At 66.7% G+C, this 55,927-nt stretch carries 53 protein-coding genes (2 of these 53 running past the window's edge); 31 read left to right on the top strand and 22 right to left on the bottom strand.

Annotated elements, in window-relative coordinates; all coding sequences use genetic code 11:
* A protein-coding gene (locus D9X30_RS24820; protein ID WP_502799686.1) for an MOSC domain-containing protein crosses the window boundary here: on the top strand, window positions 1–301 show its final stretch. 431 nt of this gene lie to the left of the window's left edge; only the last 301 of its 732 coding nucleotides appear in the window; the start codon falls outside the window, past its left edge; its stop codon occupies window positions 299–301.
* Between the two features lie 12 nt (window positions 302–313).
* On the opposite strand, the gene D9X30_RS24815 is transcribed toward D9X30_RS24820, so the two are convergent.
* Entirely contained in the window at window positions 314–568 is a 255-nt protein-coding gene (locus tag D9X30_RS24815; RefSeq protein WP_153947755.1) for a DUF1289 domain-containing protein, read from the bottom strand.
* A 174-nt stretch (window positions 569–742) separates the two neighbouring features.
* Between D9X30_RS24815 and D9X30_RS24810 the strand changes: the two genes are divergently transcribed.
* Window positions 743–1,177 carry a PaaI family thioesterase gene (locus D9X30_RS24810; protein WP_228770891.1) on the top strand — a complete coding sequence of 145 codons (435 nt, stop codon included), beginning with the start codon at window positions 743–745 and terminating at the stop codon, window positions 1,175–1,177.
* A gap of 54 nt (window positions 1,178–1,231) precedes the next feature.
* Here the strand turns inward: D9X30_RS24810 and D9X30_RS24805 are convergent, their stop codons facing one another.
* From D9X30_RS24805 to prpB, 5 genes are all read right to left on the bottom strand, one after another.
* Entirely contained in the window at window positions 1,232–2,353 is a 1,122-nt protein-coding gene (locus D9X30_RS24805; protein WP_153947753.1) for an asparaginase, read from the bottom strand.
* A 290-nt stretch (window positions 2,354–2,643) separates the two neighbouring features.
* Window positions 2,644–3,837 (bottom strand): 2-methylaconitate cis-trans isomerase PrpF, encoded by a 1,194-nt coding sequence (gene prpF, locus D9X30_RS24800; RefSeq protein WP_153947752.1) that lies wholly within the window; start codon window positions 3,835–3,837, stop codon window positions 2,644–2,646.
* Window positions 3,838–3,857: 20 nt separating this feature from the next.
* Window positions 3,858–6,455: a Fe/S-dependent 2-methylisocitrate dehydratase AcnD gene (gene acnD / locus D9X30_RS24795; RefSeq protein WP_153947751.1), complete on the bottom strand. Its 2,598-nt coding sequence runs from the start codon at window positions 6,453–6,455 to the stop codon at window positions 3,858–3,860.
* 81 nt (window positions 6,456–6,536) lie between these two features.
* Window positions 6,537–7,694, bottom strand: a complete 1,158-nt coding sequence (gene prpC / locus D9X30_RS24790) for a bifunctional 2-methylcitrate synthase/citrate synthase (protein WP_153947750.1) — start codon at window positions 7,692–7,694, stop codon at window positions 6,537–6,539.
* A 115-nt stretch (window positions 7,695–7,809) separates the two neighbouring features.
* On the bottom strand, window positions 7,810–8,718 hold the full coding sequence (gene prpB / locus D9X30_RS24785) for a methylisocitrate lyase (RefSeq protein WP_092599894.1): 909 nt from the start codon (window positions 8,716–8,718) through the stop codon (window positions 7,810–7,812).
* A gap of 380 nt (window positions 8,719–9,098) precedes the next feature.
* On the opposite strand from prpB, the gene prpR reads away from it, so the two are divergent.
* A complete protein-coding gene (prpR, locus tag D9X30_RS24780) occupies window positions 9,099–11,039 on the top strand; it encodes a propionate catabolism operon regulatory protein PrpR (RefSeq protein ID WP_228770903.1) in 1,941 nt (646 codons plus the stop codon).
* 243 nt (window positions 11,040–11,282) lie between these two features.
* On the top strand, window positions 11,283–12,431 hold the full coding sequence (locus D9X30_RS24775) for a Fic family protein (RefSeq protein WP_153947748.1): 1,149 nt from the start codon (window positions 11,283–11,285) through the stop codon (window positions 12,429–12,431).
* Between the two features lie 17 nt (window positions 12,432–12,448).
* Here the strand turns inward: D9X30_RS24775 and egtB are convergent, their stop codons facing one another.
* Together egtB and D9X30_RS24765 are read right to left on the bottom strand one after the other, a co-directional pair.
* Window positions 12,449–13,747 carry an ergothioneine biosynthesis protein EgtB gene (gene egtB / locus D9X30_RS24770; protein ID WP_153947747.1) on the bottom strand — a complete coding sequence of 433 codons (1,299 nt, stop codon included), beginning with the start codon at window positions 13,745–13,747 and terminating at the stop codon, window positions 12,449–12,451.
* A gap of 288 nt (window positions 13,748–14,035) precedes the next feature.
* On the bottom strand, window positions 14,036–14,656 hold the full coding sequence (locus D9X30_RS24765) for an FMN-dependent NADH-azoreductase (protein ID WP_153947746.1): 621 nt from the start codon (window positions 14,654–14,656) through the stop codon (window positions 14,036–14,038).
* 114 nt (window positions 14,657–14,770) lie between these two features.
* Here D9X30_RS24765 and D9X30_RS24760 point away from each other — a divergent pair, with 114 nt between their 5' ends.
* The 8 genes from D9X30_RS24760 (at window position 14,771) to D9X30_RS24725 (ending at window position 25,525) form a co-directional block, all read left to right on the top strand.
* On the top strand, window positions 14,771–15,769 hold the full coding sequence (locus D9X30_RS24760; protein WP_153947745.1) for a LysR substrate-binding domain-containing protein: 999 nt from the start codon (window positions 14,771–14,773) through the stop codon (window positions 15,767–15,769).
* Window positions 15,770–15,881: 112 nt separating this feature from the next.
* Complete coding sequence (locus D9X30_RS24755; protein WP_153947744.1) at window positions 15,882–16,295, top strand: DoxX family protein; 414 nt, start codon at window positions 15,882–15,884, stop codon at window positions 16,293–16,295.
* 38 nt (window positions 16,296–16,333) lie between these two features.
* A complete protein-coding gene (locus D9X30_RS24750) occupies window positions 16,334–16,936 on the top strand; it encodes a DUF4136 domain-containing protein (RefSeq protein ID WP_228770890.1) in 603 nt (200 codons plus the stop codon).
* A gap of 98 nt (window positions 16,937–17,034) precedes the next feature.
* The gene (locus D9X30_RS24745; RefSeq protein ID WP_153947743.1) at window positions 17,035–20,328 is read left to right on the top strand and encodes a DNA translocase FtsK; all 3,294 of its coding nucleotides are present in this window, start codon (window positions 17,035–17,037) and stop codon (window positions 20,326–20,328) included.
* A gap of 29 nt (window positions 20,329–20,357) precedes the next feature.
* The gene (locus tag D9X30_RS24740; RefSeq protein ID WP_153947742.1) at window positions 20,358–20,705 is read left to right on the top strand and encodes a cupin domain-containing protein; all 348 of its coding nucleotides are present in this window, start codon (window positions 20,358–20,360) and stop codon (window positions 20,703–20,705) included.
* Window positions 20,706–20,816: 111 nt separating this feature from the next.
* The gene (locus D9X30_RS24735; protein WP_153947741.1) at window positions 20,817–22,343 is read left to right on the top strand and encodes a glycine betaine ABC transporter substrate-binding protein; all 1,527 of its coding nucleotides are present in this window, start codon (window positions 20,817–20,819) and stop codon (window positions 22,341–22,343) included.
* A gap of 16 nt (window positions 22,344–22,359) precedes the next feature.
* On the top strand, window positions 22,360–23,664 hold the full coding sequence (locus D9X30_RS24730) for a c-type cytochrome (protein ID WP_502799685.1): 1,305 nt from the start codon (window positions 22,360–22,362) through the stop codon (window positions 23,662–23,664).
* 4 nt (window positions 23,665–23,668) lie between these two features.
* The gene (locus tag D9X30_RS24725) at window positions 23,669–25,525 is read left to right on the top strand and encodes a flavin monoamine oxidase family protein (RefSeq protein ID WP_153947740.1); all 1,857 of its coding nucleotides are present in this window, start codon (window positions 23,669–23,671) and stop codon (window positions 25,523–25,525) included.
* A 111-nt stretch (window positions 25,526–25,636) separates the two neighbouring features.
* On the opposite strand, the gene D9X30_RS24720 is transcribed toward D9X30_RS24725, so the two are convergent.
* On the bottom strand, window positions 25,637–26,077 hold the full coding sequence (locus D9X30_RS24720; protein WP_249641081.1) for a MarR family winged helix-turn-helix transcriptional regulator: 441 nt from the start codon (window positions 26,075–26,077) through the stop codon (window positions 25,637–25,639).
* 446 nt (window positions 26,078–26,523) lie between these two features.
* On the opposite strand from D9X30_RS24720, the gene D9X30_RS24715 reads away from it, so the two are divergent.
* Entirely contained in the window at window positions 26,524–27,360 is an 837-nt protein-coding gene (locus D9X30_RS24715) for a hypothetical protein (RefSeq protein ID WP_228770889.1), read from the top strand.
* Window positions 27,357–28,592: a BamA/TamA family outer membrane protein gene (locus D9X30_RS24710; RefSeq protein WP_228770888.1), complete on the top strand. Its 1,236-nt coding sequence runs from the start codon at window positions 27,357–27,359 to the stop codon at window positions 28,590–28,592. The genes D9X30_RS24715 and D9X30_RS24710 overlap by 4 nt, the downstream gene beginning before the upstream one ends.
* Window positions 28,593–28,636: 44 nt before the next feature.
* Here the strand turns inward: D9X30_RS24710 and D9X30_RS24705 are convergent, their stop codons facing one another.
* Complete coding sequence (locus tag D9X30_RS24705; protein WP_153947739.1) at window positions 28,637–29,179, bottom strand: carboxymuconolactone decarboxylase family protein; 543 nt, start codon at window positions 29,177–29,179, stop codon at window positions 28,637–28,639.
* 176 nt (window positions 29,180–29,355) lie between these two features.
* Between D9X30_RS24705 and D9X30_RS24700 the strand changes: the two genes are divergently transcribed.
* The 4 genes from D9X30_RS24700 (at window position 29,356) to D9X30_RS24685 (ending at window position 33,935) form a co-directional block, all read left to right on the top strand.
* The gene (locus D9X30_RS24700; RefSeq protein ID WP_153947738.1) at window positions 29,356–30,348 is read left to right on the top strand and encodes a cupin domain-containing protein; all 993 of its coding nucleotides are present in this window, start codon (window positions 29,356–29,358) and stop codon (window positions 30,346–30,348) included.
* Between the two features lie 95 nt (window positions 30,349–30,443).
* Window positions 30,444–31,358 carry a non-homologous end joining protein Ku gene (gene ku / locus D9X30_RS24695; protein ID WP_153947737.1) on the top strand — a complete coding sequence of 305 codons (915 nt, stop codon included), beginning with the start codon at window positions 30,444–30,446 and terminating at the stop codon, window positions 31,356–31,358.
* Window positions 31,359–31,374: 16 nt separating this feature from the next.
* Window positions 31,375–32,220 (top strand): tetratricopeptide repeat protein, encoded by an 846-nt coding sequence (locus D9X30_RS24690; RefSeq protein WP_153947736.1) that lies wholly within the window; start codon window positions 31,375–31,377, stop codon window positions 32,218–32,220.
* Window positions 32,221–32,339: 119 nt separating this feature from the next.
* Window positions 32,340–33,935 (top strand): EAL domain-containing protein, encoded by a 1,596-nt coding sequence (locus D9X30_RS24685; RefSeq protein ID WP_194946510.1) that lies wholly within the window; start codon window positions 32,340–32,342, stop codon window positions 33,933–33,935.
* Window positions 33,936–33,953: 18 nt separating this feature from the next.
* Here the strand turns inward: D9X30_RS24685 and D9X30_RS24680 are convergent, their stop codons facing one another.
* Window positions 33,954–35,252, bottom strand: coding sequence for an Nramp family divalent metal transporter (locus D9X30_RS24680; RefSeq protein WP_153947734.1), 1,299 nt, complete (start codon window positions 35,250–35,252; stop codon window positions 33,954–33,956).
* 251 nt (window positions 35,253–35,503) lie between these two features.
* Between D9X30_RS24680 and D9X30_RS24675 the strand changes: the two genes are divergently transcribed.
* Window positions 35,504–35,854: a toxin gene (locus D9X30_RS24675; protein WP_153947733.1), complete on the top strand. Its 351-nt coding sequence runs from the start codon at window positions 35,504–35,506 to the stop codon at window positions 35,852–35,854.
* Complete coding sequence (locus tag D9X30_RS24670) at window positions 35,844–36,158, top strand: helix-turn-helix domain-containing protein (protein WP_153947732.1); 315 nt, start codon at window positions 35,844–35,846, stop codon at window positions 36,156–36,158. Before D9X30_RS24675 ends, D9X30_RS24670 begins: the two co-directional genes overlap by 11 nt.
* A gap of 34 nt (window positions 36,159–36,192) precedes the next feature.
* Here D9X30_RS24670 and D9X30_RS24665 read toward each other — a convergent pair whose 3' ends face one another.
* Complete coding sequence (locus D9X30_RS24665; RefSeq protein ID WP_153947731.1) at window positions 36,193–36,438, bottom strand: FmdB family zinc ribbon protein; 246 nt, start codon at window positions 36,436–36,438, stop codon at window positions 36,193–36,195.
* A gap of 225 nt (window positions 36,439–36,663) precedes the next feature.
* Between D9X30_RS24665 and D9X30_RS24660 the strand changes: the two genes are divergently transcribed.
* Complete coding sequence (locus tag D9X30_RS24660) at window positions 36,664–37,107, top strand: MarR family winged helix-turn-helix transcriptional regulator (RefSeq protein ID WP_153947730.1); 444 nt, start codon at window positions 36,664–36,666, stop codon at window positions 37,105–37,107.
* Window positions 37,108–37,119: 12 nt separating this feature from the next.
* On the opposite strand, the gene D9X30_RS24655 is transcribed toward D9X30_RS24660, so the two are convergent.
* Both D9X30_RS24655 and D9X30_RS24650 read right to left on the bottom strand, forming a co-directional pair.
* A complete protein-coding gene (locus D9X30_RS24655) occupies window positions 37,120–38,496 on the bottom strand; it encodes a sensor histidine kinase (protein WP_153947729.1) in 1,377 nt (458 codons plus the stop codon).
* A complete protein-coding gene (locus D9X30_RS24650; protein WP_153947728.1) occupies window positions 38,493–39,194 on the bottom strand; it encodes a response regulator in 702 nt (233 codons plus the stop codon). Before D9X30_RS24650 ends, D9X30_RS24655 begins: the two co-directional genes overlap by 4 nt.
* Window positions 39,195–39,395: 201 nt before the next feature.
* On the opposite strand from D9X30_RS24650, the gene D9X30_RS24645 reads away from it, so the two are divergent.
* The 6 genes from D9X30_RS24645 to D9X30_RS24620 all read left to right on the top strand — a co-directional run bounded on the left by D9X30_RS24645 (window position 39,396) and on the right by D9X30_RS24620 (window position 44,866).
* On the top strand, window positions 39,396–40,460 hold the full coding sequence (locus tag D9X30_RS24645; protein ID WP_153947727.1) for a porin: 1,065 nt from the start codon (window positions 39,396–39,398) through the stop codon (window positions 40,458–40,460).
* A gap of 205 nt (window positions 40,461–40,665) precedes the next feature.
* A complete protein-coding gene (locus D9X30_RS24640) occupies window positions 40,666–41,712 on the top strand; it encodes a porin (RefSeq protein WP_153947726.1) in 1,047 nt (348 codons plus the stop codon).
* Window positions 41,713–41,957: 245 nt separating this feature from the next.
* A complete protein-coding gene (locus D9X30_RS24635) occupies window positions 41,958–42,785 on the top strand; it encodes a methyltransferase domain-containing protein (RefSeq protein WP_153947725.1) in 828 nt (275 codons plus the stop codon).
* Window positions 42,785–43,162 (top strand): OsmC family protein, encoded by a 378-nt coding sequence (locus tag D9X30_RS24630; RefSeq protein WP_153947724.1) that lies wholly within the window; start codon window positions 42,785–42,787, stop codon window positions 43,160–43,162. The genes D9X30_RS24635 and D9X30_RS24630 overlap by 1 nt, the downstream gene beginning before the upstream one ends.
* 39 nt (window positions 43,163–43,201) lie before the next feature.
* Entirely contained in the window at window positions 43,202–44,392 is a 1,191-nt protein-coding gene (locus D9X30_RS24625; RefSeq protein ID WP_153947723.1) for an NAD(P)/FAD-dependent oxidoreductase, read from the top strand.
* A 45-nt stretch (window positions 44,393–44,437) separates the two neighbouring features.
* Window positions 44,438–44,866 (top strand): DUF1641 domain-containing protein, encoded by a 429-nt coding sequence (locus D9X30_RS24620; protein WP_153947722.1) that lies wholly within the window; start codon window positions 44,438–44,440, stop codon window positions 44,864–44,866.
* A gap of 89 nt (window positions 44,867–44,955) precedes the next feature.
* Here the strand turns inward: D9X30_RS24620 and D9X30_RS24615 are convergent, their stop codons facing one another.
* Window positions 44,956–46,260 carry a PQQ-dependent sugar dehydrogenase gene (locus D9X30_RS24615; protein WP_153947839.1) on the bottom strand — a complete coding sequence of 435 codons (1,305 nt, stop codon included), beginning with the start codon at window positions 46,258–46,260 and terminating at the stop codon, window positions 44,956–44,958.
* A gap of 185 nt (window positions 46,261–46,445) precedes the next feature.
* A complete protein-coding gene (locus tag D9X30_RS24610; RefSeq protein WP_153947838.1) occupies window positions 46,446–46,931 on the bottom strand; it encodes a GFA family protein in 486 nt (161 codons plus the stop codon).
* 250 nt (window positions 46,932–47,181) lie between these two features.
* Here D9X30_RS24610 and D9X30_RS24605 point away from each other — a divergent pair, with 250 nt between their 5' ends.
* A complete protein-coding gene (locus D9X30_RS24605) occupies window positions 47,182–47,529 on the top strand; it encodes a hypothetical protein (RefSeq protein ID WP_153947721.1) in 348 nt (115 codons plus the stop codon).
* Between the two features lie 78 nt (window positions 47,530–47,607).
* Here D9X30_RS24605 and D9X30_RS24600 read toward each other — a convergent pair whose 3' ends face one another.
* Genes D9X30_RS24600 through D9X30_RS24580 form a run of 5 tightly spaced genes read right to left on the bottom strand, consistent with a single transcriptional unit; the run spans window position 47,608 to window position 52,378 of the window.
* Complete coding sequence (locus D9X30_RS24600; RefSeq protein WP_153947720.1) at window positions 47,608–48,546, bottom strand: LysR family transcriptional regulator; 939 nt, start codon at window positions 48,544–48,546, stop codon at window positions 47,608–47,610.
* 5 nt (window positions 48,547–48,551) lie between these two features.
* A complete protein-coding gene (locus D9X30_RS24595) occupies window positions 48,552–49,454 on the bottom strand; it encodes a 2-hydroxy-3-oxopropionate reductase (protein ID WP_153947719.1) in 903 nt (300 codons plus the stop codon).
* A gap of 24 nt (window positions 49,455–49,478) precedes the next feature.
* A complete protein-coding gene (garL, locus tag D9X30_RS24590) occupies window positions 49,479–50,270 on the bottom strand; it encodes a 2-dehydro-3-deoxyglucarate aldolase (protein WP_153947718.1) in 792 nt (263 codons plus the stop codon).
* A gap of 15 nt (window positions 50,271–50,285) precedes the next feature.
* Window positions 50,286–51,380 (bottom strand): malate/lactate/ureidoglycolate dehydrogenase, encoded by a 1,095-nt coding sequence (locus D9X30_RS24585; protein WP_153947717.1) that lies wholly within the window; start codon window positions 51,378–51,380, stop codon window positions 50,286–50,288.
* A gap of 2 nt (window positions 51,381–51,382) precedes the next feature.
* Entirely contained in the window at window positions 51,383–52,378 is a 996-nt protein-coding gene (locus tag D9X30_RS24580) for a Bug family tripartite tricarboxylate transporter substrate binding protein (protein WP_153947716.1), read from the bottom strand.
* 300 nt (window positions 52,379–52,678) lie between these two features.
* Between D9X30_RS24580 and D9X30_RS24575 the strand changes: the two genes are divergently transcribed.
* Entirely contained in the window at window positions 52,679–54,367 is a 1,689-nt protein-coding gene (locus D9X30_RS24575) for a thiamine pyrophosphate-binding protein (protein WP_153947715.1), read from the top strand.
* A gap of 105 nt (window positions 54,368–54,472) precedes the next feature.
* On the opposite strand, the gene D9X30_RS24570 is transcribed toward D9X30_RS24575, so the two are convergent.
* The gene (locus D9X30_RS24570; RefSeq protein WP_153947714.1) at window positions 54,473–54,796 is read right to left on the bottom strand and encodes a CppA family protein; all 324 of its coding nucleotides are present in this window, start codon (window positions 54,794–54,796) and stop codon (window positions 54,473–54,475) included.
* 185 nt (window positions 54,797–54,981) lie between these two features.
* On the opposite strand from D9X30_RS24570, the gene D9X30_RS24565 reads away from it, so the two are divergent.
* Window positions 54,982–55,872, top strand: coding sequence for an RNA polymerase sigma-70 factor (locus D9X30_RS24565; protein ID WP_153947713.1), 891 nt, complete (start codon window positions 54,982–54,984; stop codon window positions 55,870–55,872).
* A gap of 45 nt (window positions 55,873–55,917) precedes the next feature.
* On the top strand, window positions 55,918–55,927 hold the 5' portion of the coding sequence (locus tag D9X30_RS24560; RefSeq protein ID WP_153947712.1) for a LysR substrate-binding domain-containing protein. 902 nt of this gene lie beyond the right edge of the window; 10 of the gene's 912 nt are visible here — the first part of the coding sequence; the start codon lies at window positions 55,918–55,920; its stop codon lies beyond the right edge, outside the window.

Below are 55,927 nucleotides of genomic sequence, written 5' to 3'. Positions count from 1 at the left end.
CTTCGGGTTTGCAGGCATGTCGCGCGCCGTGCAGGGCAGCGGCCGTACGGGCTGGTATTACCGCGTGATCGAGGAGGGCGATCTGGCCGCCGGCGATCGCCTGGTGCTGGTGGCGCGGCCCTGTCCGGACTGGAGCCTGCAACGGCTGCTGCACGTGCTCTACGTCGACCGGCTCAATATCGCCGCGCTGGCCGAGATGGCGGAACTGCCAGTCCTGGCAGAAAGCTGGCGAAAGCTGGCCCGCCAGCGCGTGGCGAACCACGCAGTCGAGGATATGGAAAGGCGCCTGGCCGGAGGCTGAGACGCCGGGGCGTTATTCCTGGCGGAATCGCCATGCCGTGGCTTCGCGCGTGATCCGCTCCCAGATCCCCTGCTTTTCCTCTTCGCTATAGAACACCCAGTTGCTGACTTCGGCGGCGGTGCGGCCGCAGCCTTGGCATACCTCGTCGAACAGGGTCGAGCAGATGCCGATGCAGGGGCTGTCCGGGCGGTCGCTCAGGCGCGTCTGGGCCTCGTCCTGGTCGGAGGTGGCGGGCGAAGGGAGCGGATCGGGCGTATTGGCGGACATGAAGCGGGGCGCTGCGGAAAAAGGCCGTATAGCGGCTGGCCGCACATTATAAACGCCCGGCCCCGGCGCTTTCGGCACTTGGGAATTACCCCCGAAGTCATTGTGGACCGCTTGACGGCCATCTACCCTTGACGGGTCATGATTCCAGTCCAGTTGATGCCAGGGAGGCCGTCCATGTCCGCAAAGTCAGTCGAACCCCGCAATGCCGCCATGCTCGAATCGGTGCTGGGCGGATCGCCCGTGGCGCGCGCGCTCGGGATTCGGTTCGATGTGGTGGCGCCCGATCATGTGGAGCTGCTGCTGCCATTCAGCATGCAAAACATTACGGTGGGCGACATGGTCCACGGCGGCGTCATCGCCACGCTGATCGATGTGGCCGGCGCAGCGGCGGCGTTTACTGCCGTGGATCTGGAGGTCGTGAAGGGCGGGGCGACCGGATCGCTGTCGATCCAGTATCTGGCGCCGGCAAAGTCTGCGACGCTGCGTGCCGTGGCGGACGTGGTACGCCGGGGCAAGCGCCAGGTGGTGACCGAGGTGTCGGTGTTTGCCGAGAGCGAGGCAGAAGCCGTGCTCGCCGCCAAGGCGCTGATGAGCACGGCACTGCTGTAGGGAATCAGGCGGCCCCGGCGGGGCCGGGGCCTTGCCGGTCAACCGAGCCGGCGATCAGTACTTCCAGAAGATCTGCTGCAGGGCCTTCGGGTCGTTGGTCTTGGTCAGGGCCAGCGCCATCAGGATGCGCGCCTTCTGCGGCAGCTGGTCGTCGGTGACGATCCAGTTGTACTTGTCGTCCGGCTGCTCGGCGTTGCGCACGACGATGCCGCTGCCGGTGCGCGAGGCCCGCACCACCTGCACGCCCTTGGCCTGCGCGGCCTTGAGCGGCTCCACCATGTAGTCGCCCACGCTGCCGTTGCCGGTCGCGGCATAGACGATGGCCTTGGCGCCGTTCTTGACGGCCGCGTCGATGCTGGCCGGATTCACGTTGCCGTAGGCGTAGACCACGGCCACTTCGGGCAGCTTGTCGATCTTGTCGATATCGAACTCGGTCTGCAGCGTGTGCGGGCGGGCCAGCGTGCGGTAGTACAGCGTGCGGCCTTCCACCACGTAGCCCAGCGGGCCGAACGGCGAGCGGAACGTCTCGGTCTTGAACGTGTTGGTCTTGGTCACGTCGCGGCCGGTGTGGATCTCGTCGTTGAGCACCACCAGCGCGCCCTTGCCCTTGGAGGCCGGGCTCGAGGCCACCAGGACGGCATCGTAGAGGTTCAGCGCGCCGTCGGCGCCCAGCGCCGTGCCCGGACGCATCGAGCCAACCACCACCACGGGCTTGTCGCTCTTGAGCGTCAGGTTCAGGAAGTACGCGGTTTCCTCGATCGTGTCGGTGCCGTGCGTGATGACGATGCCGTCCACGTCAGGCTGCTTGAGCAGTTCCGACACGCGCTTGCCCAGCTTCAGCAGGCGTTCGTTGTTGAAGCTCTCGGAGCCGATCTGGAAAATCTGCTCGCCCTTGACGTTGGCGACCTTCGAGATTTCGGGTACCGAGGCAATGATCTTGTCCACGGGCACCACGGCGGACTGGTACGCCGCGGTGTTGGTGGCCGATGCACCCGCGCCGGCGATGGTGCCGCCGGTGCCGATGATGACGATGTTGGCCTTGCGCGCTTCGGCCGTGGTGCCGGCGGGCGCGGAGGCGCTGGCCGACGGGGCCAGTTGCGCATGCGCGGTGCCGGTCAGCAGCGCGGCGGACAGCAGCAGGGTGGCAAGGGTGGTGAGCTTGGCAGGTCGTTGCATGATTCTCCTCTTTCCCGGCCTGGTGCGTGATTCTTGTGGAAACAGCAGGGGCCGCTTTTGATTGGTTCGTTGAACCGCCGCAAGCCGCAATGGTTCGCGAACGGAGCCAGAACTATAACCACGCCACGGCGTTGCGTCGACAACTTCAACAGAATCCTTGCACCCGCGCAAAACGTATGCTGGATAAGACAAAGCGGCATTCTTCGGCCACGAAGAATGCCGCCCGGTGACGACAATTTCAGAAAAGTCCGAGCGCTACGTCAGACCTATCGCATGGAACAAGGAATCGGCTAGAACGCGTCTCCCGGCACGCGCACCCAGCCTTCCATCAGCACGCGTGCGCTGCGGCTCATGATGGCCTTCTGCACGGTCCACTGGCCGTCCACCAGCGCGGCCTGCGCGCCCACACGCAGCGTGCCCGACGGATGGCCGAAGCGCACGGCCTCGCGCTCGCCGCCGCCGGCCGCCAGGTTCACCAGCGTGCCCGGCACGGCAGCCGCCGTGCCGATCGCCACGGCCGCGGTGCCCATCATCGCGTGGTGCAGCTTGCCCATCGACAGCGCGCGCACCAGCAGGTCCACGCTGCCGGCTTCCACCGTCTTGCCGCTCGACGCGGTATAGGTGGCCGGCCGGGCCACGAACGCCACCTTGGGCGTGTGCTGGCGCTTCTTCGCTTCGTCGATATCCTGGATCAGGCCCATGCGCCTGGCGCCGTAGGCCCGGATCGTCTCGAACATCTCCAGCGCCTTCGGGTCGCCGTTGATGGCGTCCTGCAACTCGGTGCCGGTGTAGCCGATGGCTTCCGCCTCGACGAAGATCGTCGGGATGCCGGCGTTGATCATCGTGGCCCGGAGCGTGCCCACGCCGGGCACTTCGAGGTCGTCGATCAGGTTGCCGGTCGGAAACATCGCACCGCCGCCGTCGTCGCCTTCCTCGGCGGCCGGGTCCATGAATTCGAGCTGGACTTCGGCGGCCGGGAAGGTCACGCCATCGAGCTCGAAATCGCCGGTTTCCTGCACCGCGCCGTTGGTGATCGGCACGTGCGCGATGATCGTCTTGCCGATATTGGCCTGCCAGATCCTCACGGTCACGGTTCCATTTTCAGGAATCCGCGATGCCTCGATAAATCCGTTGCTGACCGCGAACGGCCCCACGGCCGCCGACAGGTTGCCGCAGTTGCCGCTCCAGTCCACGAACGGCTGGTCGATCGACACCTGGCCGAACAGGTAGTCCACGTCGTGGTCCGGACGCGAACTCCTTGCGATGATCACTGTCTTGCTGGTGCTCGACGTGGCGGCGCCCATGCCGTCGATCTGCTTGCCGTACGGATCGGGGCTGCCGATCACGCGCATCAGCAGGCGGTCCCGCGCTTCGCCGGGCTTCTGCGCCGATTCGGGCAGGTCCTGCAGCCGGAAAAACACACCCTTGCTGGTGCCGCCACGCAGGTACGTGGCGGGAATCCTGATTTGAGGTACGTGAGCCATCGTAGTTTTCCTAATACCGATCAGGCTGCGGCGCGCGACGATTCCAGGAAATCCTGGGCAAATCGCTGCAGCACGCCGCCGGCTTCATAGATCGACACTTCCTCGTCGCTGTCCAGCCGGCACAGCACGGGCACTTCCACCGTTTCGCCGTTCCTGCGATGGATCACCAGCGTCAGCTCGGCGCGCGGGCGGCGTGCGCCAACCACGTCGAACGTCTCGGTGCCGTCGATCCCCAGCGTCAGGCGGTTGGTGCCCGGCAGGAATTCCACCGGCAGCACGCCCATGCCGATCAGGTTGGTACGGTGGATGCGTTCGAAGCCTTCGGCCACGATGGCCTCCACGCCGGCCAGCCGCACGCCCTTGGCAGCCCAGTCGCGCGACGAGCCCTGGCCATAGTCGGCCCCGGCCACCACGATCAGCGGCTGCTTGCGATCCATATAGGTCTCGATGGCTTCCCACATGCGCACGACCTTGCCTTCGGGCTCGATGCGGGCCAGCGACCCCTTCTTGACCGCGCCATCGACCACGGCCATCTCGTTGATCAGCGTCGGGTTGGCGAACGTGGCGCGCTGGGCGGTCAGGTGGTCGCCGCGGTGTGTGGCGTACGAGTTGAAGTCTTCTTCCGGCAGGCCCATCTTTGCCAGGTACTCGCCGGCCGCGCTGTTGCGCAGGATGGCGTTGGACGGCGACAGGTGGTCGGTGGTGATGTTGTCGCCCAGCACCGCCAGCGCGCGCATGCCGCGCAGCGTGCGCTCGCCGGCCAGCGCGCCTTCCCAGTACGGCGGGCGGCGGATGTACGTGCTTTGCGGCCGCCAGTCGTACAGCGGATCGATCGACGTGTCGTTCTCGGCGTGCAGCGCGAACATCGGCTCGTAGACCTTGCGGAACTGCTCGGGCTTCACGCTCTGCTTCACGATCGCGTCGATTTCCTCGTCGCTCGGCCAGATGTCCTTCAGGTAGACCGGCTTGCCGCTTGCGTCGGTGCCCAGGGCGTCCTGCTCGATATCGAAGCGGATCGTGCCGGCGATGGCGTAGGCCACGACCAGCGGGGGCGACGCCAGGAACGCCTGCCTGGCGTACGGGTGGATACGGCCGTCGAAGTTGCGGTTGCCGGACAGCACGGCCGTGGCGTACAGGTCCCGGTCGATGATCTCCTGCTGGATCTTCGGGTCGAGCGCGCCCGACATGCCATTGCAGGTCGTGCAGGCAAACGCCACGATGCCGAAGCCGAGCTTTTCCAGGTCGGGCAGCAGGTTGGCTTCCTGCAGGTACAGTTCCACCGCCTTCGAGCCGGGCGCCAGCGACGACTTGACCCACGGCTTGCGCGTCAGGCCGCGCGCGTTGGCGTTGCGGGCCAGCAGCGCGGCGGCAATCACGTTGCGCGGGTTGCTGGTGTTGGTGCAGCTCGTGATGGCGGCGATGATGACCGCGCCGTCGGGCATCTGGCCCGGTATTTCCTCCCACTTGCCGGCAATGCCACGCGCGGCCAGGTCGGACGTCGGCAGGCGCTTGTGCGGGTTCGACGGGCCGGCCATGTTGCGGACCACGGTGGACAGGTCGAAATGCAGAACGCGCTCGTATTCGGCCGTCTTCAGCGCATCGGCCCACAGGCCGGTGGTTTTGGCGTACGTTTCCACCAGCTGCACCTGGGCTTCGTCGCGGCCGGTCAGGCGCAGGTATTCGGTGGTCTGCCCGTCGATGAAGAACATCGCGGCGGTGGCGCCGTATTCGGGCGCCATGTTCGAGATCGTGGCGCGGTCCCCGAGCGTCAGGCTCGACGCACCCTCGCCACGGAATTCCAGATAGGCGCCGACAACCTTTTCCTTGCGCAGGAATTCGGTCAGCGCCAGCACGATGTCGGTGGCGGTGATGCCGGGCTGGCGGCGGCCGCTCAGTTCCACGCCGACGATGTCGGGCAGGCGCATCCACGACGCGCGGCCCAGCATCACGTTCTCGGCCTCCAGGCCGCCCACGCCGATGGCGATCACGCCCAGCGCGTCAACGTGCGGCGTGTGGCTGTCGGTGCCCACGCAGGTATCGGGATAGGCCACGCCGTGGTCGGCATGGATCACGGGCGACATCTTTTCCAGATTGATCTGGTGCATGATGCCGTTGCCCGGCGGGATCACGTCGACGTTACGGAACGCCTTCTTGGTCCAGTTGATGAAATCGAAACGGTCTTCGTTGCGGCGATCCTCGATGGCGCGGTTCTTGGCGAACGCGTCGGGATCAAAGCCGCCACATTCCACGGCCAGCGAGTGATCGACGATCAGCTGCACCGGCACCACCGGGTTGACCTTGGCCGGGTCGCCGCCCTGGTCGGCGATGGCATCGCGCAGGCCGGCCAGGTCCACCAGCGCGGTCTGGCCCAGGATGTCGTGGCAGACCACGCGGGCCGGGAACCACGGGAAATCGAGGTCACGCTTGCGCTCGACAAGCTGCCTGAGCGAATCGTTCAGCGTGGCGGGGTCGCAGCGGCGCACCAGGTTTTCGGCCAGCACGCGCGACGTGTACGGCAGTTTGTCCCAGGCGCCCGGGGAGATGTCATTGACGGCAGCGCGGGCGTCGAAATAATCGAGACGGGTCCCGGGCAGCGGCTTGCGGTAGGCAGTGTTCATGGCGACGTGAGGACTGTGCGTGCCTGCCACCGCCCGGCGGGTGGCCGGGCCGGGTGACGGCACTTTTGTTGTTGCAATGGATCAGGCGCGCTTTTCGATCGGCACGAACTTCAGGTCTTCCGGGCCGGTGTAGTTGGCCGTCGGACGGATGATCTTGTTGTCGATCCGTTGCTCGATCACGTGCGCGGCCCAGCCCGACGTCCGGGCGATCACGAACAGCGGGGTGAACATCGCGGTGGGCACGCCCATCATGTGGTAGCTCACGGCGCTGAACCAGTCCAGGTTCGGGAACATCTTCTTGGCGTCGGCCATGACCGTTTCCAGGCGCTCGGCGATGTTGAACATCTTCATCGAACCGGCGTCCTTCGACAGCTTGCGCGCCACTTCCTTGATCACGACGTTGCGCGGGTCGGCGATCGTGTACACCGGGTGGCCGAAACCGATCACCACTTCCTTGTTTTCCACGCGGCGGCGGATGTCGGCCTCGGCCTCGTCCGGGGTGTCGTAGCGTTTCTGGATCTCGAACGCCACTTCGTTGGCACCGCCGTGCTTCGGGCCGCGCAGCGCGCCGATGCCGCCGCAGATGGCCGAATACATGTCGGAGCCGGTGCCGGCCACCACGCGGCAGGCAAACGTCGAGGCGTTGAACTCGTGCTCCGCGTACAGGATCAGCGACGTCTGCATCGCGCGCTCCCACAGCTTGCTCGGGGGCTCGCCGTGCAGCAGGTGCAGGAAGTGCGCGGCAATCGATTCGTCGTCGGTTTCCACCTCGATGCGGCGGCCGTTGTGGCTGTAGTGGTACCAGTACAGCAGCATCGACCCCAGGCTGGCCATCAGGCGGTCGGCGATGTCGCGTGCACCCGGCGTGTTGTGGTCGTCCTTTTCCGGCAGCACGGTGCCCAGCACCGACACGCCGGTGCGCATCACGTCCATCGGGTGGGCGCTGGCCGGCACCCATTCCAGGGCGGCCTTCACGTTGGCGGGCAGGCCGCGCAGGGCCTTCAGCTTGGTCTTGTAGGCGGCCAGTTCGGCCTTGTTCGGCAGCTTGCCGTGCACCAGCAGGTGGGCGATTTCCTCGAATTCGCACGTATCGGCGATGTCGAGGATGTCGTAGCCGCGGTAGTGGAGATCGTTCCCGCTACGGCCAACGGTGCACAGGGCGGTGTTGCCGGCGGCAACGCCCGACAGGGCAACGGATTTCTTGGGCTTCGGCGTGGCCAGCGGTTGGGCTTCGGACATCTGGGTCTCCTTGATTCGATTTCGAGTGTTTGGGGTGCGTGCGGTCATGGTGGGGTGTCCTATTGCAGCGCAACAGACCGCATCGAAAAGCATAACGCGTACGTGTGCGGGGGCGTTACCGGGCCTTGCCTTGCGCGAACAGTGCGTCGAGCTTCTGCTCGTAGGCATGGTAGTCGATCCGCTCGTAGAGTTCGGCGCGCGTTTGCATGGTGTCCACGACGTTCTTCTGCGTGCCGTCGCGGCGGATGGCCGCGAAGACGTTTTCGGCGGCCTTGTTGGCGGCGCGGAACGCCGACAGCGGGTAAAGCGCCATGGCCACGCCCACGCCGCGCAGATCGTCGAGCGTGAAATACGGGGTGGCGCCGAATTCGGTCAGGTTGGCCAGCACGGGCACCTTCACGGCGTCCACGAATCTGGCGTACATCGCCAGGTCGGTCATGGCTTCCGGGAAGATGGCGTCGGCGCCGGCTTCGGCGCAGGCCACGGCGCGCTCGATGGCGGCGTCCAGGCCTTCGACGGCCAGCGCGTCGGTGCGGGCCATGATGACGAAGTTCTCATCGGTACGGGCATCCACGGCGGCCTTGATGCGGTCCACCATTTCGTCCTTGCCGACGATCTCCTTGTTCGGGCGATGGCCGCAGCGTTTCGCGCCGACCTGGTCTTCGATATGCATGGCCGCGGCGCCAAACTTGATCAGCGACCGCGTGGTGCGCGCCACGTTGAAGGCCGACGAGCCGAAGCCGGTGTCAACATCCACCAGCAGCGGCGTGTCGCAGACATCGGTGATGCGGCGGATGTCGGTCAGCACATCATCGAGATTGGAGATGCCCAGGTCCGGCAGGCCCAGCGAGCCCGCGGCCACGCCGCCGCCCGACAGGTAGATCGCGCGATACCCGGCGCGCTTGGCCAGCAGCGCATGGTTGGCGTTGATCGTGCCCGGAATCTGCAGCGGGGTCTCGTCGATCAGGGCCTGGCGGAAGCGGGCACCCGCGGAGCGGGCAAGTTCGTTGGCGGAAAAAGTCATGGCTTGGATCTCTGGGTTGGTTCAATCCTGCTTCGGAGGCAGGGCGGCTCTTTAGCGCAAGGGGTGTGCCAGCCTGCTGAAACGCGAGCCCGGCGTCGCCCGGGCGGCATTCCGATAGGCAGAAACCCTTATGCGTCAGTGGCTTAGGTGATGTCGGCGCCCGGTTATCGCGAACATGAAAGGCTGCCTGCGTCACAATGACGCGGCAATGCATTGCAGGCATGCAATCTTTGGATTTCAAAGTTGAAATAGGTCGGGATGGCGCGCACAATCGCCAGACCGATCTCTTGAGGCCTGCCGCCATGTCGTCCCTGCCTGCCCCGATCCCGCTGAACCCGGCTTCCCCGGCCGTTGCCGGTGCCCGTCCGCGCATCTGGGCGATGGGGATCAGCCGCCTGTCGCGCGCCTTCGCCGACCTGATTCCGGCGTACGCCGCCCGCGCGGAATTCCGCATCGTCGGGCGGGCGTTCGAGTCGGCGGCCAGCGCCATCAACCGCGAGGCGCGCGAGAACCGTGTCGACGTGGTGGTGGCCGGGGGCTCCAACGGCGCCTACCTGCGCCAGCACGTGGACGTGCCCGTGGTGCTGGTCAAGGTCACCGGCTTCGACGTCATGAGCGCGCTGGCCACGGCGCGACGCATTTCGCCCAAGGTGGCCCTGGTCACGCATGCGTCCACGTATGCCGAAGTGGACGACTTCGTGGGTGCATTCGGGCTCGATATTCCCCGCTATACCTACCTGACCGAAGACGATGCCACGGCGCGCGTGCGGGCGCTGAAGGAAGAAGGCATCCGCGTGGTGGTGGGGCCCGGCATGGTGACCGACCTGGCCGACAAGTACGGGCTGATGGGCGTGTTCCTGTATTCCGGCAACGCCGTGCGGCTGGCGCTGGAGGATGCGATCGAGGCCGCGCGGCTGCGGCGTATCGAATCCACGCGGCGCGATTACGTCAATGCCATCCTGGCGCACCTGAACGAAGGCGTGGCGGCCGTGGACGCCGAAGGGCGCGTGCAGGCGTTCAATCCGGCGATGGAGCGATTCCTGGGCACGCCGGCAGGCGCGGCCGTGGGGCGCAAGCTGTCCACGCTGGCACCGGGCCTGTCGCTCGATGGCGTGATGCAGAGCGGCGCGCGTGAGCTGGAGGCGATCCATCGGCTGGGCGACCGGATGGTGGTGGTCAACCGCATTCCGATCGTCGGCGAGTCTGGCGCTTCGGGGGCGGTGCTGACGATCCAGGACGCCAATGCAATCCATCGCGCCGACCGCAACCTGCGCTCGCGCACGCGGGCCCGCGCGGCGGGCGTGCGCTACAGCCTCGACGACCTGGCCGGCGATTCCCCGGCCATGAGCGACCTGCGGGCGCTGGCGCGACGCTACGCGGTGGTCGATTCGACGGTGCTGGTCAGCGGGGAGAGCGGCACCGGCAAGGAGGTGCTGGCACAGGGCATGCACGATGCCAGCCCGCGCCGCGCGTTTCCGTTCGTTGCCGTCAACTGCGCGGCATTTCCGGAGGCGCTGCTCGAATCCGAACTGTTCGGCTACGAGGAAGGGGCGTTTACGGGCGCGCGGCGCGGCGGCAAGGCCGGCCTGTTCGAATCGGCCCACAACGGCACGCTGTTCCTGGACGAAGTGGGCGACATGCCGCCAGCCTTGCAAACGCGGCTGCTGCGCGTGCTGCAGGAAAAGCAGGTGCTGCCGATCGGCGGTCTGGAAGCCGTGCCGGTCAACGTCCGCGTGATCGCCGCCACCCACCGGGACCTGGCCGCGCTGGTGCGCGAAGGGACGTTCCGCCAGGATCTTTACTACCGGCTCAATATCCTGCGGATCGAAATGCCGCCGCTGCGCGAGCGCGCGGCCGACCTGCCGGCGCTGGCCGCGCTGCTGTACCGGCGTGCCCAGGAACGGCTGGGCATTGACACGCCGGAGCCGTTGCCCGACGTAGTGCGCGGGCGGTTGGCCCGCTATATCTGGCCGGGCAACATCCGCGAACTCGAAAACGTGACAGAACGCATCGCCGTGCTCGTCGCCGGGACGGACCTGGCCCCGGCCGCGCTGCAGCGTGAACTGCAGGCGGCTGTCCCGGAACTGTTTTCCGGGCACGACATGGCCGTCCTGCAGCCGCCGGCCACGGACATGGCCGAGTCGGGCGGAGCAGGGCCGGGGGGTGTTGCCGGGACGCAATCGCTGGCCGGCGTCGCCAGGGCAAGCCAGGCCGAACACATCCGCCGCGTGCTGGCCGAGTGCGGCGGCAACCGGGCCGCCGCCTGCGCCCAGCTGGGCATCAGCGCCACTACGCTTTGGCGGAGGCTGCGGGAGGGGTGAAGGGAATCCTGTGTGCTTGGCCAATTTACGCAATTAACGGCCACGATGGAGCGCAATGCTCGAAGGCCGTTCCGGCCCTGTGCATTCATATTCAGGGGGAGCGGACTGAAAGGCGGCAGATCGTGAATGTTCCGCGGAAAAATTGCAGCGATTAAAGCACTTGCGGTGATTGCTGGGACTAATCGCCGCAGATTTTGCGGTGATTAGCTTGTCCTTGCGGAGAATAGCCACCATAATCTCCGCATGAATCGCGGCGAATACACCTACATCTGGCAGGCACCCGACTGGCCCACGTGGCGATATGACGTGGGTGCGCTGGCGTTGCCGATGGCTGAAGTCAGCCACGCGCAGGGGCTGCTGCTGGGACGGCTCTCCGATCTCGGCATGGGCCTGCGCGACCAGGTCTGTCTTGCCGCACTGACCGATGACGTGGTCAAGACGAGTGAAATCGAGGGCGAGCATCTCAGCGTGCATTCCGTTCGCTCGTCGATCGCGCGCAGACTCGGCGTCGACATCGGCGCGCTGGCGCCGGTAGACCGCCACGTCGAGGGCGTGGTCGAACTGGTGCTCGATGCCACGGCCAACTGTCGGACTCCGGTCAGCCAGGCGCGTTTGTTTGGCTGGCACGCGGCGCTTTTCCCTACCGGCTACTCCGGCCTGTCCTCGATCAACGTCGCCCAATGGCGCGACGATGCGGCGGGCCCGATGCAAGTGGTCTCGGGACCGCTGCACCGGCAGCGCGTCCATTTCGAGGCGCCGCCGGCCGGGCGTCTGGCGACGGAGACCGCGCGATTCCTGGATTGGGTCAATGGCCCGCCTGTCGAACCGCCGCTGGTCCGGGCCGGCCTGGCCCATCTTTGGTTTGTGACGCTGCACCCGTTCGACGATGGCAATGGGCGTATCGCGCGCGCCATTGGCGACTTGATGCTGGCCCGTGCCGATGGCAGTTCGCAGCGGTTCTACAGCCTGTCAGCGCAGATCCAGCGTGAGCGCAATGCGTACTACGACATCCTCGAGCGGACGCAGAAGGATTCGATGGATGTCACGCCGTGGCTCGCCTGGTTCTTCGAAACGTTGCTGCGTGCCGTGCAGCAGGCCCACGCCACGCTCGACGACGTATTGGCCAAGGCACGATTCTGGCGTCATTGGGGCATGCAGGCGCTCAACGCCCGGCAGGTCAAGGTGCTGAACCGGCTGCTGGACGGCTTCGAGGGCAAGCTCACTAGCAGCAAGTGGGCGGCCATTGCCAAATGCTCCGCCGATACGGCGCTGCGCGACATCAACGATCTGCTGGCGCGCGGGGCGCTGCACAAGGCGGTTGGCGGCGGACGCAGCACGAGCTACGTGTTGAACGACGCGCCGCCGGACGCCCATGGCCACGCAGGCCATTGAGCGAGTGGCGTCAGCCCTCAAACATCGTCCGCCAGCCGCACCCCCGTGAACTGCCAACGCTGGTGCGGGTAGAAGAAGTTGCGATAGGTGGCGCGGATGTGCGACTCGGGGGTGACGCACGACCCGCCGCGCAGCACCATCTGGCTGCTCATGAACTTGCCGTTGTATTCGCCCACCGCGCCGGCGCTGGGCCGGAAACCCGGGTAGGGCAGGAAGGCGCTGGCCGTCCATTCCCAGACATCGCCGAACATCTGCCGCAGCACGCCCGATGTGTTCTGCCGGTCCGGCAGCGGACGCAGCGAGCGGCCTTCGATGAAATTGCCGGTCGCGGGCAGGTTGCGGGCCGCGTGTTCCCATTCGGCTTCGGTCGGCAAGCGGCGTTCGGCCCAGCGCGCGAAGGCATCGGCCTCGAAGAAGCTCACGTGCGTGACCGGGCTTTCCGGGTCAACCGGCTGCATGCCGCGCAGCGTCATGTGCCACCAGGTGCCCTCGCGGTCTTCCCAGTACAGCGGCGCCTCGATGCGGTTGTCGCAGACCCAGCGCCAGCCATCGGACAACCACAGCCCGGCAGTCTGGTAGCCGCCGTCCTCGATGAATTCGAACCACTGGCGGTTGCTCACGGGGTGCGAGCACAGCGCATACGGCTGCAGCAGCACCTGGTGGCGCGGCGTTTCACAGTCGAACGCAAAGTCGTCGTCGCCATGGCCCACCGTGACGATGCCCCCGGGCAGCGTGATCCAGTCGGGCGCGGGGCGGGGATCGGCCACTACCGGCACCGCCAAGGCGGGCGCGTACGCCGGGCGCAGCGGATTCTGGGCAAACAGATGGAGGATGTCGGTCAGCAGCAGTTCCTGGTGCTGCTGCTCGTGATGCAGGCCCAGCGTGATCAGCGCGGCTTCGTCGTCGGTCTGGGCCGACATCAGCAGCGTGAACATGCTGTCGTCCACGGCCTCGCGGTAGGCCAGCACCTCGTCCAGCGACGGTCGGGTCAGCAGCCCGCGCTGTGGCCGGGGATGGCGCGCGCCGACCGCTTCGTAATAGGAATTGAACAGGTAGCGATACTGCGGGTCCACCGGCTCGTAGTCGGGAATACGTGCGCCGAGCACGAACTCCTCGAAGAACCACGTGGTATGGGCCAGGTGCCATTTGGCGGGGCTGGCGTCGTCCATCGATTGCACTGTGGCGTCGGCATCGGACAGGTCAGCCACCAGCGCCTCTGTGGCGGCGCGCACATGGCGATACTGGCTCAGCAGGGCGGGTTCGTGCGGCGGATGACTGGCGGTGGCAGGCAGCAGGGCTGAGGCGGCGGCGGTCATGCAGGCTCCCGGATGACGGCGGATGCAGGGCTGGCTGGCAGGTTGTCCAGACAGTCGAACCATCATAGACCCATCTGCGCCGGGGGGCGAGCCGGGTGACTTCCGCGATCCCTGTAGGTCGATGCCTACAGCGGCCGCACGCGGCGTACATGCAAAAAAAAAAGACAGGTACCCCCTGATGGGGATACCTGTCTCGGACAGCAGCCGGCGCCACGGGGATCAGCGCCGGTACTTCACGGAGGCGGGTGACGGCTCCAGTCGACAATCGGCTGGAAACAATCAGGCAGTTCAGGCAGCGGCGCGCAGTGCGTCGTTCAGGGCGGCGATTTCGGTCTTGGCCGTGCTGAGGCCAGCCTCGCGGGCTTCCGGACCCATGGCCAGGCCGTGGGCGCGGACGAACGAGATATCGGTAATGCCCAGGAAGCGCAGCACCACGTCGACGGTGACTTCATGCAGGTCCAGCGCCGCGCCGTCCTGGCGCACGCCGCCGCGCGACGACACCACGATGGCTTTCTTGCCCTTGGCCAGGCCTTCCGGACCATTCTCGGTGTAGCGGAACGTACGGCCGGCTTGCGCGATGCGGTCAATCCAGGCCTTGAGCTGGCTCGGGATACCGAAGTTGTATTGCGGTGCGCCAATCACGAGCACGTCGGCGGCCAGGAATTCGGCCAGGTATGCCTCGGTGATGTCCAGTTCGGCCTGCTGGGCGGCATTCAGGCCGTCCTTCGGGCCGCCCAGCACGGGCAGCAGGTGGTTGCCGAGGTGGGCCGGCGCTTCGCGGTCCAGGTCGCGCACGGTCACCTTGGCGCTGGGGTTCTGGGCCACGAGGTCGGCCACGATGCTGGCGGTCAGGTTGCGCGAGACGGAGTTGTCGCCCAGTACGCTCGAATCGATCTGCAGGATGTTCATTGTCTGGCTCCACTAAGTTCGGTTGGGATGGCTGAAAGATATAGTCTGGCCATTGATGCCGGTAGTGAGGCAAAATGCAAATGATTGTTCTATCGATGCAACGGAGCGCCCGCCATGCAGGATCTCAACGATTTGTCGCTGTTTGCCCAGGTGGTGCAGCACGGCAGCTTTTCCGCAGCCAGTCGCGCCACGGGGGTGCCTAAATCGCGCCTGTCCCGGCGCATCGCCCAACTGGAGCGGGATCTGGGCGTCCAGCTTTTACGCCGGACCACGCGTCAGGTGCGCGTGACGCCGCTTGGCGAGTCCTACTACGCCCATTGCCGAGACATGCTGCAGGCGGCCGAGGCGGCCCGTGAAGTGGTCGACCAGGCGCGCGAGCAGCCGGGAGGTCATCTCCGGATCAGTTGTCCCGTGGCCATCGTCCAGATCTTGCTGGCGCCGAATATCGGCCACTTCATGCGCGCCAATCCTGGTGTCCAGCTGGAGATCGATGCCACGAACCGCCGGGTTGACGTGATCGGCGAGGGCTATGACCTGGCCCTGCGCGTGCGCAATGTGCTGGACGATTCCAGCCTGGCGGTGCGCACCTTTGGCAGGAGCGACATGAAGCTGGTGGCCAGCCCCGCGCTGCTGGACAGCATTGGCCGCCCCCGCACGCCGCAGGCGCTGGAAGGCATGCCCGGGGTGGCACAGAAACCGCACGAAGGGCGCCATGTCTGGACGTTGTTCGACAAGGCGGGCGAGCCCGTCCATATTGGCTACGACCCGCGTCTGGTGTCCGACGAGTTCGCGATCCTGCGCGAGGCGGCCATCGCCGGCGTGGGCGTCGCCATGCTCCCGCGCATGTACTGCCGCGACGATGTCGAGCGCGGCGACCTCGAAGTGGTGCTGCCCCAGTGGGACCTGCCGATGGGCGTGCTGCACGCGGTGTTTCCGTCCCGGCAGGGCGTTACACCGGCACTGCGCCGTTTTCTCGATTTCCTGGCCGAAGTGCTGCCGGAACACGCGCGTAAGGTAGGCATGATGACGGCGACCGGCGTGCCGATGCATGCGGCGCCGCCCACCGCGCCGCCGCCCGCGCGATCCGGTGCCCAAAAGGCGGACGCGGACTGAGCCCAGGCGGGCGGCTTCCCGTTGGCGCTGCGCCTTTACCTTCACGCTGGCACGATCTAAGGTAGTTGTGCAGGTCACATGCGCCTGCATCAAACCGCAAGGAGCCATCGCGATGAGTCGTACGCAAGGAACGCAAGACCTGGGCAAAGCCATTCTCCGTATCGTGCTGGGCGTGCTGATCCTGTTGCACGGCATTTCGAAGCTGATGTCCGGTCCTGGCTTTGTCACGCAGGTGGTGACGCAGGCCGGCCTGCCCGCTGCGCTGGCCTACGGCGTCTACATCGGCGAGATCATTGCCCCCATCCTGCTGATCATCGGGCTCTGGACGCGCCTGGCCGGCCTGATCGTGGCCGTCAACATGCTCTTCGCGTTCGCCCTTGTCCATGCGAAGCAGCTTGGCGAGATGGCGCCCACCGGCGGCTGGGCGCTGGAACTGCAGGCGATGTACCTGGCCGCGGCGCTGGCGGTGGCCCTGCTCGGGGCCGGACGGTTCAGCGTCGGCGGTATCGACGGCAAGTGGAATTAGCCAGCGGGATCTGGTAACCCGGAAATAGGGAGACTGCCATGTCAGGCCTGATGATGTCTCGCGTACCGGCCGCCCTTGGCACGGTGCTGGCCGCCGCGCTGGCAGGCTGTGCCACAGGCCCCGACATCCGTACCGACTACAACCACAGCACCGACTTTTCCCAATACCGCACCTTTGCCTTCCTGCCGCGCCTGGGCACGGACCGGCAGGGCTACGAAAGCCTGACGACGCAATATCTGAAGGACGCGGTGTACAAGGAGATGACGGCGCGCGGCTATGAATATGCGCCGCGCCAGCCCGACCTGCTGGTCAACTTCAACATGCAGTTCCAGCAGAAGATCGTCAGCAGCCCGGCGCCGATGCCGCCGCCCGGCTACATGGGCTATTACGCCTACCGGGGCGGGCTCTACGCGCCGTGGCCCGGCTACGGCTTCTATAGCGATACCTACACCTATACCGAGGGCACGCTGAACATCGACCTCGTCGATGCCAGACGGAATCAGCTCGTCTGGGAAGGCGTGGCCCAGGGCGATGCCAGCCAGCCGGAGCGCCAGACCAGCCAGCTGATGATCGAGCAGGTGGTGGGGCAGATCTTCGCCAGGTATCCGTTCCGCGCGGGCATCGGGGCGCCGGGTCAATAAGGCGTGGCAAAGTCGTAAGTTTTTCCGCGCCGGGCCAGTCCCGCACAGCCAGACCCGCTACAATCGCTGCCCGTGGTTTTGAACGTGTCATATCAAAAATGGGTCTGGGCTGGTTCGGATTGTCGACCTTCTGGCTGTTGCCGCTTGTCTGGCGAACGGTGGGGCGCGTGCTCGCCGGCGATCGCCGCCTGTTCGGCCGTGGCTCGCTGCGTATATGGATGGGTACGGTGCTGGTGCTGGGCGCCAGTGCAACGCTGGAGGCGTTGACCGGCGGCGAGGGTGAAGGCGCTACCGCCGGGGGTGCCGTCGGCCATGCGCTGGCCGGCACGGTGTCCGGCATGCTGGGCTGGACCGGCGCGCTGCTGATGATGCTGGCCGTGCTGGGCCTGGCCGCGCCGATGGTGTTCGGCGAAACCTGGCGCAGCCTGTTCCTGCTGCGCCGCCCGCGCGTGGATGCCGACGAGGCACCGGCTGCGGCGCCCACGCGCCACGAATCACGCACGGATTTCCGCTCCGACTTCCGCACCGATACGCGCACCGAGGCCGCGCCCGCGCCGGCCGCGCCGCGCGAATCCGGCGATCGCTGGGAAACGACGTCGATGCCCGGTCAGAGCCGGCCGGCGCCGCGTCACAAGGGTATCGAAGCCGTATCCGCACGCCGCCAGCCGGCCTGGCAACCGCCGCCGCGCACGCGCCAGTCGCCCCCGCAGCCGGGCGAGATCTGGCTGCATCAGGCCGGCGCCCCAGGCGCCGTGAAGGCCGAGCCGGTGGCCGCACCGGCCCGCGCGGCACCGAGGCCCGACGTGCCCACGCCGCCGTCGCCTCAGTCCAGAGCGCAACCGAAGCCGCAACCGCAAGCCCGGCCCGACGCCAGACCCACCGCACCACAGGCCACCGTGGTCAGCAGCCCGTTCCGCAATCCGCAACTCGGCCTGCGCTCGGCCATCACGACGCTGCCGGAGGCCATGGCAAAGCCGGCCGCGGTGGCGGCAAGCCCCGCTGCGGCCGTGGCGGCACCGGCTGAATCGGACGTGGCCGTCGCCGAAGCGCCGCCCGTGGCCGACACGCAGGCGGCCGCGCAAACCGATACCCCCGTCGCGCGCGCCACCGAGATCGTGGCCGATAGCGCGCCTGATAGCGCGCCTGATAGCGCGGCCGATATCGTGGCCGATATCGCGACGATCGCGGCGGCCACCGACTTGGCGGAGGCTGTCGCACCGGCGCAGGCGGGCGAACCTGTCACGCTGGCGTCCCTTCGCGATGAAGCGATGACGCTGCTGGCCGAATTGCGCGCGCTGGCCGGCAAGCCAATCGAAGCGCCTGCCGTCGAAGTGCCGGCGGAGGCCGGGCCGCTGCAAGCGATGGCAGACCCGGGGCCGATCCAGGCGGCTGTCGAGCCGTTGGCGGCCGAGGCGGCTGTCGCGTTCGACCAGGCCGTTGAAACCGAAGCCGAGCCGGTCGCTGCGGAGCGGCTCGAGCCCGTCGCGCCGCAATCCCAGGCGCCAACAGCCCCGGCGCAAACGGCATCGGAAGCCATCGACGCCGCCGTTGCCGCGTCGATCTCGGAAGCCGAAGCCGAGGCCGAGGCCGAACCGGCCCCCGGGGCCGAAGTGGATACGGCCCTCGATGCGGCGGCCGACCCGCAAGTCGCCACCGTCGTGACGGCACCCATCGACGTCACGGAAGCGTTGCAGCCGGCCGATACCGTGCCGGCGGCGGAGCCCGCGCCGGTAGAGGATGCCAACGCCTTCGTCCAGCCCACGCCAAAGCCGCGCATCGTGTTGCCGGCCGTGGTGGGCAACACGGTGGCGCTTACCCCGGCCCAGCCCGTTACGACCCAGACGTCGCTCACGGTGGCGCCTGCGCCACTTCCTGTGCCTGCAGCCCCCCGCGTGCCGGTTGACTACCGGCTGCCCGGCACCGACCTGCTGGAACCCGCCGCCGAAACCGGCGAGAGCGCGGAACAGATTTCCGAGGAACGGCTGCAGCAGACCGGGGAACTGATCGCGCAGCGGCTGGCCGAGTTCAAGGTGCCGGTGTCGGTGGTGGGCGCCAGCGCCGGCCCGGTCATCACGCGTTTCGAGGTCGATCCGGCTGTCGGCGTGCGCGGCGCGCAGGTGGTGGGCCTGATGAAGGACCTGGCGCGCGCGCTGGGCGTGACGTCGATCCGCGTGGTCGAGACGATTCCGGGCAAGACCTGCATGGGGCTGGAACTGCCCAATGCAAAGCGCCAGATGATCCGCCTGTCCGAGATCGTCAGCGGCAGCGCGTTCGATGCCCATGCGTCGAAGCTGGTGCTGGCGATGGGCAAGGACATCACGGGCAACCCCGTGGTGACGGACCTGGCGCGCGCGCCGCACCTGCTGGTGGCCGGCACGACGGGTTCGGGCAAGTCGGTGGCGGTGAACGCCATGATCCTGTCGATGCTCTACAAGGCCACGCCGGAAGACGTGCGCCTGATCATGATCGACCCGAAGATGCTGGAATTGTCGGTCTACGAGGGCATCCCGCACCTGCTGGCGCCCGTGGTGACCGACATGAAGCAGGCCGCGCACGCGCTGAACTGGTGCGTGGGCGAGATGGAAAAACGCTACCGGCTGATGTCGGCGCTGGGCGTGCGCAACCTGGCCGGCTACAACCAGAAAATCCGCGCGGCCGAAGCGGCCGGGCAGAAGGTGCCGAATCCGTTCTCGCTGACCCCCGACGCGCCGGAACCGCTATCGACGCTGCCGCTGATCGTGGTGGTGATCGACGAACTGGCCGACCTGATGATGGTGGCGGGCAAGAAGATCGAGGAACTGATCGCCCGGCTGGCGCAGAAGGCGCGCGCGGCGGGCATCCACCTGATCCTGGCCACGCAGCGGCCGTCGGTGGACGTGATCACCGGCCTGATCAAGGCCAATATCCCGACGCGCGTGGCGTTCCAGGTCTCGTCGAAGATCGACTCGCGGACCATCCTGGACCAGATGGGCGCCGAGAGCCTGCTGGGGCAGGGCGACATGCTGTTCCTGCCGCCGGGCACCGGCTATCCGCAGCGCGTGCATGGCGCCTTCGTGGCCGACGAGGAAGTGCACCGCGTGGTGGAGCACTGGAAGCAGTTCGGCGAGCCGGACTATGACGAAGCCATCCTGGCCGGCGATGTGCCCGAAGGCGCTGCCGATCTGTTTGGCGAAGGCGGCGGCGATGGCGAGGCCGACCCGTTCTACGACGAGGCCGCGCAATTCGTGCTGACGTCACGCCGGGCGTCGATCTCGGCCGTGCAGCGGCAACTGCGCATCGGCTACAACCGCGCGGCGCGCCTGATCGAACAGATGGAAGCCGCCGGACTGGTGTCGCCGATGGGCCGCAACGGCACGCGCGAGGTCATCGCGCCCGGCGGCCCGGGCGACTGACCGGCACGCACCGGAACAAGGCCATCGCCATGCGCGCCATCCAGGGCAACCTGCTGCACGACATCCCGGTCCATACCGATGGCGAGGTCTTTACGGACCTGCTGTCGTGGCAGGCCACGGGCCGGGTCCGGATCGAGCGGATCGTCTCGAACGGCCAGGCCAGTCCGCCGGACTTCTGGTACGACAGCGCCGACGACGAGTGGGTGCTGGTGATCAGCGGCAGCGCCAGCGTGGAAATCGACGATGGCACCCGCCACAGGCTCGGCGCCGGGGACTGGCTGCAGCTGCCCGCCCATTGCCGCCATCGGGTGGCCTGGACCGACGCGGCGCAGCCCACGGTCTGGCTGGCCGTCCATGTGAGCCCGGAAGCAAAGTAACCGCCCGGGGCTGCCTGGGGCTGCCTGGGGGAAAAGGGCGCACGCCGGGATTGCTTGTATGGCCCTCGTATGGCTTTATGATGTCGGGACAACTCACCCGGAGACTCCGGCTTGTCCCCCACGCCCCGGCTGCTCGTCGTCTGGTTCTCGCTTGCCTGTTTGTTCGGCCCGGCCGCCGTCCACGCTGCCCAGCCCGACACCCTGCGCATTGGCTCCAAGCGGTTCACCGAGTCGTACATCCTTGGCGAAATCCTGTCGCAGGCCGCGGCGGCCCATGTGGGCACGCGGCACCTGCAGGGCCTTGGCAACACGGCCATCGTGTTCGAGGCGCTCAAGGCCGGCAATATCGATGCTTACCCCGACTACACCGGCACGCTGGCCAGCGAAGTTCTGAAGCTGCCCGGCCGCGCCACGCTGGCGCAGATCAACGCCGGGCTGGCGCCGATGGGGCTGGGCGCGGCCATTCCGCTGGGATTCGAGAATACCTATGCCATCGCGGTTGCCGATACCCGTGCGGGCAGCCTGCATACGCTGGCAGACCTGGCGCGCCAGCCCAACATGCGACTGGGCCTGTCGCATGAATTCCTGGGGCGGGCCGACGGCTGGCCGGCGCTGGTACGGGCGTACGGGCTGCCGCAGAAGCCGGTCGGCATCGACCATGGCATTGCGTACGAGGCGCTACGCAATGGCCAGATCGACGGCACCGACATCTACTCGACAGATGCCAAGATCCATCGATTCCACCTGCGCGTACTGGAAGACAACCTGCACGTATTTCCCGGCTACGAGGCCGTGATCGTGTACCGGCTGGACGTGCCGCAGCGATTTCCGGCCGCCTGGCAGGCGTTGCGGCAGCTGGCCGGGCGTATCACCGTGACCGACATGATCGACATGAACGCAGCGGCGGAGATCGGCGGGGAATCGTTCGCGGCCATTGCGCGGCGATTTCTGTCGGGCCGGCCGGTCGCTGCGGGCCGTGGCGGAGAACGCCGGGCCGGTGGCCATCGCCTGCTCCCGGTGCTGGTGAGTGCCGATACCTGGCGGCTGACGCTGCGCCACCTGGCGCTGGTGGGCGGCGCGGTGGGCGCAGCTACGCTGGTGGGGTTGCCGCTGGGCATCGTGGCGGCGCGCCGGCGCCGGCTGGGGCAAGTGCTGCTGGCGCTGGTGGGCATGCTGCAGACGGTGCCGTCGCTGGCGCTGCTGGCCATGCTGATTCCGTTGCTCGGGCAGATCGGCGTCTGGCCGGCGATGATCGCGCTCTTCCTCTATGCGCTGCTGCCCATCGTCCGCAATGCGTGCACCGGCCTGCAGGAGATTTCCCATGGCATGCGCGACGCGGCGCGGGCACTTGGATTCCGGCCGCTGCAGGTACTGCGCTACGTGGAAATCCCGTTGGCCATGCCGGTGGTGCTGGCCGGGGTCAAGACGGCCGCCATCATCAGCGTCGGCACGGCCACCATCGCCGCCTTCGTGGGGGCTGGCGGCTACGGCGAGCGCATCGTCACCGGCCTGGCGCTCAATGATTCGACGTTGCTGCTGGCGGGCGCCATCCCGGCCGCGCTGCTGGCGCTGCTGGTGCAGGGCGCGTTCGGCGGCGTGGAATGGTGGATACGCCGCCAGCGTGTGTCCCGAGGCTAACCCATCCGTGATGCCCATGCGTGGATTCAAGATATTCCGATACTGGTGGCTGGCGATGGCCCTGATACCGATGGCCGGCGCCGCGCCTGGCGCTGGGCCCGCGCCGGCAGCCGCCGCCGATCAGGTTGCACGCGGGCGCTACCTGGCCCGCATCGCCAACTGCGTGGCCTGCCACACGGCCGCAGGCGGCGCGCCCATGGCGGGCGGCCTGCCGTTGCAGACCGGCGTCGGCACGGTGTATTCGACCAATATCACGCCCGACGCCGAAACCGGGCTCGGGCGCTATTCGCTCGACGATTTCGATCGCGCGGTGCGTCACGGCCAGGCGCGCGATGGCAAACGGCTGTACCCGGCCATGCCCTATACGTCCTACGCGAAGATGACGCGCGACGACGTGGCCGCGCTCTATGCCTGGATGCGCAGCGAGGTGAAGCCGGTGCGACAGGCCAATCGCGAGACGACACTGCAGTGGCCGTACAGCATGCGCTGGCTGCTGGTGCCCTGGAACTGGCTGAACCTGCGCGGCGATCCGGTGCGGGCCGATGCGAAGCAGGGCCAGGCCTGGCAACGCGGCGCCTATATCGTGCAGGCAGTGGCCCACTGCGGCGCATGCCACACGCCGCGCGGCATGCTGTATGGCGAGAAGGGCATCGACGAACGGAGCCGCCACTTCCTGTCAGGCGCCACCGTCGAGGGATGGTCGGCCACCAATCTCACCGGCGATGTCCTGACCGGGCTGGGGGCTTGGTCGAAAGCGGACCTGGTGGAGTACCTGCACACGGGCCGCAACGCCCACGCCACGTCGTTCGGGCCGATGTCCACGGTGATTGCCTCGTCCACGCAGTACATGAGCGCCGCCGATCTCGATGCGGTGGCCACGTACCTGAAATCCATTGCCGGCGCCCGGGGCGAGACGCAGCCATTCCGCTACGACGCGACCGCGCAGCAGCAACTTGACCAGGGCCGCTTCGACACGCCCGGCGCGCGCCAGTACGCCACCTTCTGCATGCCTTGTCACCAGAGCAGCGGCAAGGGCTTTGCGCGGGTGTTTCCGCCGCTGGCCGGCAATCCGACCGTGGTCGATCCGAATCCGGCATCGCTGGTCAACCTGCTGCTCGATGGCGCCGTGACGGCACGCGTGGACACGGCCCCCACCGACTACCACATGCCCGGCTATGGCTGGACGCTGGACGACCAGGCGCTGGCCAATCTGCTAACCTTCATCCGGGGCAACTGGGGCAATCGCGCCGCGCCCGTGACCCCGGAAGCCGTGGCCGAGCGCCGCCGCGCGATGGGCGTGCGCGCCCCCGAGACTCCATGACGCCATGACGATCACCCGCAGAGACTTTCTGAACGGCACCGCCATGACCGTGGCGGCGGGCCTGGCCCCGGCGCAGTTGCTGGCGGCCCCCGGGCCGGCCACGGGCATCTATCCGCCCGCGTTGACGGGCCTGCGCGGCAACCATGCCGGCACCTACACGCTGGCGCACGGCCTGGCGCGCGAAGGCGCCACGTATCCCGGCGTGCTGGCCAGGGAAGCCTACGATCTGGTGGTGGTGGGCGGCGGCATCAGCGGCCTGGCGGCAGCGTGGTTCTATCAGCGCCGGTTCGGCGCCCGGCGGCGCATCCTGATTCTCGACAATCACGACGATTTCGGCGGCCACGCCAAGCGCAACGAGTTCACGGTGCGTGGGCGCACGCTGGTCACGTACGGCGGCAGCGCCGAAATGCCGCCGTCGGCCAACGACAACGCCGCGGTGCGCGCGCTGCTGGCGGGGCTGGGGCTGTCGCCCACCGCGCAAGCGCGGGCCTTGCCCGGCGAAGACTACGAACGCCGCGGCCTCGGGCGTGCCGTGTTCTTCGACGCCGGGCATTTTGGTCGGGACCAGTGGCTGGCCGGCGATCCGTATGCCGGCATTGTCGATGCGCGCCTGCGCGGCGCCGCGGTATCGACCGATGCCATCGACAAGCTGCGTAGTTTTCTGGAGAAAGCGCCATTGCCGGCAGCGGATCGCGAGGCGCTGCTGCGGCTGGCGCAGGGTGCCACCGATTTTCTGGCGGGGATGCCCGCCGAGACCCGGCGCACGTATCTGCAATCCACGCGTTACGCCACGTTCTTGCGCGACAAGGCCGGGCTGGGGCTGGGCGCGCTGCGTTTCCTGCGCAGCCGCAGCCAGGACGCCTACGCGCTGGATGCCGATGGGATCTCCGTGGCACAAGCCATCGCCATCGGGTTGCCTGCGGGCGCCGGCATGCCCGACCCGGGTGTGGATGCCCGGCTGGGCAAGTCACCGGCGTCGCGCCAGTGGTTTGCGGATGGCAACGCCACGCTCGCCCGGGCGCTGGTGGCACAACTGGTGCCCGACGTGCTGCCAGCCGGCAGTATGGCGGCCGGCGTTGCGGGCACCTCACGCATCGACTACGGCAAGCTCGACCAGGACGGCAGCGCCGTGCGTATCCGGCTGAACAGCACGGCGATCGCGGTCGAGCCCGATGTGCGCATCACGCGCGTGACCTACGGCTGGCAGGGCAATCTGCAACGCGTCGAGGCACAGCACGTGATTGTGGCCGGCTACGGCATGATGGTGCCGTTCATCGTGCCGACCCTCCCGGCGCCGGCCAAGGCCGCGCTGCGCGCGGAGGTCAAGGCGCCGCTTGTCTACACGAAGGTGGCACTCGACAACTGGCGCGCCTTTGACGCCTTGAAGGCGTGGCGCGTCCATGCGCCGGCCATGGCCTATTCCGATCTCTGGCTGGAGCCCACGGCTGGCGGGCGGGATGATCCGGTGGTGCTGCACATGCTGTATGTGCCGACCGTGCCCGACAGCGGCATGCAGGCACGCGAACGCTTCCGGGCGGGGCGGGCGTTCCTGCTGGGCACGCCCTTCGATGTGCTGGAGCGCGATATCCGCGCGCAGCTGGACCGCATGCTGGCCGCTGGCGGCTTCCAGTCGGCCCGCGATATTCGCGGCATCACCGTCAACCGCTGGGCGCATGGCTACAGCTATATGCCTTCCACGCTGATGCCTGACGACGCAGGCCTGCAAGGCGCGCTGGATCAGGCGGGCCTGGGCGTCGGCAATGTCCGTATTGCCGGGGCCGATGTGGCCGGAAGTCCTTCGGTCACCGCAGCCATCGACCAGGCGCAGCGCGCGGTGTCGTCGTTGCGGGCAGACAGTTGAGAAAGGGTGTCGGGCGGTGTCTCGCGGCAGGATGGCACCGGGTTGGAGATGCCCGGCCGGACTCAGGGTGGTCGCGCGGTGTTTCCCCGCACGTACCGTGCATAACCGGATTCAACCGCCATTCACGAATTTGTACAGCAGCCGGCGAAATTCCTCGAATTCCTCAACAGTAAATCCCTGCAACCGCTGATTCAATACTTCCGGCGCAATAGTCGGGATTTCGGAGGCAATACTCCGGCCCTTCGGTGTCAGGGTCAAATTCACCACGCGCCGGTCGTCAATGCTGCGGCTGCGTTCGAGCAGGCCCTTTTCCTCGAGCTTGTCGAGCATGCGGGTCATCAGGCCGCTATCGATGCCAAGGAGCTTGCTGATCTCGAACGGGGTGCTCGCCATTCCCCGGGTGAGGGCAAGCAGAATACCCATTTGCTGGCCGTTGATGTCCAGTGGGCGCAGCGCCGAGTCCATTTCCATCAGAAGGCTGTTGCGGGCCTTGTTCAGGTGAAAGCCAATGCTTTGCGTCAGCTGGAAATTGTCAGGTGTGTAGTGCTTCACGACGGTTTCCTTTTGCGTTGCACTGATCGAAAGTTGATCGGTCAGTAACCGATCCACGCCCCGAATGAATGCTGTGTTGCGGGCATTCGTCGGACCGTAGTCTGGCAAAACCGCTGAGAAATGGGAATTCAATTTTATTGTGTCTCGAATTAGATGAAATGAAATGCGCGAAATTGTGTCGGTGAGATTTTCTGCGGTGCAATTGAAGGCAATTGGATAATCCCCCGTACGGGTTATTGAATGACTCGACATTATGTCAATGTGTGACGCCAGTAATGCTTTCGCCTGCAATATCACGAAGACGCGATGCGAAACTGCTTAAGGCGGGGTGCAAGAAAGTTCATCACGGCGCGGCGTCCATCTGGCGGGGCACTCCGGTACATTGCCCGGCAGGGGCTTGATATGCCACACAGGCCCATGTCGATCATTGCTCTGGAGTTCACCCGATGCGAGTGCCAGTTGGAGGAAAATCCGCCCGTAAATCGCTACGCAAATCCGTAGTCCAGGTGGCGGGCAGTCTCTGCATCGCCGCCGGCGCGTTTCCGGGTGGGGCCGGGGCGCAATCGAGCGCCGAGCTGGCCAACAAGAGCAACAACCCGCTGAACCTGGCGCCGTCATTCAATATCCAGAATTTCTATTCGCCCCGGCTATATGGCAGCAATGCCCATACCAACGATCTGCTATTGCGCCCGACCATCCCGGTGGCGCCGGGCAGCCTGATCGGCGTGCCCCAGATATTCCGTGGCACGGTGCCCATCAGTACCCGGCCCAAGGCCGACGGCTCGTACGAAACCGGCTTGGGCGACATCAACCTGTTCGATATCTTCCTGTTGCGCAGTGAAGGCATGCAGATCGGCGCCGGCCCGTTGCTGACGATGCCGACCGCCACCGACCCCAGCCTGGGCACGGGCAAGTGGCAGGCCGGCGTGGCCGCCGTGGTGGTGGACCCCACGCCCGCCCGGCTGCTGGGCATGCTGGTGCAGTGGCAGCATTCGTTCGCCGGGCAAAGCAGCCGGCCCGACGTGCAGTCGCTGACGGCCCAGCCGTTCATGATCTTCAACCTGCCGCATGGGTGGTACGTGCGGTCCACGGGGACGTGGACCTTCGACCTGCAGCACGGCACCTACTACGTGCCGATCGGCCTGGGCGCGGGCAAGGCGTGGAAAGACGGGCACACCATCTTCAACGCGTTTGTCGAGCCGCAGTATTCCGTGCTGCATGACGGCAGCGGCGTTCCGCAATGGACGATATTCGCCGGCCTCAACATGACCTTCGGCAAATGAAGCGTACCTGGGCCGTGTTCGTGGTGATGGCATCGGCGTGGCTGGCCAGCGCGCCGGCGCCGGTACGCGCCGAGCCCGATCTGCCGGACGGTGCGGCCGCGGCGTTGCCGGTTCCGTCAGCCGTGCCATCCGAAGCCCCGTCGGCGGGGAACAATGCGCCGGCGCCCAAGCCGAAGCTGTCGCTGTTCGACCCCGAGGACGGGATGTTCGACATGAGCGACTTCCTGCTTCACCACAAGGGCGCACTGCCGGTGCCGACGATCATCACCGAGCCGGCCGTGGGCTATGGCTTTGGGCTGGCGCTGGCGTTCTTCTCGGAATCGATGGCCGATGCCGCGGCAGAGGCCCGGGCATCGGGCAAGGGGCCGGCGCCGCCCAATATCACGGCCGTGGGCGGGGCCTATACGGAAAACGGCACCTGGGCGGCCGGCGCCGCGCACTTCCATACCTGGGGCGGCGATCGCATCCGCTATCTGGGTGCCATCGGCAAGGTCAACGCCAACCTGGAATACTTCGGCGTCCAGAACCAGCCGCGCGCCTATTCGCTCGATGGCTTCGCGCTGGTGCAGCAGCTGCTGTTCCGCGTGGCCGATTCCCATTGGTATATCGGGCCGCGCTACGTCTATGCGGACACCACGGCGACCTTCAAGTTTGGCGCTTCGGCCAATGAACTGGGACCGATCGACAAAAGCCAGCGCATCGGCAAGGGCGGCCTGGTGGTCGACTATGATTCGCGCGACAACATCTTCTTCCCGAACAAGGGCAGCTACGCGGAATTCGAGGCCCAGTTTGCCCGCGGTGGCCTGGGCAGCACGCAAGACTTCAATATGTTCAACGCGCGTGGCTTTACCTGGCTGCCGCTGGCGCGCACGTGGATTCTGGGGCTGCGGGCCGATACCAGATTCTCGTCCGGCGACGTGCCGTTCTACGCGCAGCCGTATGTGGACCTGCGCGGCGTGCAGAAGGGCCGCTACCAGGACCGCAACGCGCTGGTAGCCGAGGCCGAGCTGCGCTGGGACGTGACGCCGCGCTGGTCGGTGCTGGCGTTTTCTGGCATGGGCAGGGCCTACGGCCGCTGGAACGACTTTTCGGACGCCTCCAACGTTGTCAGTGTCGGCGGCGGCTTTCGCTACATGATCGCGCGCAAGCTGGGGCTGTCGATGGGTATCGACGTGGCCCACAGCAAGAACCAGAACGCGTTCTACCTGCAGGTGGGCAGCGCCTGGCACTAGGCCCCGGACACCAGGCGCTGCCACTGCCTCCACGCCTTGCCGCGTCAGACCACGGCCGGGAAGTCCAGCGTGGTGTCGTTGACGCGATTGATCATGTTGGTGAACAGGATCGCGCTGATGGCCTGGATGGCTTCCACGATCTGCGCATCGCTGTAGCCGGCGGCGCGCACCGCCTCGACGCTGGCGGCCGGTACGGTGCCGCGGGTGCCCACCAGTTCCACGGCGAAACGCGTCAGCGCATCGATCTTCGCGTCTTCGGGGAACGTGCCCCGGCGCAACTGCTGCGTCTGTTCCACGCTGAAGCCGGCAATCTTTGTCGCAGTCAGCGTATGGGCAGCCAGACAGTAGTCGCAACCGCTGTGCTCGCTGACGGACAGGTTGATCGCTTCCAGTTCCCTGGCAGACAGGCTGCCTTGCTTGAGCACGGCGTTGGTCTGCAGCGCCTGGGCCAGCACGGCAGGCGCGTTGCTGCCGATGGTGGCGTAGGCGTTCGGCACCTTGCCGACGGCCTTGCGGATGGCGCCGAACAGTTCGGCGGTCTGGCCCGTGGCGTCCTGGGTGGCGATGGTGTGCAGGCGGGTGGTCATGGTGTTGACTCCTTCAGATCGGGTGGGTTATCGGCTTGCGTGTCAGGGTTCGGGTGCCACAACCGGCTGGTTGCAGCACTGCCTTGGACTCAATGGTAGGTGCGACGGCGATCCGGATGGATTAGAATCCACTCAAAGTTTTGCTTGATCGTCTCACTCCCTCTGGGAATGTATCCATGGACAGCCTGAGCGAACTGGTGCGCCTGCTGGCGCCATCCGGAACCGTCGACCTGCATTGCCGGGTGGCCGGTGCCTGGTCTGCCCACAACGCGCAGGCAGCGCCCGGGCACGTGCCGTACCACGCCATCCTCGACGGCCACGCCGATGTATCGATGGGCAGCGAGCCGCTGCGCGTGGCGGCAGGCGATGTGCTGCTGTTCCCGCACGGGGCGGCGCATACGTTGTCGGGCGTGCACGGCGGCACGACACGCCAGGCGGATTCCGGGCCGGAAGCGCGCCATTTCAACGGGGTAGTGACCGAGGTGACAGTGCCGGGGGCGGCCGAGCCGCTGGACATCCTCTGCGGCACCTTCGTGCTGGGCAGTTCGGCGGGCGTGCTGCTGCGCGCGCTGCCCGAGATGCTGTGTGTCAAGACCGGCGCAAAGGATGACGCCGGCCTGGGCTGGCTGCGCGGCCTGATCGGCATGATGCATGGGGAAGCCGAGGCGCCGGGGCCCGGCAGCGCGGCGATCATCGCCGATCTGTCAACCGCGCTGTTCACGGTGCTGCTGCGCACGCTGATCGCGCAGGGAGCGGTGTCGCATGGCGTGATGGCGCTGATGGCCGATGCGCGCCTGGCGCGGGCCGTGGATGCCGTGGTACGCCATCCCGAACGGCCGTGGACGGTCGACAGCCTCGCGGAAGTCTGCAGCATGTCGCGGGCCACGCTGGCCCGGCGCTTTGCCCAGCTTGGCATCACGCCGCTGGAACTGGTGACCACGCTGCGCATGGAACGCGCCGCGCGGCTGCTGCGGCGGGACGGACTGTCGGCGGCGGCAGTGGCCGAACAGTGCGGCTACGCCTCGCAGGCCGCCTTCGGCCGGGTATTCACCCAGCATTTCGGTCAGGGGCCGGGCGCGTACCGCCGCCAGCATCGCGCGCTTCGCCATGTACGCGGCAGCGCGACCATTGTCCCGCCGCAACACGCCGTTCACGTAGGACGCGTCTGACACTGCACACCGCCCGCGCGCACTGGCAGGCCCCGTGTCTCGCGGACTAGACTGGCTGGACGATGACCTGTTCCTTCTTGCGGGAGGATGTCGCCATGGCCGCACGTTCCATCGCTTCGCTGTCGATCAGCTTCGGGCTGGTTTCCATTCCGGTGAAGGTCTATTCGGCCACCGAAAGCAAGTCGGCCATCAGCTTCAACCTGCTGCACAAGGGTTGCGGATCGCGGCTGCGCCAGCAGTACATCTGCCTGAAGGAAGACGTGGTGGTGGAGCGCGCCGACATGGTCAAGGGCTACGAGTTCGAGAAGGACCGTTATGTGACCTTTACGCCTGAAGAGCTGAAGGCGCTGGAGGATGCCGCCGAGCAGACCATCGACATCGTGTCGTTCATGCCGCTGGGCGCCATCGACCCGATCTACTACGACAAGGCCTATTACCTGGGCCCCGACAAGCGCGGCGGCAAGCCCTACAACCTGCTGGCCGAGGCCATGCGGGAAACCGGCACCTGTGCGCTGGCCAAGTGGGCCTGGAAGGGCAAGCAGTACATGGTGCAGATCCGCGTGGGCCAGGACGGCCTGATCCTGCAGCAACTGCTTTATGCCGACGAGGTACGCGACATGTCCGACCTGCACGTGGAGCGCATCGACGTGGCGCCCGCCGAACTCAAGCTGGCGCAGCAGCTGATCGAGCAGAACGCGGTGGACGGCTACGACGCCAGCGCGTATGTGGACGAGGAAAAACAGCGCATCCTGGAACAGATCGACAAGAAGATCGCCGGCAAGAAGATCACGGTGGCCGCCGAGACGCCTGCGCCGGCCGGTGGCGAGGTGATCGACCTGATGGAGGCGCTGCGCAAGAGCATCGGCAACAACAAGCGCCAGCCCGCAGCGAAGACGGCCGGCAAGGCCGCCGCCGTCAAGGCGGCCGCGCCCGAAGCCCCGGCGCGCAAGACCGCCCGCCGTGCTACAGCGGCCCCGGCCGAAGCGCCGAAGCGCGCGGCGCGCAAGTAGGGCGCCTGGGGCGGCAATGCAAGCCTATTCGATGCGCGACGTGCAGGGGCTGCTGGGCATCTCGCGCAGCGTCATCACGGCGTTGATGACGGCCGGCGTGATCTCGCCCAGACGCGGCGCGCGCCAGGAATACCGCTTCACCTTCCAGGATGTGGTGCTGCTGCGCACGGCGCAATCGCTGCGCGAGGCGGGCGTACCGACGCGCCATGTCACACGGTCGCTTCGGCACCTGCAGGGACTTGGCGAGGACGGCCGTCCGCCCACCGGCCTGCGCGTGACGGCCGTGGGCGGCGATGTGGCCGTGCAGGATCGCCGGGGGCGCTGGCATGTGGATTCGGGGCAGTTCGTGCTGGACCTGGACGATGCCGACAACCGGCGGGCTGGCGCCGAAGTCGTCGAAATGCGACGTCGCGCCACGCGGCAGGCATCGGGCCCGATGCAGGACGAGCTCGGCCCATCGGACTGGTTCGAACGCGGCGTTTCCCTCGAACATGTGGCGCCACGTGATGCCGAAGCCGCGTACCGGCATGCCCTGGCGCTTGCCCCCGACTATCTCGATGCGTGGCTCAACCTCGGCTGTCTGCTGTGCGACCAGGACCGGTTTGCCGACGCCGCCGCCGAATACCGCAAGGCCCTAAGTTATCTGCCATATCAACCGTTAATCCATTTCAATCTTGGCGTCGCCCTCGAGGATGCCGGTGCGAAGCGTGAGGCCTTGGAAAGCTATCACGCCTGCATCGAACTGGCTCCCGATTTTGCCGACGCCCATTACAACGCCGCGCGACTGCACGAGGCGCTTGGCGACCCGCATCGGGCCATCCGCCATTACAACCAGTATCGCAAGCTGGAGCCGGTGGTATAGCCGGCAAACATGCCGTGGTCACATCCTCCGTGTAGGCGCGCCGCCGACTGCATTGACACGCCCATCCGCTCCACAATCGGCGGAATCGGGCACAAGACGACAACAAGGGGACCTTGGCTTTGAATTTCTGGCAGGAGCGATTTGGCGGCTGGCATGTGTCGCCGCTGGCGCTGCTGGGGTGGCTTGGTACGTGCCTGTGCTTTGTTGCGGTGGCAGTCTGGCTTGGCCGGCAACGTGCCGATCATCTCGTCACGCAGCGCGAGGCCAGCATCGGCGCCGAGATCGTCGCAGCCCTGGAGCGCGTGGCGGAGACCGTCGATACGCTGGGCCGCCAGCACGTGGCGCCGCTGGCCGGCAAACCGTGCGCGCAAGCCGACCGTGCGCTGGCCACCGCACACAGCTTCATTCCTTATATCCGCACCGCCGCCCTGGTCGAACGCGGCGTCATCTATTGCTCGGGCACACGCGGGCCGGTCAATGTGCCGCTGACCTACTACTTTGCCGATCCGCAACCGGGCGTGTCGCACCGGCTGATGCTCGTGCAGGGCACGCCGTTCCGCGAGTACGCGCCGGCGCTGGCGATGTTCCTGCCGCAGCCGGGCCAGCCCGACCGGGGCAGCTTCCTGCTGATCGAGGGACGCTATGTCACCGATGCGCTGTCGCACGGACTGGGCTTTGGCGCATCGGAAATCGTACTGACCGTGGGCCAGGCGTCGATCTATCACGATGGGACATATCTGCCCGCCCCGGCCGCGTCGGCGGACGGCGTGACCACGCTGTCGAAGGCGTGGCCGATGCACGTCAAGGTGCTGGCGTCCTTCGAATACGTCAACGCGATGCACCGCAAGTACGACCTGCTGTATGGCGCTATCGGCCTGCTGGCCGGGCTGCTTGTGGTGGCACTGTTCCTGCTCGTGGCCGCACCGCGCCGCCTGTTGCTGCAGGCGGTGCGACAGGCACTGAAGCGCAGCGAGTTTCATCTGGTGTACCAGCCCATCGTCGAGGTGCACTCGCGGCAATGGATCGGTGCCGAGGCTTTGCTGCGCTGGCAGCATCCGCGCTGGGGCAGTATTCCGCCAGGGTCGTATATCGAGACAGTCGAGTCGACGCCGCTGATCGACGACATCACGCATTTCGTGCTGCGCCGGGTGGTGGAGGACATCAACCGTTACGGCCCGTCCGCGCCGCTGCACGTGGCGGTCAACGCGGCGCCGCTGAGCCTGCGGCGGCGCACGTTCCTGGGCGATCTGGCTGCCTTGCAGCGGGCCATGCCGGATGGGTCGGGGCTGGTGCTGGAAATCACCGAGCGTCACCTGCTGGCCGACAGCGGCGCCACCCGCGAGGCATTCGACCGGCTGCACCAGGCCGGCATCCGCCTGGCCGTGGACGACTTCGGCACCCGCAACAGCAACCTGGACCTGGTCAAGAGCTTTCCGTTCGACTACCTGAAGATCGACCGCCAGTTCACGCAGGACGTGGACGCCAATGCGCAGGCGCTGCTGCGCAGCATCGTCAACATGGCGCATCACTTTCATCTGGTGGTGATCGCCGAGGGGATCGAGACCGAAGCCCAGCACGCACTGATCGTCGAAGCCGGCGTGGACTGGGCGCAGGGCTACCTGTACCAGCGGCCCGCCGCGCCGGACAGCATCCTGGGGCGGCGCGGAATCTGGGTCAAGGAACGCGACGACGTTGGCGAAACAGCGATGGTGTAGGAAGCCCCAGATCCGCGCCTACGCCAGCGCCGCCTGCCATAGCAGGGCCACGTTGAGCAGAATGATGATCGCCGCCGAAGCGCCCGCCAGCGCCAGCGGCACGCCACGCACGCGCCAGGCCCCCATCAGGTGGCGGTCGGCGCCAAACAGGATCAGCGGCACCACGGCCAGCGGCAGTGTGAGGCTGAGCACGACCTGGCTGGCCACCAGCAGGCTGGCGGAGCCGTGTTCGCCGAACACCCAGACGGCGGCCAGCGCCGGCACGATGGCCACGGCGCGGGTCAGCAGCGCGCGGCGCATGCGCGACATGCGCAGGTCGAGAAAGCCTTCCATGACGGCCTGTCCCGCCAGCGTGCCCGTCAGCGTCGAATTCAGGCCGCATGCCAGCAGTGCCACAGCGAACAGCAGGCTGGCCAGATCGGAATGCAGCAGCGGTGCCAGCAGGCGGTGCGCGTCGGCCAGGTCTTCCACATCGGTCAGGCCATTGGCGTGGAACACCGAGGCCGCCAGGATCAGCAGCGCCGCGTTGATCAGGAAGGCAAAGCCGAGCGAGCCGAACGTATCGAGGCTCATGCCGCGCAGGATTTCGGCAAAGGACCGGCGCCGTGCCACGCGACTGCCAGGCGGCGGCGTAAAGCGGCGCACCAGCGAGGAATGCAGATAGAGGTTGTGCGGCATCACCGTGGCGCCGACGATGCCGGCCGCAAGCCACAGCATGCCCGCATCGCGGACCAGATCGGCGGACGGCGCCATGCCGCCCAGCACGTCGGCCCACTCGGGCTGGGCCATCGCCAGTTGGGCGACGAAGCAAAGGGCCACCAGCAGGATCAGCCCGGCAACCATGGCTTCCATGGTGCGCTGGCCGTAGCGTTGCACGGCCAGCATGGCCAGCGTCACAACGGCCGCAATCAGCACGCCTACCCAGAGCTTGACGTGGAACAGCAATTGAAGCGCCACCGCGCTGCCGACCACCTCTGCCACATCGCAGGCAATGATCGCGATCTCGCTGGCCACCCACAGGCCAATGGTCACCCGGCGCGGAAACCGCTCGCGGCACAGCTGGGCGAGGTCGCGCCCGGTCACAACGCCCACCCGGGCGGCAATCCACTGCAGCAGCATCGCCACCAGGCTCGACAGCGCAATCACGATCAGCAGGCTGTAGCCGTACTTCGCGCCGCCCGCAATGGCCGTGGCCCAGTTGCCAGGGTCCATGTAGCCCACGGCCACGAGCGCGCCGGCGCCCAGGAAAGCCAGGCGCGACCGCTGCGGCGGCTGTGCGGCGGGCAGGGTGGCGGAGTCAATTGGCGGCGGTGGCATGGTGTGGTGGGTCGGTCACGTGGGGCCGGCTGACCCCATGGTGCATTCTAGAACGTTGTTGAGAATTATTCCCAATTGGCTTTGCCTAATTGAGGGATTGCTTTCGCCTTCGCCCGGCGGACACAACGTTTAACGTTTTCGGCACAACCGGACACGTTCCCGGGTGCCCTGGGCGCCTACAGTTTGGCTTCCCGGGTTCCGCCTTCAATGCCCGTTCCCTCTTTCCAAACTATACGTAAATAACGTACACTATGTACGCAACCTTTGTTGAGCTTCCGCCATTCGAGCGGTGCCGGGCCGATTGCCTTGACGATGACGCATTTCGCCGTCTGCAGGCGCTGCTGCTGACCAATCCCCATGCAGGTGACGTCATCCCCGGGACGGGAGGCTTGCGCAAAGTGCGCTTTGTCGACGGGTGGCGACAGAAAGGGAAGCGCGGTGGTTTGCGAGTGATCTACTACTACTGGCTCGGCGGTGCCCAGTTCTGGCTATTTACGGTCTACAACAAGGACACCGCAGACGATATGACGCATCGACAGCGACAACAGCTTGCTGCGTTGCTTGAAAGGGAACGGAATGTCAGGAACCGATATGACGCGTGACATCTTCGCTGAACTGATGGAGGGATTCGACGCCCTCGCTGCCGAACGGCAGGGGAAGGCTACGCTGCGTTCGCACAAGGTGCGAATCGACGAATTGCAGGCGATTGCCGCAGAAGAACTGGTCGCGCTTCGCGAACGGTTGAATATGTCGCGCCCGGTGTTCGCGATGTATCTGAGAATCAACCCCCGCACCCTGGAGAACTGGGAGCAGGGGCGCGCCAAACCGAACGCCCAGGCGACGCTGCTTATCCGGCTCGTGCAAAAGTACCCCGAGACAATCCAGCGATTGGCATCGCTTGGCTGAGCGTCACATCGTTGCTCGCTCGGATTGAAGGGTGTCAGCGGCTCCAGCCGCCGCCGCCGGCTCGTCCCGCCAGCTTGACCGGACCGCAGCAAGCGCAGGACGCGCCGTGGCTGGGGCCGGCGCCCTCCGTGCTGCCGCCGGCAAGGCCCGGGGCGGCCACCAAAGCGCGCGTGGCAGCTTCGCCGCAGTCGGGACAGATGGCGGGATCGTCGCGGCGGGCCATGGGCCGGATTTCAGAAAAGTCGCCGCAGATAGGGCATCGATAGTCGTAGGTCGGCATTGCCGCTCCAGGGACGGGGCCAGTTTCAAGGCTGGCCAGGGCCAGCAAGTGTCGGATTGGCGACCAGCTTAGCGTAATCCATGGCGGCGTGTGCAAGGTTGTTGTCGTCGGCAAGCTGTACGCACACCAGACTCCCGCCCGAAGGCCGGAATCCCCCGGGGGCAAAGCGTGCAATTCAGGGTTTTCGACACCAAACCGAATCGTTCGACTCCCTATAATCCGCGCATGGAAAAGAATCTTGAAAAGCGCTTCGGCTTTCTGGTGTCGGACGTGGGCCGCTTGTCCGGCAAGCGGTTCGACGACCTGTCGCGCTCCACACTGGACCTCACGCGTGCCCAGTTCCGGGCGCTGGCCTACCTGTCGTATCACGGCGAAATGAACCAGGCCGGGCTGGCCGACCTGATGGAAGTGGCGCCGATTTCGGCCGGCCGGCTGCTCGATCGCATGGAAGAGGGCGGCTGGATCGCGCGTCGCCCCAACCCAGAAGACCGTCGCGAGCGCATGGTGCGCATGACAGACAAAGCCGATCAGGCGCTGGACGCCGCGCAGCATGTGGGCGACGTAGTGACCGCCCAGGCCCTCGATGGCTTTTCCGAAGCCGAGGCCGACCAGTTCGTCGAATTCCTGCGGCGCGCCCGCGCCAATCTGTCCCGGCCCCAGCAGGGGTAACGCGCACCCGGTCTAACCCGGAAAATCCACCACCACCGTCAACCCGCCGCCCGGTGTGTCGCCCAGTGCGACGGTGGCGCCGTGCAGCCGCGCGATCTCGCGCACGATGGAGAGGCCCAGGCCGCTGCCTTCGCGGCTGGCACTGGCCTCGCCGCGATAAAAGCGTTTGAACACCGATTCGCGCTCGAACGGCGCCACGCCGGGGCCGTTGTCCTCCACCAGCAGCCTGCGCCCGGCCACGCGCACCGTGACCATGGCGCCCGGGCCCGCGTAACGCACGGCGTTGTCGATCAGGTTGCCGATCAGTTCCTGCAGCAGTTCCGGCTGGCCACTGATATCCGCGTGGGTCTCCGCATCGCTGTCGAAGCCCAGATCCACCCCTTGCTGGCGGGCCGTGGGCGCCCAGTCCAGCGCCACCTGTTGCGCCAGCGGCCCCAGCCCCAGCAGCCGCAGCGTCGGGGCGTAGCCACTGTCGGTTTCGAGCCGCGACAGCGATAGCAATTGCGCCACTTCCTTTGCCGCCTGCCGGACCGATCCATTGAGCCTGGACACGTGGCCGCGCACGCCGGCCAGGTCAGTTTCGCGCAGCGCCAGTTCCGATTCGGCCTGGATGACCGCCAGCGGCGTCTTCAACTGGTGGGCCGCATCGGCAAAGAAACGCTTGCGTCCCTGCACCATGCGGTGCAGCCGCGCTACGTACTGGTTCACGGCGGTGACCAGCGGCCGGATTTCGACCGGCAGCGTGGTATCGCCGATGGGGGCGAGGTCATCGGGCCCGCGCGCGGCCACGGTGTCCGACAGCCGTTGAAGCGGCCGCAGCCCGCGCCGTACGCCGAACCAGACGATGACCAGCGCCAGGCTCACCAGCATCAGTTCCTGCAGCAGCGACCCGATCAGGATTTCGTTGGCCAGCCGCTCGCGCGGCTCGGTGGATTCGGCCACCAGCACCCAGACCATCTGCGTACGCGCGGAGCGCACATCGTGCAGCGGCAGCGCCATGGCGGCCATGCGGACTGGCGTGCCGCGGAAGTCGGCGTCGTAGAACTGCGTCCGATACAGCGAGCGCACCGGACCGGGCGGCATCGGCAGATCGTCGTAGCCGGTGATCGTGGCGCCGTGCTCGTCGCGGATCCTGTAGTAAACGCGCGAACCCGCCTCGGCATCGAACACCTCCAGCGCCAGATAGGGCACCTCCACCTCCACGCGGCCATCGCGCAGCTTGATGCCTTCGCGCATGGCTTTCAGCGATGCGGCCAGGGTTCGGTCGAACGCCTGGTCGGCGGCGGCCATGGCGCGGCGGTCGGTCAGCCACGCGTCCAGCGCCAGCAATACCAGCAGGGGCAGCAGCAGCCAGAGTGTCAGTTGCAGCCGCAGGCTGCCGGCCTTCATGCGCGCGGGCCCGCGCCGGCGGCCGCAGCCGTGTCCTGTGCTTCGAGCAGATAGCCCAGGCCGCGCAGCGTGACGATGCTGACGCCGGAGCCTTCCAGCTTCTTGCGCAGCCGGTACACGTAGATTTCGATGGCGTCGGCGTTGACCGACTCGTCAATGCCGAAAATCTTCTCGGACAGCGCGGCCTTGTTGACCGCGCGGCCGTCGCGCAATAGCAGAATCTCCAGCACGGCCCGTTCGCGGCCGGTCAGTTGCAGCAGTTCGCCGTTGAGCGTGAAAGCGCGGCTCACGCTGTCGTAGTGCAGCGGACCGCAGGCCAGCTCGGTGCGGTCATGGCCATGGCTGCGCCGGATCAGCGCGCGGGCGCGGGCTTCGAGTTCGGTCAGCGCGAACGGCTTGGCCAGGTAGTCGTCGGCGCCCAGGTTGAGCCCGCGTACGCGGTCGTCCACCGATCCGTGGGCGGTCAGGATCAGCACCGGCAGCGGATTGCGGCGCGCGCGCAGGCGGCGCAGCACTTCCAGGCCGTCCAGGCGCGGCATGCCGATGTCGAGGATGGCCAGCGCGTAGTCTTGCGTCGTCAACAGGTGATCGGCGCTGGCCCCGTCATGCATGCAGTCGACCGTGAAGCCGCTCTGGCTCAGCGATTCCGTCAGGGAGGCGGCCAGTTTCAGGTTGTCTTCGGCAAGCAGGATACGCATGGGGCTACGGCAAACGGGGTCTACGGGGAATCGCGCTGGAGTGATACCCGTTACCGGCGCCGGCGCCTAGATGGGGAAAGTCCCAATCGTGGTGCATCCCCCACGGCAAAAATCGCAGGCGTATCGAAAGCGAACTGAAAGTGAGGCCCCCATACCATCCGCTCCGTTCACTACAGACCAGAACAACAAAGGAGACTGAGGATGAAACGGAAGGCAGTGGCCCTGGCCGCGTTGGGTTGCGTGGTATCGGGCGGCGCGGCGGCGCAATCGAGTGTGACGCTGTATGGCCTGGTGGATTCGGGTATCGAATACGTGAACCATGCCAGCGCCAACGGCAATTCCCTGGTGAAAATGACCTCGGGCGGCAAGAACACGTCGCGCTGGGGCCTGCGCGGCACCGAAGATCTGGGCGGCGGCCTGAAGGCCATCTTCACGCTGGAATCGGGCATCGCCGTCGATACCGGCAAGCTGGACACCGACAACACGCTGTTCGACCGCCGCGCGTGGGTGGGCCTGCAGGACAAGAACCTCGGCAGCATTCGCCTGGGCCGTGACTTCACCACGACCTATGACTTCATGCTGCCGTTCGACCCGATGGGCTACGCGCCGAACTATTCGTGGGCCACGTCCTCGACAGCCACGGGCGGCCGCAAGGACGGCATGTTCTCGCGTTCGACCAACATCGTGCGCTACGACGGCCAGTTCGGGCCGTTCAAGGTGGGCGGCACGATGGCGTTCGGCGAAGTGCCGGGCAGCTACAAGAGTTCGTCGAAATACGATCTGGGACTGGGCTACAACGCGGGCAACTTTGCTGCGGCCGTGACCTGGGATCGCCAGATGGGCGCGGGCGCCAGCACCACGCCGGCCGATGCCACCGACTACATCCAGGGCATCCACGCGGGCGCCAGCTACGACTTCGGCCCGCTGTCGGTGTACGCCGGTTATCGCAATTACCGCAAGACGTTCACCACGACGGCCGCCAAGCAGCTGAGCGACATGTACTGGGTGGGCGCCGCTTACGACTTCACGCCGGCCTTCACGCTGTACGGCGCGGTGTACAAGCAGAACATCAAGGGCGACACGGATGGGGATCCGATCATGATCTCGATGCGCGCCCAATACAATCTTTCCAAACGCACCTCAGCGTACCTGTCCGCAGCGTATGCCAAGGCGCGCAACGGCCAGAACGTGAGTGTCTCGCGCGATTTCGTTGGCTATGCCAACAATCAGGTCGGTGTGACGGCGGGCCTGCAGCACCGCTTCTGATCGTTGTTTTCAGGCTGCCGTGGTGGGCGGCCTTCCGGCGGTGCGAGGGGCTCGCGCCGCCGGTTTTTCATTTCTGGCCCCCGCTTTGCGGCCTTGCGCTGATGCACGCCTGCCGTGGATCAAAAGGACCTGCAAAAGCGCGGCCTGTCGCCGGCACCGGACCTCACGCTGTACGTCCAAACAGGAACGTGCAAGGAGGTCTGACATGAAACGCAAGGCAGTGGTACTGGCCGCAACCGGCCTGGTCTCGACAGCAGCAGAAGCGCAGTCCGGCATCACGCTCTACGGGTTGCTTGACGTCGGCGTCGAGTACCTCAGCAACGCCGGTCCCGACGGCAAATCGACGGTGGGGATGGTCTCGGGCGGCAAGAACATTTCCCGCTGGGGCCTGCGCGGCGCCGAGCCGCTCGGCGGCGGAATGACCGCCATTTTCAGGCTGGAATCGGGCGTCCAGGCCGATACCGGCAAGTTCTACGGCGACCGCGGGCTGTTCAACCGGCGCGCGTGGGTGGGCCTGGAGCACGAAACGCTGGGCAGCATCCGGATGGGCGCCGACTATTCCACGACGTTCGACTACATGGCGCCGTTCGAGCCCATGGACTACGCGCAAAACTATTCCTGGGCCATGGCCTCGACAGGCTCCGGAGACCGGCAGGACAGCATGTTCGTGCGATCGTCGAACGTGGTGCGCTATGACGGGCAGTTCGGTCCCGTGAAGGTGGGTGGAACGCTGGGCTTCGGCGAAACGCCCGGCAGCTTCAAATCATCGTCGAAATACGATCTGGCGATTGGCTACACGGCGGGCGGTTTCTCGGCGATGCTCACGTGGGACCGCGTAAACGGGGCGGCCGGCGACCCGACAGACTATGCCCAGGGCATCCATGCCGGTGCCAGGTACGACGTAGGCGCGCTGAAGCTCTTTGCCGGCTATCGCAATTACCGCAAGACCTTCACCACGGCAGCCCCCAACCAGCTCAGTGACATGTACTGGCTGGGCGCGGCGTACGACTTCACGCCCGCCTTCGCGCTCTACGGCGCGGTCTACAAGCAGAACATCAAGGGCGACACCAACGCCGATCCGATCATGGTGTCACTGCGCGCCCAGTACAGCTTCTCCAAACGCACCCTGGCGTACGTGTCCGCAGCCTATGCCAAGGCGCGTAATGGCCAGCCCGTGAGCGTGTCGCGGGATTTCGCTGGTTACGCGGACAACCAGGTTGGTGTGCTGGCGGGCCTGCAGCACCGCTTCTGACGTTGCTCCGGGCTGCCGGGCCAGCTTTCCGGCGGTGCGAGGGGATCGCACCGCCGGTTTTCATTTTGGCGGCCGTTGTGCGGCCGTTCCCGCGCACATGTCACCCGTTCGCGTGAGAAGCGCGGACTTGTCATTTAAACCGTGCCAGTACTGACATAAAGATTCTTCAGTAGCGTCGCGACATCGAATGCATATGCTAATGAGCATTCCCGATGCCCCCGGCATCGCGCCATGGAGCGCCAACCATGCGATTGATGTCGATGAACGTGAGCGAAGGCCGGCCGGATGCGCGCTGGGATCCAACGTTGTATCTGCAGTTTTCCGATTTGCGGCTGCGGCCCGCGCTGGAACTGCTGCAGCGGGTGCCGCTCGATGCGCCGCACACGGTGTACGACATCGGTTGCGGGCCGGGGCATGTCACCCGGGCCTTGCAGGAAAAATGGCCACACGCCAGCGTGTGCGGCGTGGACAGTTCCCCCGAGATGCTGGCTGCCGCAGCCGGCGAGAGTGGCGCCATCCGCTGGGAGCAGGCTGACATCGGGCACTGGGCGCCGCAGGCGCACGCGGACCTGATCTTCGCCAGCGCGGTGCTTCACTTCCTGGGCGATCACGAAACGCTGCTGCCAAGGTTGCTGGGCTTTCTGCGGCCCGGCGGCTGCCTGGCGCTGCATATGCCCGACTGGTGCGAGACCCCCTGGTACGGTCTGATGCGCGAGGTGCTGGCCACCGCGGGCCCGGGCGGCAGCGTGCTGGGCACGCCGATGCTGCGCGGAGAACTGGCGCGCAACCACGTGCAGCCCGCAGCGTTCTACTACCAGCTGCTGGTGGATCGCACCGCGCATCTGGACATCTGGAAGACTGACTACCTGCAGGTGGTGGAAGGCGACGACCCCGTCTACGACTGGATCAAGGCGTCGGGCCTGCGCGCGGTGACCGATCATCTCGACGACAGCGAGCGCTGCCGCTTTCTGGCGCAGTACGTGCCACGGCTGCGCAAGCTCTATCCAAATGGCGCCGACGGCCGCACGCTGTTTCCATTTCGACGGCTGTTCGTGGTAGCGCAGGTCCACTGATGGCGCCGCTGCTGGTTTCCGCGTCGCGCCAGGGCCCGTCGTACCCCGTGACGATCCGCAGCGGGCATCACGTGGTGCTTGCCGATGCCGCCGCCGGCGGCCTGGGCGGCGGAACCGCCATGCGGCCGCACGAACTGCTGGCGGGCGCCCTGGCAGCCTGCGTCTGCATCACCATTGACATGGCCCACCGCGACGCACAACTGCCGCCGTACCGCGTGGATGTCCGCCTGGACCGCCAGGGTGACATCACGGCCTTCGAGATCGACGTATTTTTCCTGGCCGCCATATCGGCCGACCTGCACGCGCGCGTGCTGAAGACGGCGCGTGAGTGCCCGGTCTGCCAGACACTTTCCCGCCCCGTGCGGATTCGCGTCTGAGCGGCATGTTCTCTCGATGATCCTGACCAGGTGGGGACGATGACACAACGCATACTGATCGTAGGGGGTGGCGTGGGGGGCACGATGCTGGCCAACCAGCTGGCCGGCAAGCTGTTCCGGGAGATCGTCGACGGCGACGTCGCCGTGACCGTGCTGTCCGATACGGCCGATCACTTCTACAAGCCGGCGTTCATGTATGTGGCGTTCGGCGCGTTCTTCCGCGAGGAACTGGTACGGCGCGAGCGGTCGCTGCTGCGGCCGGAGATCGATTTCGTGGTGGATGCGGCCGAGCAGTTCCATCTGGGCCGCCAGGAGGTGCAGGCCCGCAGCGGCAGGCGCTACGGCTACGACTATCTGGTGATCGCCACCGGTTGCGTGCCGGCCCCGGAGCGCATCGAAGGGCTGGGCGAGGCGGGCGACCATTTCTACCAGTACGCGCCGGCCCGTCAACTGGCCGAAAAGCTCGCCCGCATCGAGCGTGGCAGCATCTTCGTCACGGTGTCGTTTCCGAAGACGCACAACGTGCCACATCAGTGCGGCATCGCGCCGCTGGAAACCACGTTGATGCTGGACGACTACCTGCGCCGGCGCGGGGTGCGCGAGCGGGTGGAGATCGTCTACACCTACCCGACCGTCTCGCAGTTGCTGCGCAATTGCCTGTTCCTGCAGAAGCCCACCTGCGATGTCGTGCCGGCCCTGTTCGAACAGCGCGGCATCCGCTATCAGCGCGGCTTTACCCTGGCGCGCGTGGACCCGGGCAGGCGGGTGGCGTATTCGGAAGAGGGCGCCGAGCAGCCGTTCGACATCCTGATGGCCACGCCGCCCATCCGCGCCGTCGATGTGGTGCGCCAGAGCGGCCTGTCCGAAGCCGCCGACGACGAGGGCTGGCTGCCCACCGACCATGAGACCTTGCAGGTGCGCGGGCATGAGCGGGTTTACGTGATTGGCGATACCGTGGATCTGCCGGTCAGCAAGGCCGGCGGCTCGTGCCACAACCAGGCGCCAGTGATCGCCGACAACATCGCGGCGTCGATACGCCTGGGGCGTCCCGTCGCGGCCTACGACGGCAAGGTCCAGGCCGTTGCCCAGCTTGGGCTATCGGCGGGCATGCCGCTCTGGTACGACTACCATCGGGACGTGCAACCGATGCCGCCCACCAGGCTGGGTGGGCTGCTGCGCCAGGGCTTCAATCGCGGCGCCTACTGGGCGGTTGCCCGGGGCATGCTCTGACCGCCGCTCCTGCCATCACCCGATCCGATCCACTACGGAGTCCCCATGGCATCCATTCCCGAGGCTTCCGAGCCACGCCTTGCGCCGCACGTTGCCCACCATCTGGCCGACAGCCAGCCGGTTGACCCGGCGCCGGCGGCCTGGGCAGAACTGTCTCCAAGGCTGGCCCCGCTGCTGCTGGGCGGGCGGCTGGACAACCTGGTCGACATACTGGCGCTGATGGCCGACCTGGTCGATTTTCTCGATCCGGCGATGATCGAGAAAGTCAGCAGCGTGTTCGAGGAAGGCGTGGCGGCCCATGGCGCGTTAAGCGGCGCCCTGCGGCTGGCCGCTGCCCAGACCCGGCGGGACACCGAGCCGCCAGGTACGCGGGCCCTGTGGGCGCTGGCGCGCGATGCCGATACGCGGCGCGGTCTGGCGTTATTGCTACGGACGCTGCAGATCGTCGGACGCGCGCAGCGCCCGATGGCATGAGCGCGCAGGCGCCAAACGCGAGCAGCGTGGCTGGGGGCGACTTCGCGGCACAACTTCGCGCCATTACTTCGCGCCATTACTTCGCGCTATTACTTCGCGGCGCTCACGCGCCAGACGACGTTGCCCACGTCGTCGGCCACCAGCAGCCCGCCGGTCTTGTCGATCACGACGCCTACCGGGCGTCCCTGCGCCTTGCCGTCCCGATCCAGGAAGCCGGTCAGCACGTCGAACGGCGCGCCGCGCGGCTTGCCCTGGTCGAACGGAACGAAGATGACCTTGTAGCCCGACCGCGGCTTGCGGTTCCATGAGCCGTGCTGGCTCACGAACATGCCGTCGTGGAACTGGGGCGGCAAGCTGTTGCCCGATGCGCCGGTCATGCCCAGCGACGCCGTGTGCGCGCCCACCGCATAGTCGGGCACGATGGCCTTGGCCACCATGTCGGGGGCGGGCGGCTTCACGCGGTCGTCCACGTGCTGGCCGTAATAGCTATACGGCCATCCGTAGAAGCCGCCGTCGCGCACGGAGGTGATGTAGTCGGGCACCAGGTCACTGCCGATTTCGTCGCGCTCATTGACGGATGTCCAGAGCGCCTTGGTGGTCGGCTCCCAGACCATGCCGTTCGGGTTGCGCAAGCCGCTGGCGAAAATACGATGCTGGCCGGTCTGTCGATCGACTTCCCAGATGGCGGCGCGGCCGGCTTCCTTGTCGATGCCGTTCTCGCCCGCGTTGCTGTTCGATCCCACCGTGACATACAGCTTGCTGCCGTCGGGGCTGGCGATGATGTTCTTGGTCCAGTGGTGGTTGATCGAGCCAGCGGGCAGGTCCAGCAGTTTCTGGCCCGGCGCCGAGATGCTGGTCTGGCCCGGCGTGTACGGGAAGCGCAGCACGGCATCGGTATCGGCGACGTAGAAATCATTGCCGACCAGCACCATGCCGAACGGCGAGTGCAGGTTTTGAAGAAAAACCGATCTCTGGTCGGCCACGCCGTCGCCATTGGTGTCGCGCAGCAGCGTGATGCGGTTGGCGCTGGGTGTGCCGGCGCCGGCGCGCTCCTGCGTCTTCTTCATGATCCAGCCCCGGATGCCCTTGTGGTCGTCAGGCTTGGGCGGCGCGTTGGTTTCGGCCACCAGCACATCGCCGTTCGGCAGCACGTACAGCCAGCGCGGATGGTCCAGCTTGTCGGCATAGGCCGCCACCCGCATGCCGTCGGCCGCCACGGGCATCTTGCCGTCCTTCCAGCCCTCGGCGGGGGCGATATGGATAGTCGGAAGCACCGTCTTGTGCGGCGCCGGCAGTTGCGGGTTCGGACCGATGCCCGCCGTATCGGGTAACTTGGCCGATTCGCCGCAGCCGACCAGCAGCGTGACCGCCACGATCGCAAACAGCGATGCCATCGGATAAATCAGATACTGGCGATAGTCGCGCATGGCGGGCTCCCAGATGCCTTGTCTCATTCGAGCATAGCAGCGCACTTGCGCGATGTCTGTCAGCGCCGGTGCAAGACCCTGTCAGGAGCCGTCCGACCCGCTGGCGCGCCTGGGACAAGGCGTTCCGGGCCGCATCGGCGCCGGTCTGGCGTCTACTTCAGCAGGTCATGCCGCGCGTGCCATTCGCGCAACGATTCCTCGGGCCAGGTGCCCACATGGCGATGGCCCTTGCTGCGCGGCACATCGACCCACGGCGCGACGTAATCGAGACCGGCCTCCACCACATCGGGCGGCCGGGGCAGCGGCGTGTCGATGGCGCCCGCATACGGATGGACCAGGTCCGGCCAGCGCGGGTCCCACATCCACAGCGGGCTGCCGCACAGCTTGCAGAAGTGGCGGTACCCCTTGGACCGCACCGGCCGCTTGCCGGGCTCGCGGATCACGGCATGGAAATGCGCCACGTGCTGCTGCCCGGCCACGCGCAGCGTATGGGCATCGCCGCCCAGATTGATGCCATAGCCGCCGCTGCCGCCGGTCTTGCGGCAGATCGAGCAGTGGCAATGCAGGTAGGGGTAGGGCGAATCGGACTCAAGGCTGAACTGCACCGCGCCGCACTGGCACGATCCGTCGAGATGCATGGCAACTCCCCTGGAATCGATGTCGATGCGGTTCAGTGTGGCCCACGCGCTTGCCTCGATCAAGCGGAAAACCTCGCAAAAATCGTCAGAAACTGTGGCGTTGTCGGGCGTTGTCTGTCAGTGCGGGCGAGGTTTTGTAAGGAGATGTGTGAATGCGGCACACGGGGCACCGTGCGGCTTCTAAACTGGGCACGCGGTGGGAAACAACGCACCCGTCGTTTTCGATAACAACCACCTGAGAGGTCTCAACATGTCCAAGCAACGAACCATTCGCACCACCTCCCTGATTGGCGCCCTGGCAGCCGGCATGATCTCTGTCACCGCCTTTGCACAGACCACGCAGGCGCCGGCCGCCCCGGCCGACATCACGACCGCGGCCCCGCCGGTCACGACCCAGGTCCAGCCGCCGAAGGACCCGCTCGTGGAACGCCGCGAGGCCCGCAAGGCCGCCAATGACCAGTACAAGGCCGAGAAGAAGGCGGCCAAGGGCGAATACAAGCAGGATGTGAACGCGGCCAAGTCCGAGCGCAAGGACGCGAAGAAGGCCGCCGACGAGACGGCCAAGGCCGAACTGCAGAACGGTACGACGAAGCAGTAAGGCTGGATGTCCGCGATGTCTGTTTCCCCCTCTTCCATTCCTGGGAGAGGGGGAGCAAAACCACCGGACATCGGCGACCTACACCAGCCGCGCCCCCGGCCAGGCGCCCGACATCACGATATTGCGCACGGACTGCCGCACCGTCTGCATGATGTCCCACAACTCCGGCACCACCGGCCGGTTGCGCGCCGTGGCCATGGCCACCTGACGCGTCACCACCGGGTCCACCAGCCGCGCCGAATGCAGCCGGCCCTGGGCCACGCGATCGGCCACGGCCGCGAACGGCAGCAGCGTGGCGCCGCAGCCGTCTTCCACCAGCCGCATGGCCACCGTGTTCGAGGCATCGCACTCCATCGCCATGTTCAGCGAGGTGCCCACGCGCGCCGCCAGCGATTCGGCCAGCACGCGCAGCCCGTGCGACGTGCTGGGCAGGATCAGCGGCACTTCGCCCAGGCGCCGCGCCTGGAACGTGGGGCCGAGGTGGCTCCATGACGTGGGCGTGACCAGCGTCAGGTCTTCTTCCAGCAGCACGTCCACCTTGAGCGCACCCTGCTGTTCGGGCAGGTAGAGCAGGGCCACATCGATGTCGCCGGCCGCCAGCCACGCCAGCACCGGGTTGGCCAGACCTTCCACAAAGCGTATCTTCGTCGCCGGAAAGCGCGCCTTCAGCGCCGTGCCGATGGCCGCGAACGCGGTATTGGCGATGGTCGGCTGCGCCGCGATGACCAGCTGCGCGGGCCCCTGTGCGGTGGATGCCCGCACCGCCGCGCGCGCCTCGGCCAGCGTGGCGGCCACCTGTCGCGCGTAACCCAGCAGCGTGGTACCGGCCTCGGTCAGCACCACGCCCCGGCCGCTGCGATGAAACAGCCGGGTGTCGAGCGCGGCCTCCAGCCGCGCGATCTGCCGGCTGACCGTTGACTGGTCGGCGCCAAGTTCCAGCGCGGCACGCGAAATGCTCTGCGTGTTGGCCACGCAGACAAAGCACGCCAGATCGTCGGAATTCAGCGCGGCCGACATGGTTGTCATCCGGCCGATTTGGGCGTGTCGCCGATCGCGAACGACGACAGGTGCTCGATGGCCTTGACCAGCCCCGAGTGGTCCCAGCCCGCGCCGCCCTGGGCCACGCACACATTGAACAACTGCTGCGTCGATGCCGTATTCGGCATGCCCAGGCCCAGCTGCTTCGCCGTGGACAACGCCAGGTTCAGATCCTTCTGATGCAGTTCGATGCGGAAACCCGGATTGAACGTGCGCTTGATCATCCGTTCGCCGTGGACTTCAAGAATTTTCGAACTGGCGAAGCCGCCCATCAATGCCTGGCGCACGCGCGCCGGGTCGGCGCCGGCCTTGGCAGCCAGCACCAGCGCCTCGCTGACGGCCTCGATGGTCAGCGCCACGATCACCTGATTGGCCACCTTGGCCACCTGGCCGTCACCGACATTGCCCACCAGCGTGATGTTCTTGCCCATCAATTGCAGCAGCGGCAGCACCTTGTCGAAGACATCCTGCTTGCCACCGGCCATGATCGACAGCGTGGCTGCCTTGGCGCCCACTTCGCCGCCCGACACCGGCGCATCCACATAGTCGCAGCCGAGCTTTTCGACCCTGCCGGCGAACTCGCGCGTGTCGATCGGCGAGATCGAGCTCATGTCCACGACGATCTTGCCCTGGCTCAGCCCGGCGGCCACGCCGTCGTCACCGAACAGCACGCGCGCCACGTCAGGCGTATCGGGCAGCATCAGGAAGATGATGTCGGCCTGTCTGGCCACCTCGGTGGCGTTGGCGCACGGCTGCACGCCGCGGTCGAGCAGGTCCTGCGGCACGCCGCTGCGCGTGTGCGCGTAGACGGTATGGCCGCCCGCCTGCAGGTGTTCCGCCATGGGCTTGCCCATGACGCCCAATCCGATAAATCCGAGCTTGCTCATGATTCCTTCCTGTTCAAAATGGCTTCAGGACGCAAAGCGGTCGCGCAGCGCGCGGGCCGCATCGCGCAGCAATACGTGGTCGATGCCCACCGCCACGAAGTGCGCGCCCATATCCAGATAGCGCCGGGCGTCGGCTTCGACCGGTGTCAGCGTGCCGATGGCCTTGCCGGCCTGGTTGGCGGCATCGTAGATCTGTTTCACCGCCGCCTGGACATCGGGGTGGTTCGGATTGCCCAGATGCCCGTAGGCCGCGGCCAGGTCGTTCGGGCCGATGAAAATGCCGTCCACACCGGGTTCCGCACAGATCTCGGCGGCGGCTTCCACGCCCTTGCGGCTTTCGATCTGCACCAGCACGCAGATGTTGTCGTTGATGGTCTTGAAGAAGTCCGGCAGCGTGCCATAGCGGTTCTGCCGCTGGGCACCGGACACGCCCCGGATGCCGTCGGGCGGATACCGCGTGGCACGCACCGCGCGGCGGGCTTCCTCGGCCGATTCCACGAACGGAATGAGGAAGTTGTAGAAGCCGATATCGAGCAGGCGCTTGAGCATCACCGGATCGTTCCACGGCGGCCGTACAACGGGGGCGCTGACGCTGTCCTTGAGCGCCATCAACTGGGGCGCGAAAGTCAGCACGTCGTTGGGCGAATGCTCGCCATCGAGCAGCATCCAGTCAAAGCCGGCCAGGCCGACAATCTCGCTGGTCACTGGCTGGCCGAGCGAACTCCACAGGCCAATCAGCCGCTTGCGCGCCAGCACATCGGCCCGGAACCTGTTGGGCAGCGGGTGGATCTGGGGCAGGTGAGGGGTGTTGGACATCGTCGATCTCCTGGGTCAGTTGGCGGCCAGGGCGGAAAGCGGGCCCGGCGATTTGCCGCGGGCCTGCAGCACGCGGGCGGCGGCATCGTCAAGCTGGGCCAGCGTGCTGCGGTCCACGGGAATGTAGTCGGCGCGGGCGCGGCGCCAGGCGCGTTCGGGGTCGCCGGGCAGGCGGATGGCGTCGTTGCCCGGCTGCAGGCGCGACGCCTTCATCCATTCCACGAACGACTCCACCTCGTGGCCGAACGTGGTGCTGCTCCCAAGCCGTGCCGGATCGAAGATGATCGCCAGCATGTTGTTCCATACCGCGTGCTCGTGCGTGAGCGTTTCGGGGCGGATCGTATGGCCGCCGGTCACGGCGGCGCCCAGCAGTTCGCACATCACGGCCAGCACGTAGCCCTTGTGCTCGCCAAACGTGCGCAGCGCGCCCTGGGGCGTGCCGGGGTGCGGGAACATTACGGCGGGGTCGTCGGTGGGGTGGCCCTGCGGGTCCATCAGGCAGCCGGGCGGCACCGGCACGCCCTTGTTGTGGGCCACGCGCACCTTGCCCAGCGCGATGGCGCTGGTGGCGAAGTCCAGCACCAGCGGCGGCTGGCCGGCCACCGGCACGCCAATCGTGAACGGATTGGTACCAAAGCGCGGATCGTAGCCGCCATGCGGCGCCACGATCGGCTTGGATAGCACATTGACGAAGTGGATCGAGATCATGCCGGCCGCCGTGGCCTGCTCGGCCCAGTGGCCCACACGGCCCAGATGGTGCGACCGGCGCAGGCCCAGCACGCACACGCCATGTTCCTTCGCGCGTTCGATGCCCAGGCCCATGGCCTGTTCGGTCACGGCCTGGCCCATGCCACGGTTGCCGTCCAGGCTCAGGATGCCGCCCGATTCATGCACCACGCTGACCTGCTGGTTCAGCTGGAGCTGGTCGGCCTGCCACGACATCACGTACTTGGGAATCATGCCCACGCCATGCGAATCGTGGCCGGACAGGTTGGCGCCTACCAGATGATCGGCGGTCAGCCGGGCCTCGCGGGCGTCGGAGCCCGCCGCCAGCCAGAGCTCTGCCACCCATTGGTGTAGGCCGGCTGTCGGGATACGGTGATCACTCATGCTTACTCCAGGTGAATATTGGCCACCTTGATCAGGTTTGCCCATTTGGCGACTTCGCTCTTCTGGAAGTTGCCCAGTTCGGTGGGGCCGGCGCCCGACGGCTCCACGCCCATCGACGCCAGCCTGGCGCGCACGTCCGGCTGGCGGATGATCTTGCCGATCTCGGTCGACAGCTTGTCGACGATGGACCGGGGCGTGCCGGCCGGCGCGAAGATGGCCTGCCACGACACGATCTCGTAGCCGTTCAGCCCCGACTCCGCCATGGTCGGCACGTCGGGAAGCTCGGCCGCGCGCTTGGCGCCGGTAGTGGCCAGCGCGCGGAACTTGCCCGACTGGATCATCGGCATGGCGGCCACGCTGTTCTCGAACACCAGGTCCACCTGGTTGCCCAGCAGCGCCTGCACCGCCTGGCTGCTGCCCTTGTAAGGCACATGGGTCATGCGCAGTCCGGCCATGTTGGCAAACAGTTCGGCAGCCAGGTGCTGCGACGTGCCATTGCCCGACGAACCGAAATTGACCGTACCCGGCTTGGCCTTGGCGGCGGCGATCACGTCCTGGACGCTCTTCCACGGGCTGCTGGCATTGACCACCAGCACGTTCGGCAACGTGCCGATCAGCGCGATGGGCTGGAAGTTCTTGACCGGGTCATACGGCATCTTCGGGTACAGGCTCACGTTGATGGCGTGCGAGCTGATCGTGCCGCCCAGCAGCGTGTAGCCGTCGGCGGGGGCCTTGGCCACGTAGTCGGAACCGATATTGCCGCCCGCGCCGGCGCGGTTTTCCACCACCACCGATTGCCCCAGCACCTGCGACAGCCGCTGGCCGATCAGCCGGCCCAGCAGGTCGGTGGTGCCCCCGGCGGCAAACGGCACCACGTAGGTGATGGGCTTGCTGGGGTAGTGATCGGCACCCTGCGCGCCGGCCTGCGTGGCGACCGCCATGCATCCGGTACAAAGCACGGCCAGCATCGGCCGCATCAGGCGATGGGGAAAATTCATATCATGTCTCCTGTAGCGCGAACGTTCGTGTGCGGCAGTCCCGGTCCGGGCTGCCGTTCTGCCTGACGGTTTCCGCAGCGGAAACGTTGGTCAGGCGGGGCGTCTTGTGCTGCGCCTCGTCCGCAAATCTACACGGGCGGGGGTGGTGGCGACTTGCAGAATTTGCATAACAGAAATGCACGATAGGCCGCGCAGCCGCGCACGTCAAACGGAACAATTGCAGACATTGCGATCCTGCCGCCGATCTCCGCGCCGATCTCCAGGCCGATCTTTCACGTCGATAACGCGACCACACCCGACATGACCTCCAACGCCTCCCAGACGGCCCGCACCGGCGGCCGCGTCCTTGTAGACCAGCTGCGCCTCCATGGCACCGAACGCATTTTCTGCGTGCCGGGCGAGAGCTTTCTCGACGTGCTGGACGCGCTGCACGACCAGCCGGCCATCGACCTCGTGGTCTGCAAGCACGAAGGCGCCGCCGCCAACATGGCCGAGGCCGACGGCAAGCTGACAGGGCGTCCCGGCATCTGCTTCGTGACGCGCGGCCCCGGTGCCACGCATGGCAGCATCGGCGTGCATATCGCCCAGCAGGACTCCACGCCGATGATCCTGTTCGTCGGCCAGATCGCCCGTGAGCACAAGGGGCGCGAGGCATTCCAGGAGGTGGACTACGCTGCCGTGTTCGGGTCGATGTGCAAGTGGGCGGCAGAGATCGACGATCCGGCACGCATCCCGGAGATGGTGGCGCGCGCGTTCCAGGTGGCCACGTCGGGCCGCCCGGGCCCGGTGGTGCTGGCGCTGCCCGAGGACGTGCTCGATGGTCTGGTGGAAGTGGCCGACGCCGCGCCGTACCGCGCCGTGGCCGCCGCACCGCGCCCCGAGGATGCCCAGGCGCTGGCGGCCGCGCTGGCCGCTGCCCAGCGTCCGCTGGTGATTGCCGGCGGCGCCAATTGGACCGGCCAGACCGTGCGCGACTTCGCCGCGTTCGTCAACGCCTGGGATCTGCCCGTGGCCTGCGCCTTCCGCCGCCAGGACGTGATCGACAACCGCGACCCGCACTACGTGGGCCACCTGAGCCTGGGCGTCAGCCCCAAACTGGCCGAACGCGTGAAGGCGGCCGACCTGATCGTGGCCTTCGGCACGCGGCTTGGCGATATCGCCACCGATAGCTATTCGCTGCTGGAAGTCCCGCAGCCGAAGCAGAAGCTCGTGCATATCCATGCCGACAGCTTCGAGCTGGGCCGCGTGTACCAGGCCACGCTGCCGATCCACGCCGGCGTCGAGCCGGGCGCCGCCATGCTGGCATCGCTGGCCGCGCCCGCTTCGGTGGCCTGGAAGGACTGGACAGCGGGCGCCCGCGCCGACCACGAGGCGTTTGTCACGCCGCCGAAGCCTCACGCCGAAATGACCGGCGTGGACATGGGCGCCGCCATGGCGCACCTGAACCGGGTGCTGCCCGAGGACGCCATGCTGTCCAACGGCGCTGGCAACTACACGGTCTGGCTGCACCGCTTCTATGCCTACAAGCGTCCGCGTACCCAACTGGCCCCGACGTGCGGCGCGATGGGCTACGGCCTGCCTGCCGCCATTGCCGCCAAGCTGCGCTTTCCGGAAAAAACCGTGGTGTGCTTTGCCGGCGACGGCTGCTATCTGATGTATCCGCAGGAAATCGCCACGGCCGCCGCCCACGGCGTGAACCTGATCGTGATCGTGGTGAACAACCGCATGTACGGCACGATCCGGATGCACCAGGAGCGCCGCTATCCGGGCCGCCAGAGCGGCACGCGCATCGTCAATCCCGATTTTGTGCAGATGGCCAAGGCGTGCGGTGCCTGGGCCGAGCGCGTGGAGCGAACCGAGGACTTCGCCGCCGCCTTCGAACGGGCGCAGCAGGCCGGCAAGCCGGCCGTGCTGGAACTGGTGACCGATCCGCTGCAGATCACGCCGGCGATGCGCGTGACCGAGCTGCCGCAAGGAGCAGAGCGGTGAAACGGTCGGTAAAAGTGATCTGAAAGCGGGGTCTGCCAGTGGTTTAGTCCGAATTATAGGATTTCAATAATTCGGACTAAACCTAGCGCGGCGTCTGAAGGGTGCCTAGAACAGCGAACCCTGCGGCCGGGACTCATGCCCGGTTTCGCGCCGGGCGGGCGGGGCGGCCGGCTTGGCCAGGATCTGGCGGATCTGCGCCAGATAACGTTCACCCACCGCCCGGTGGGTCTTGCGGGCCTCATCGGCAAAGCTGCGGCGCGACGGCGGCCGGATGTTCAGCAGGCGGCAAATCGTTGAGAGATAAGGCTTTTTTCCGTCCGCGGCGGTGCGGCGCGCGGCCGACACCAAGGCTGCGTCGCCAATCCGTCCGCGTAGCCAGACCAGTACCTGGCGGTCATATTCATTCTGCACACGGATCAGGTGTTCCATTTCAGGGCTCCGAAGGTTCCGACACTGTTCAATCCATCTCACGACGTCCGGTACTGTCTATCCATACAGTACACTGTAAATATATACAGTAGTTCGGAAATTTCAAGGGCGCAGTCAGACACGAAGCGAGACGGCGAGGGGGCGCCAATGCCACAATGGCAGCCCACCGCGAGGACACTTGTGCCATGGCCGCGCCAGCCCCCGATCCCAGCCAGACCTTTGACCAGATTCGCCCCCGCCTGCAGGGCATTGCGTACCGCATGCTGGGCGCCGTGGCCGAGGCCGAGGATGTCGTGCAGGACGCCTGGCTGCGCTGGCACGGCACCGATCGCGCCGCCATCGACAACCCCGAGGCGTGGCTGGTATCGGTGACCACGCGGCTGGCCATCGATCATCTGCGCGCGGCCAAGCTGCAGCGCGAGCACTACGCCGGTATCTGGCTGCCTGAGCCGCTGATGTCCGAAGACGCCGACACGCCCGAAGCCCTCTACGAGCGCGCCGACGACGTGTCGGTGGCGTTCCTGTTCCTGCTGGAACGCCTGACGCCCGAAGCACGCGCAGCGTTTCTGCTGCGTGAGGTGTTCGACGCCGACTACAGCCAGGTGGCAGAGGTCATCGGCAAGAGCGAGGCGGCCTGCCGCCAGCTGGTGAGCCGCGCCAAGACCCAGTTGCGCGATGCCCGACCGCAACCACCCGTACGCAAGGACGCGCACCTGAACCTGGTGCGGCGCTTTGCCCAGGCGCTGGAGCAGGGCACGTTCGACGCGATCCGGGACCTGCTGGCCGACGAAGCCACGCTGATTGGCGATGGCGGCGGCAAGGTGCCGAGCTTTCCGAAGCCGCTGGTCGGCGGCGGCAAGATCGCGCAGGTGTTCTTCGCGGCGCAGCGGCGCGGCCTGGCGGTGCATGTGCAAATGGTGGTGCTCAACGGCCAGTGGGCGCTGCTCCGCTTTGTCGATGGCCAGCTCGAATCGGCCCAGAGCATCGAGACCGATGGCGAGCGCATTGTCAGCATCCACGCGCAACGCAACCCCGACAAACTCAAGCGCATCCTGTCCGCCATCGCGCGCCCCTGAATCCGTATACGCCCTGTTTTTTGCTCATCGCCAGCCCCCTGAACCATGCGCCTGC

This window comes from Cupriavidus sp. U2 (genome assembly GCF_009663685.2).
Classification (GTDB): Bacteria; Pseudomonadota; Gammaproteobacteria; order Burkholderiales; family Burkholderiaceae; genus Cupriavidus; species Cupriavidus necator_C.
The sequence above is the reverse complement of the archived record's forward strand: the minus strand, read 5'-3'. Positions and strand labels throughout refer to the sequence as shown.

Coding starts and splice junctions, on each gene's coding strand:
- D9X30_RS24630 (WP_153947724.1), top strand. CDS start 42,785: ATGGCGCCGCTGCTGGTTTCCGCGTCGCGCCAGGGCCCGTCGTACCCC.
- D9X30_RS24615 (WP_153947839.1), bottom strand. CDS start 46,260: ATGGCATCGCTGTTTGCGATCGTGGCGGTCACGCTGCTGGTCGGCTGC.
- D9X30_RS24605 (WP_153947721.1), top strand. CDS start 47,182: ATGTCCAAGCAACGAACCATTCGCACCACCTCCCTGATTGGCGCCCTG.
- D9X30_RS24745 (WP_153947743.1), top strand. CDS start 17,035: ATGGGTCTGGGCTGGTTCGGATTGTCGACCTTCTGGCTGTTGCCGCTT.
- D9X30_RS24755 (WP_153947744.1), top strand. CDS start 15,882: ATGAGTCGTACGCAAGGAACGCAAGACCTGGGCAAAGCCATTCTCCGT.
- D9X30_RS24620 (WP_153947722.1), top strand. CDS start 44,438: ATGGCATCCATTCCCGAGGCTTCCGAGCCACGCCTTGCGCCGCACGTT.
- D9X30_RS24640 (WP_153947726.1), top strand. CDS start 40,666: ATGAAACGCAAGGCAGTGGTACTGGCCGCAACCGGCCTGGTCTCGACA.
- D9X30_RS24670 (WP_153947732.1), top strand. CDS start 35,844: ATGACGCGTGACATCTTCGCTGAACTGATGGAGGGATTCGACGCCCTC.
- garL (WP_153947718.1), bottom strand. CDS start 50,270: ATGTCCAACACCCCTCACCTGCCCCAGATCCACCCGCTGCCCAACAGG.
- D9X30_RS24645 (WP_153947727.1), top strand. CDS start 39,396: ATGAAACGGAAGGCAGTGGCCCTGGCCGCGTTGGGTTGCGTGGTATCG.
- ku (WP_153947737.1), top strand. CDS start 30,444: ATGGCCGCACGTTCCATCGCTTCGCTGTCGATCAGCTTCGGGCTGGTT.
- D9X30_RS24725 (WP_153947740.1), top strand. CDS start 23,669: ATGACGATCACCCGCAGAGACTTTCTGAACGGCACCGCCATGACCGTG.
- D9X30_RS24740 (WP_153947742.1), top strand. CDS start 20,358: ATGCGCGCCATCCAGGGCAACCTGCTGCACGACATCCCGGTCCATACC.
- D9X30_RS24650 (WP_153947728.1), bottom strand. CDS start 39,194: ATGCGTATCCTGCTTGCCGAAGACAACCTGAAACTGGCCGCCTCCCTG.
- D9X30_RS24700 (WP_153947738.1), top strand. CDS start 29,356: ATGGACAGCCTGAGCGAACTGGTGCGCCTGCTGGCGCCATCCGGAACC.
- egtB (WP_153947747.1), bottom strand. CDS start 13,747: ATGACCGCCGCCGCCTCAGCCCTGCTGCCTGCCACCGCCAGTCATCCG.
- prpB (WP_092599894.1), bottom strand. CDS start 8,718: ATGACTTTTTCCGCCAACGAACTTGCCCGCTCCGCGGGTGCCCGCTTC.
- D9X30_RS24765 (WP_153947746.1), bottom strand. CDS start 14,656: ATGAACATCCTGCAGATCGATTCGAGCGTACTGGGCGACAACTCCGTC.
- D9X30_RS24775 (WP_153947748.1), top strand. CDS start 11,283: ATGAATCGCGGCGAATACACCTACATCTGGCAGGCACCCGACTGGCCC.
- D9X30_RS24580 (WP_153947716.1), bottom strand. CDS start 52,378: ATGAATTTTCCCCATCGCCTGATGCGGCCGATGCTGGCCGTGCTTTGT.
- prpC (WP_153947750.1), bottom strand. CDS start 7,694: ATGTCCGAAGCCCAACCGCTGGCCACGCCGAAGCCCAAGAAATCCGTT.
- D9X30_RS24585 (WP_153947717.1), bottom strand. CDS start 51,380: ATGAGTGATCACCGTATCCCGACAGCCGGCCTACACCAATGGGTGGCA.
- D9X30_RS24635 (WP_153947725.1), top strand. CDS start 41,958: ATGCGATTGATGTCGATGAACGTGAGCGAAGGCCGGCCGGATGCGCGC.
- D9X30_RS24675 (WP_153947733.1), top strand. CDS start 35,504: ATGTACGCAACCTTTGTTGAGCTTCCGCCATTCGAGCGGTGCCGGGCC.
- D9X30_RS24815 (WP_153947755.1), bottom strand. CDS start 568: ATGTCCGCCAATACGCCCGATCCGCTCCCTTCGCCCGCCACCTCCGAC.
- prpF (WP_153947752.1), bottom strand. CDS start 3,837: ATGGCTCACGTACCTCAAATCAGGATTCCCGCCACGTACCTGCGTGGC.
- D9X30_RS24680 (WP_153947734.1), bottom strand. CDS start 35,252: ATGCCACCGCCGCCAATTGACTCCGCCACCCTGCCCGCCGCACAGCCG.
- D9X30_RS24730 (WP_502799685.1), top strand. CDS start 22,360: ATGCGTGGATTCAAGATATTCCGATACTGGTGGCTGGCGATGGCCCTG.
- D9X30_RS24805 (WP_153947753.1), bottom strand. CDS start 2,353: ATGCAACGACCTGCCAAGCTCACCACCCTTGCCACCCTGCTGCTGTCC.
- prpR (WP_228770903.1), top strand. CDS start 9,099: ATGGGGATCAGCCGCCTGTCGCGCGCCTTCGCCGACCTGATTCCGGCG.
- D9X30_RS24575 (WP_153947715.1), top strand. CDS start 52,679: ATGACCTCCAACGCCTCCCAGACGGCCCGCACCGGCGGCCGCGTCCTT.
- D9X30_RS24715 (WP_228770889.1), top strand. CDS start 26,524: ATGCGAGTGCCAGTTGGAGGAAAATCCGCCCGTAAATCGCTACGCAAA.
- D9X30_RS24710 (WP_228770888.1), top strand. CDS start 27,357: ATGAAGCGTACCTGGGCCGTGTTCGTGGTGATGGCATCGGCGTGGCTG.
- D9X30_RS24665 (WP_153947731.1), bottom strand. CDS start 36,438: ATGCCGACCTACGACTATCGATGCCCTATCTGCGGCGACTTTTCTGAA.
- D9X30_RS24600 (WP_153947720.1), bottom strand. CDS start 48,546: ATGTCGGCCGCGCTGAATTCCGACGATCTGGCGTGCTTTGTCTGCGTG.
- acnD (WP_153947751.1), bottom strand. CDS start 6,455: ATGAACACTGCCTACCGCAAGCCGCTGCCCGGGACCCGTCTCGATTAT.
- D9X30_RS24625 (WP_153947723.1), top strand. CDS start 43,202: ATGACACAACGCATACTGATCGTAGGGGGTGGCGTGGGGGGCACGATG.
- D9X30_RS24810 (WP_228770891.1), top strand. CDS start 743: ATGTCCGCAAAGTCAGTCGAACCCCGCAATGCCGCCATGCTCGAATCG.
- D9X30_RS24690 (WP_153947736.1), top strand. CDS start 31,375: ATGCAAGCCTATTCGATGCGCGACGTGCAGGGGCTGCTGGGCATCTCG.
- D9X30_RS24655 (WP_153947729.1), bottom strand. CDS start 38,496: ATGAAGGCCGGCAGCCTGCGGCTGCAACTGACACTCTGGCTGCTGCTG.
- D9X30_RS24595 (WP_153947719.1), bottom strand. CDS start 49,454: ATGAGCAAGCTCGGATTTATCGGATTGGGCGTCATGGGCAAGCCCATG.
- D9X30_RS24660 (WP_153947730.1), top strand. CDS start 36,664: ATGGAAAAGAATCTTGAAAAGCGCTTCGGCTTTCTGGTGTCGGACGTG.
- D9X30_RS24570 (WP_153947714.1), bottom strand. CDS start 54,796: ATGGAACACCTGATCCGTGTGCAGAATGAATATGACCGCCAGGTACTG.
- D9X30_RS24760 (WP_153947745.1), top strand. CDS start 14,771: ATGCAGGATCTCAACGATTTGTCGCTGTTTGCCCAGGTGGTGCAGCAC.
- D9X30_RS24610 (WP_153947838.1), bottom strand. CDS start 46,931: ATGCATCTCGACGGATCGTGCCAGTGCGGCGCGGTGCAGTTCAGCCTT.
- D9X30_RS24750 (WP_228770890.1), top strand. CDS start 16,334: ATGTCAGGCCTGATGATGTCTCGCGTACCGGCCGCCCTTGGCACGGTG.
- D9X30_RS24705 (WP_153947739.1), bottom strand. CDS start 29,179: ATGACCACCCGCCTGCACACCATCGCCACCCAGGACGCCACGGGCCAG.
- D9X30_RS24565 (WP_153947713.1), top strand. CDS start 54,982: ATGGCCGCGCCAGCCCCCGATCCCAGCCAGACCTTTGACCAGATTCGC.